We start from the raw sequence: 57671 nt of genomic DNA, 5'->3' as shown, positions 1-57671 counted from the left end.
ACATGGTTCGGTCTTTCTGTGTTTTCTGGGTTCCGGCTGTCAGACGAGCTGCTTGCCTTTGGCGTCGATCGCATTTGCGACCGCTTCGTCGGTGGCCTCGTCGGGCAGAAGCATTTCATTGTGCGCCTTGCCGGACGGTATCATCGGGAAGCAGTTCGCCAGCGCCGCGACACGGCAATCGAAGATGACCGGCTTGTTCACCGTGATCATTTCCGTGATCGCGTCGTCCAGCTCGTCCGGCTTGTCGCAGCGTATGCCATGGCCCCCATAGGCTTCGGCCAGCTTCACGAAATCGGGCATCGCCTCCGTGTAGGAATGCGACAGCCGGTTGCCGTGCAGCAATTGCTGCCACTGCCGGACCATGCCCATGTACTGGTTGTTCAGGATGAATATCTTGATCGGCGCTTCATACTGGGCTGCCGCGCTCATTTCCTGAATTGTCATCTGGACGGAGGCATCGCCCGCAATGTCGATGACCAGCGCGTCGGGATGCGCGATCTGCACGCCGAGAGCAGCCGGCAGGCCGTAGCCCATGGTCCCGAGACCCCCGGAGGTCATCCAGTGGTTCGGCTTGTCGAAGCCGAAAAGCTGCGCTGCCCACATCTGGTGCTGCCCGACCTCGGTCGTGATGTAGACGTCCTTGTCCCTTGTCAGTTCGTAGAGCCGCTCGATGGCATATTGCGGCATGATGACGTCCTTGTTGGGCGCATAGGCGAAGGAATTGCGGGCGCGCCAGCGGGCGATCTGCTCCCACCACGGATACAGTTCCTTCTTGTCCGACCGTGCGGTAGCCCGCCACAGGCGGACCATGTCCTCGAGCACCAGCCCGACATCGCCCAGGATCGGAATGTCGACACGGACATTCTTGTTCAGCGACGACGGATCGATGTCGATATGGATTTTCTTGGAGTGCGGAGAGAACGCGTTCAGGCGACCCGTGATCCGGTCGTCGAAGCGCGCGCCGATGCACAACATGACATCGCAATCATGCATGGCCATGTTGGCCTCGTAAGATCCGTGCATGCCGAGCATGCCCAGCCAGTTCTTGCCGCTCGCCGGATAAGCGCCCAGTCCCATCAGGGTCGAGGTGATCGGGAAACCCGTCAGATCGACCAGTTCGCGCAGGAGGTGGCTTGCCTCCGGCCCCGAATTGATCACGCCGCCGCCTGAATAGATGACCGGCCGCCTGGCCTTTGCCATCAGTTCGACAGCCTCGCGGACCAGTTCGAGGTCGCCCTGCATTTTCGGCTGATAGCTGAGGCGCGGCGCCGTTTCCGGCGGCGTGTAGGTGCCTTTTGCAAACTGCACATCCTTGGGAATGTCCACGACAACCGGACCCGGACGGCCGGTCGTCGCAACGACGAAAGCCTGATGCAGGATTCGCGCAAGGTCGTTGACGTCCTTCACCAGCCAGTTGTGCTTGGTGCAGGGACGGGTGATGCCGACCGTATCGCACTCCTGAAACGCGTCAGAGCCGATGAGGCTGGTCGGCACCTGCCCGGTGATGCAGACGAGCGGGATGGAATCCATCAGCGCGTCCTGCAAGGGCGTTACGGCGTTCGTTGCCCCCGGACCGGACGTGACCAGCATGACGCCGGGCTTGCCGGTGGATCGCGCATAGCCTTCGGCTGCGTGGCCCGCGCCCTGCTCATGGCGCACCAGAATGTGCTGAACGTCGTCCTGCTGGAAAAGCTCGTCGTAAATCGGAAGGACCGCGCCGCCCGGATAGCCGAAGAGATGCTCCACGCCATTGTCCTTGAGCGCCTGCACCACCATCTCGGCGCCGGTCATTTCCCGCCGTTCACTTTGCTTGCCCATCGGTCTGGTCCTGTCTGTCGTTCTGATCGGTCGTTTAGTCGGATTGGAGGCAATAAAAAAGGCCCCCGAAGGAGCCTGTGTGCAGCGCATGGGAGGAACTTGCCCGGCGGTTACACCGCCTTGCCCACGCGCCTTCCTACTACGATAATGAGTGACGTTTTCATGGGCGCGGACACTAGTTGCGAATGGCATCGCCTGTCAATGGCGAAAATCAGCCGGAAATGAATCGAATTTTCGCGATGAATTTCAGCACTGATACACCATCATTTTGCATTCAGATTTAACCCAAGGACCTTAGCGTCCCTGATCGCAATCGGGGAAGCGAAGATGTTTGAAGAGACGAAATCCGCAGGCGAAGCGACATCACAAGAACGGCGCGACTCGACGCAAAACGATGTGCGCCTTCTCGGCCATGTGATCCGGTGTGACGGAGCGCGCGCCACACTTGCGGCGGAGGTCACCCCCGATGAGGGCATGGCGACAACCGAGCAATGGGTTGTCGGGCGGATGATCTCCATCAACCTCGGGACGACGCGTACAGTCGGCCTCGTCTACGAAATCGCCAAGACCACGCCCGAATGGCATGAAGAAGCCAGCAACCCGATCGAAATCAGCATAGAGCTCGTGGGCGAAGTTCGCGACATGGCGACAGGCGCCCCTCCCATTTTCGACCGCGGCATCACGCGCTATCCCCATATCGGCGCGATTGCACACCGCATTCGCGCGCGCGACTTGAAGGCGATCTACGACCTCGCCGGAAGGCAAACGGTCAATATCGGCACACTTTCTCAGGACGAGTCGATAGACGCGAATATCGCGATCCAGGATACGCTGACGCGACATTTCGCAGTGGTCGGCACGACCGGCGTCGGCAAGTCGACGGCGGTATCGATCCTGCTGCGCCGCGCCATCGCCGCGCGCAACGAATTGCGCGTGCTGGTGTTCGATCCGCATAACGAATTCGGGCCATCGCTCGGCGATGTCGCCTACCGGATCGATGCCGACACGCTGGACCTGCCCTTCTGGATGTTCCGCCTCGAGGAATTCGCGGAAGTGCTGTTCCGTGGCCGCGAGATCGAAATGGACGAGGTCGAAATCCTGCGCGACATTATCCCGCTGGCCAAGCACCACTACCGCAGCCCCGGCGCCGGATTGATGCGGCGTGGCGGCGGAGGCGACGCGTTGACCGCCGACACGCCGGTTCCCTATCGCATGGTCGACCTGCTCAAGCTGCTGGACGAGCGGATGGGCGCGCTGGATGCCAAATCAGACCGGCCTGTGTTCCGCTCGCTGAAGGCGCGCATCGAATCCGCCATCGTGGATCCGCGCTACAAATTCATGTTCGGATCGCGAATGATCGAGGACACGATCCACGAAACCATCGGAACGATCTTCCGCATGCCGCATAACGGCAAGCAGATCACCTGTTTCGAAATGGCCGGCATGCCGTCTGAAATCGTCAACGCGGTGTGTTCTGTTCTGGCGCGGCTTGCCTTCGACCTGACGCTGTGGAGCGAGGGCAGGATGGAGCTTCTGGTGCTCTGCGAGGAGGCGCACCGCTACATGCCCGCAGATCCGAAGCTCGGCTTCGCACCCACCCGCCACGCCCTCTCGCGCATCGCCAAGGAAGGCCGCAAATATGGCTGCTACCTAGGGGTGGTCACGCAGCGCCCCGGCGAACTCGATCCCACCATCCTGTCGCAGTGCTCGACCGTATTCGCCATGCGCCTCGCCAATGAAAAGGACCAGGCGATCATCCGCTCCGCGATTGCGGACTCCTCCGCCTCGACCCTCGCCTTCCTGTCCTCCATGGGGCAGCGCGAGGCGATTGCCTTTGGCGAAGGCGTTTCCACGACCATGCGGCTTAAATTCGTGAAGTTGAGTCGCAATGAATTGCCGGGAAATCACGGCAATGGCGACGGCAGCGAAAAGGCGCACAAAGAGGTCGATCTTGTCGCGGTGGTCAACCGGCTACGCAATGTGCCCGACCCGAAGGCGTTCATGGCTGCGCAGGGTTCGTTCCTTGAAACGCCCGTCGGCCCGGCTGTCACACCCGGCGCGCCTTACGCGCCACGACCTGCCACCCGCGAATCCGAACATCAGTCCGGTTCCCCGCTCAGGAGCAGCATGGGCCTGCGCGAGCGCTGACGCGCCGAGAGCAGGTCAAACTCCGTCCATCCCCACGCGACGCCAGTCCTGCCCGAACTGGTTGCGAAACCACGTCATCTGCCGCTTTGCGTATTGGCGGGTGGCGGCCTTGGCGCGAGCAACCGCTTCATCAAGCGGCAGCACTCCGTCAAGATGGGCGCCGAGTTCACGCAGGCCGATGGCTTTCATGACCGGCAATGCCGGGGATAGCCGCTGCGCCAGCAACTCCCCGGCTTCTGCCAGCGCGCCCTGCCCCATCATCAGGTCGAAGCGGCGCTCGATGCGCTCGGCCAGTTGCTTACGGTCCGGGTCGATCACCAACGCCCGGCTGGACGCAAGATCGACCAGCGGCGCTTCCCTTTGCGACTGCCAGTCCCTGATCGACCGACCGGATGCGTCATACACTTCCAGCGCACGCACGATGCGCTGCCCATCCGTCTCAGCAAGGCGAAGCGCGGTCTCCGGGTCGCGCGCCGCAAGCAGCGCGTGCAGCGCGCCCGGACCCTCGGCAATGAGTTTGCCCCGCCAATAGGCGCGCATGTCCGGCGGCACGTCCGGCATGGATGACAACCCTTCCGTCAGCGCGGTGAAATAAAGCCCGGTTCCTCCAACGAGGATCGGTGTCCTGCCATCAAGCATTTCGAACTGTGCGGAGACATCGCGCAGCCACTCGGCGGTCGAATAGCTTCTTTGCGGCGGCACATGGCCGTAAAGCCTGTGATCCGCCTGCCCCATCTCCTCCGCGCCGGGACGCGCGGTCAGCAGGCGCAGGACGTCATAAACCTGCATGGAATCCGCGTTGATGACCATACCGCCCGTTTCCTTCGCGAAGCGAAGGGCAAGCGCCGACTTGCCGCTGGCGGTCGGCCCGGCTATCAGGATCGCGTCTTTCATCGGGCGGGTGCGCCTGCCTGCAACAGAGTCTGTCATGCCGCTGATCGTTACGCTCCTGTCCAGTCCTGTCCGGCCTGTTCTGACGCCTGAAATCGCCGCAAGCGCGGCCAAATCGATCGGGGCGAGCAGGACCGACTGGCTGGCCGACTTGATCGCCTGCGATCTTGTGCCCGATCCAGCACTCACGGCGGCAGAATGCAACAGCCACGTTGCGGCGGCGCTCGGCGGCGCGGCCGTCGACATCGTCGTGCAGGAGGCGGACAGGCGGCGCAAGAACCTGCTGATCGCCGACATGGATTCCACCATGATCGACCAGGAATGCATCGACGAACTGGCCGACGAAGTGGGTGTGAAGGAGCATGTCGCAGCGATTACCGCACGGTCGATGAACGGCGAAATGGCTTTCGAACCCGCTCTGCGCGAGCGCGTCGCGCTGCTTGCGGGACTGGATTTCGGCGTGATCGACCGCATCATCGCCAACCGCATAACGCTGGCCTCGGGCGGACAAGCGCTGGTGCAGACGATGCGGGCAAACGGATGCTGGACGGCGCTGGTCTCGGGCGGGTTCGACGTTTTCACCGGGCCGATTGCCGCAAAGCTCGGCTTTGACGAAAATCGCGCCAATCACCTCAACACGAATGACGGCAAGCTCGTCGGAACGGTCCGCGACCCCATTCTGGGCCGCGAGGCGAAGGCTACCGCGCTCACCGAAATCTCCGCGCGGCTCGGCCTCACGCCCGCCGACGCGATTGCCGTTGGCGACGGCGCGAACGATCTCGACATGATCCGCATGGCAGGGACCGGCGTCGCTTTGCATGCCAAGCCGTCCGTCGCCGAGCAGGCGCGGGTGCGGATCGACAACGGGGACCTCACGGCCCTGCTCTACATTCAGGGTTACAGGCGGGACGAATTCGTGGGATCGCACTGAAAAGGCAGCCCGAAGGCTGCCTTTTTGCAGGTTTTTCAGATCGTTACGGCGGCTTGCGGACTCAATCCATCCGCATGGTGACGAAGCGCAACTCGCCATTCTTCGAAGCGAGCATGAGCAGCGCGTTCTTGCGGCCCTGCTGCTTGAGCTTTGCGATGCGATCCGTCACGTCCTTCGGAGCCTTGACCGATTCCTGTGCAATCTCGGTGATCACGTCGCCAACCGCAACGCCGCGCTCCGCGGCAATCGAATCCGGTGCGACCGCCGTCACGACGACGCCGGAGACATCCTTGCCGATGCCGAATTTTTCGCGGCTCGCATCGTCCAGTTCCTCGACGGTCATGCCCAGCACCGTGGTGGTATCGGCAGCGGGCGAATCCGGTTGGGTCTGGTCGCCACCGGACTCATCTCCGAGTTTCTCGCCATCCTCCAGACGCCCGAGCGTGACCTTGACCGTCTGCTCGACGCCCTTGCGCACAATGACGATATCGACTTCCTTCCCGACCGGGCTTTCCGCGACGATGCGCGGCAGGTCGCGCATGTCCTCAATGTCGCGCCCGTCGAACTTGACGATGACATCGCCTGCCTGAATGGTGCCTTCCTTGATCGGCCCACCCTTGATGGTGCCGGCAACGAGCGCGCCCTTGGCGCCCTTCATGCCGAGGCTTTCGGCAATATCATCCGTGACCGGCTGGATGCGCACGCCGAGCCAGCCGCGCCGCGTCTCGCCAAACTCACCAAGTTGCGCGACCACGCCTTGCGCGATCTGTGACGGGATGGAGAAGCCGATGCCGATGGAACCGCCGGACGGAGAGATGATCGCCGTGTTGATGCCGATGACCTCGCCGTCCATGTTGAAGAGCGGCCCACCGGAATTGCCACGGTTGATCGCGGCATCTGTCTGGAGAAAGTCATCATATGGACCGGAATTGATGTCACGATTGCGCGCCGAGACGATGCCGACCGTTACCGTGCCGCCAAGCCCGAACGGGTTGCCGATGGCCATGACCCAGTCCCCGACACGCATCCTGTTCGAATCGCCGAACTTGACCGCCTTGAGCGCCTTGCCGGCAGGATCGACCTTGAGCACAGCTATGTCGGTCTTGGTGTCGGTGCCGACGAGTTCGGCCTTGAGCTGCGAGCCGTCGGAGAAATTGACCTCAATGTCGTCGGCATCGGCGATGACATGGTTGTTGGTGACGATCAGGCCCTTCGCCGCATCGACGACGAAGCCGGAGCCGAGCGATTGCGCGGTCTGAGGACCGCTGTCCTGCTCACCCTCACGATCCTTGAAGAACTCGTCGAAATAGTCCTGAAAGGGCGAACCCTCGGGCAGCTTGGGCATTGGCACGGCTTCGGGACCGCCACCCTTCTGGTGCTGCGAACTGGAAATGTTCACGACCGACGACATCAACCCTTCCGCGAGATCGGCGACCGAATCCGGCCCCTTGGCAAAGGCAGCAACGCCGGTTGCGGGCAAAATGGCCGCTCCCAACATCAGGGCGGCACTGACCGCGATTATCGAGCTACGGACTCTGGTCATCGAGAAATCGCCTCCCGGCAGTTCATGAAAGCAGCGCAGCGCGCCAGGCCGCCCCGTTTTTTCGACAGAATTGGGGCGGGTTTGCGGCCTCACGCCGAACCCGCCGGAATGTGATCGTCAACCGTGCGCCAGCCATACGACAAGCACGCCCGCGGCCATAGCAACGATGCCCGCCACGCGTAAAACCGTTTCCGGCATCTCGATGACGTCCTTTGCCAGCCGCTTGGCCGCATTCGGAAATCCGCCATAGATCAGCCCCTCGAACACGAGCAGCAACCCAATGGTCGTGAAGAGATACTCCACGATCTATTGGGCCGCAGGCGCAGGCGAAACAGCAGGGGCGCCCGGCGCGGCATTGCCACCGGCGTCCCTGAAATACCGGAAAAATTCCGAATCGGGTGACAGCAGCATGGTCGTGCCCTGTCCGTCGAGCGCTTGCGAATAGGCATTCATCGACCGGTAGAAATCGAAGAATTCCGGATCGCGCCCGAATGCATCGGCAAACACCTTGTTGCGCTCGCCTTCGCCTTCGCCGCGCACGATCTCGGCCTCGCGTTGGGAAGCGGCGACGATCTCGACCATCTCGCGGTCGGCGCGCGCCTTGATGCGCTGCGCGGCCTCGCGGCCATTCGCCCGAAGCCTTTCGGCCTCGGCCAGTCGCTCTGCCTTCATGCGCTCATAGGTCTGCTGGGAAACCTCCGCCGTCAGGTCGGTCCGGCGGATGCGGACATCCTTGATCTCAAGGCCCAGTGATCTCGCGTCCGCGGCGATCTGCTGCTGCACCTCGCTCATCATCACCCCGCGTTCGTCCGACAGGGCCGCTTCGAACCCGCGCTGGCCGTAGACCCTGCGCAGGGCGGCATCCAGACGGGTGCGAATGCGCTGCTCGGCAAGCGAAACCTGCCCCGAAACCGCAGAGCGGAACCGGCGCGGATCGGCGATGCGATAGACGACGAAGGCGTCCACATCGTAGAACTTGCCGCCCGAAACCTGAACGCGGATGTTGTCGAGATCGAAGCGGATCAGCCGATCCTCGATGATCTGAACATTATCGGCCTCGAACATGCCGAAAGGCATTTTGAAATAGATGCCGGGCTCGCTCTTGACGTCGACGATTTCACCGAAGCGCAGGACAATCGCCTGCTGCCGCTCGTTGACGACGAATATGGACGAATAGATCAGCACCGCTATGACCGCGATGGCGATTGCAATAATCTGGAGACGGTTCATCAGTTCGCCCCCTCTGCATTGCGCTTCTGAAGCTCAGGCAGCGGCAGGTATGGCACCGCGCCGCTTCCGCTCTTCTCATCCATGATAACCTTGTTCGAATCCTTCAGGACCTTCTCCATCGTTTCGAGGAACATGCGCTTGCGCGTCACGTCCGGCGCCTTGGCATATTCGTCGTAGACCGAGATGAAGCGCTGCGCTTCACCTTCTGCTTCCTGTACGACGCGGTTCTTGTAGGCGGCTGCGTCTTCCGTGATCTGCGCCGCCTGACCGCGCGCCTGACCGAGCTTCTGGTTGGAATACTGGTTGGCCTCCTCCACGAAGCGGTCCTCATCCTGTTCCGCGCGCTGCACCTCGTTGAAGGCGTCGGCAACCTCCGGCGGCGGGGACGCGTCCTCGATGGAAATGGCGTTGACGGTCAGTCCCGCGCGATATTCGTCGAGCGACCCTTGCACGATGGCGCGCACGTCATCCGCGATCCCCTGTCGGTCGTCGCGGAAAACATCCTGCGCGGGGCGCCGTCCGACCACCTCGCGCATGGCGCTTTCGCCAAGCTGGCGCACCATGGCGTCGGGATCGGTCACGTCGAACAGATAGGCTTCCGGATTGCTGACCTGATAGGCGATCGAGAACTGCACATCCACGATGTTCTGATCGCCGGAGAGCATGAGCCCGGAAGTCGCGGCGTCACGCGAGCGGGACCCGATAGTGACCAGCTTTTCCGCCGTGTTCACCTTCTCGACCGTTTCAATCGGCCAGAAATGGAAATGTAGCCCGGGTTGCGACAGTTCCTGCTTCGGCTTGCCGAACACCAGTTCGACGGCAAGCTCATCGGGCTGGACTGTGTAGATGGCCTTGAAAAGCCAGCCGACCAGCAGCGCGAGAACCACCACCCCGACGACGACCGGGCCCGAGGTGCCGCCACCCGGCAGGGCATTCTTGAGACGGTCCTGTCCTCGGCGGATGATATCCTCCAGATCGGGAGGTGAACCTTGCGGCCCGCCACCTTGGCCTTTCGGACCTTGCCCCCACGGGCCTCCGGCATTGCCGCCGCCTCCCCAGGGGCCGCCGCTGCCGCTCTGATTGTTCCAGGGCATAGATTTCCTTTCGCGCTGCACCGGGTTGATGGCCGGCGTCGGATATTTTCACCCTCTATAGGGATCACGCACGCGCCTTTCAACGCAACCGATCGGTCACGCCGCATTTTGTGACCAATCAGCCGGTTCTCATAGGCGCTCGTAGACGACATAGCGCGTCGGATGGCTGTCCCGCTCCCCTTCGGGGAAGTCCGTGCTTTCCACCACCCTCCACTCGTCGGGCGCGATTTCGGGAAAATGAGTGTCGCCCGGCACATTGCCGATCACATGCGTCACATTCAGCCTGCCGGCGCGGTCGAACAGCGCACGGAAAATCTCGCCGCCGCCGATCACGGCAGTTTCGTCGGCTCCTGACCTAGCCGCGATCTCCACCGCCTGTTCCACCGATGCGGCAAGCACCGCCCCCTCGGCGTGGTAGGACGAGTCCCGGCTGACGACGATGTTCAACCGGCCGGGAAGCGGGCGGCGCGGCAGGCTGTCCCATGTCTTGCGGCCCATAAGAAGGGGCTTTCCCATCGTCTCGGCCTTGAACCGCTTGAGGTCGGACGACAGTCGCCAAGGCAGCCCGCCTTCATGGCCGATGACTCCATTGTCGGCAATGGCGACATAGAAGGCGATCCGCATGGCCGAGTTCAGACCGCGATGGGGGCTTTTATCGAAGCGTCCGCGACATAATTGTCCAGCCGGAAATCCTCGTACCGGAAGGCGAACAGGTCCTTCACTACCGGATTGATCCACATGGTCGGCAAGGGCTTCGGCGTGCGGCGAAGCTGCTCGCGCGCCTGTTCGAAATGATTCGAGTAAAGATGCGCGTCACCCAGCGTATGCACGAAATCGCCCAGTCCAAGCCCGCGCACCTGCGCGATCATCATGGTGAGGAGCGCGTAGGACGCAATGTTGAACGGCACCCCGAGGAAGATGTCGGCGGAGCGCTGATAGAGCTGGCATGAGAGGCGGCCATCCGACACATAGAACTGGAACAGGCAGTGACACGGCGGCAGCGCCATGGCCTCAACATCGGCGGGGTTCCACGCGGACACGATCAGGCGGCGCGAATGAGGATTTCGCTCCATCTCGTTGAGGAGATTCCTGATCTGGTCGATGGGCTTGCCGTCATGACCGCCCGGCCAGGACCGCCATTGCTTGCCGTATACCGGGCCGAGATCGCCATTCTCGTCGGCCCATTCGTCCCAAATCGTGACGCCGTGGTCGTTGAGGTACTTGATGTTGGTATCGCCAGCGAGAAACCAGAGAAGCTCGTGGATGATCGATTTGAGATGCAGCTTCTTCGTGGTCGTGACCGGAAAGCCCTGCGACAGGTCAAAGCGCATCTGGTAGCCGAAAACGGAGCGCGTACCCGTGCCGGTGCGGTCGTTCCGGTCCGTGCCATGGTTGAGCACATGTTGCAGAAGGTCGAGATACTGGCGCATGTCGTCAGATGATTCGGTTCAGGTTGCATAGAATAGCGAAAGGCGCGGAGCAGCGCCACCGCGCCCCACGCCGCGTAGAAGCCGCTTGAAAGCAATCAGAGGGTGGCGAGCTTTCCGTAATGCTTCGCAACCAGATAATAGAAGGTCACGCGCGCCTTGGTGCGGTCGGCGGACATTGACTGGCAGACCTTTTCCAGTACCGAATCGGCCTTGGCGGCGTCGCCTTCGCCCAGTTTCTTGGCGATGAAACCCTTCTTTATGCGATCCAGCTCTTGCGGATCGGTGCAGGAGACAAGCTGCGCGTCCGCGTTGCGCAACGCAATGCCAAGATGCTTGACGATCTTGTTCACCACTTCTTCGGATGCGGTCGCATCGTATTTCTTCACGTCTGCGAGATAGTCAGCCATTATTCCCTCCGTCTCAACCGCAGCGTGAATTTTCCTGCTCACCTGCGTCACACACGACCAAGCTGCGATTTTTGACGGCTTCAAGTCAAGTTCAAGACGCTTTTCTTTTTGTTCGCGGATGCCTATATCAATCCCGTCAGCTTGACTGACTATGGCGATAAACGGCCGATGAAATAAGCCATTCGGACCCGGGGGCGGTACCCGGCGCCTCCACCACAAACCGCCGCGCACCGATACCGGGCGGCTTGTGATGGGGGCGAAACAGGATCGACGAGGGTGTAAAGATCGGACTTTTGCCCGGCATTGTACCACCGTTATCGGGCTAAACTTATAGTTGCCAACGACAACTATGCTGAGGCACGTCTCGCTGCTTAATGCGGCGCGATAGTCTCGAATAAAGCCCTGTCGGTTAGCACCCTCAGGCGGGGTTCGGAGGTACCTGGCAACAGAAACCTCCACTTCGCTTTCTTTCGTCAACGGTCATTAAGTCCCGCAAGTGGATGGGCCGGTTCAAATTCACACCTGATCCATGCGATATCGGTTTACCTCGCGGACAAGCTTGACTAGACGTATGGGACGGAATCGAACCAAACTCTGGCGCACATGGCCGAAGATCAGATTCGCTACGACATTCTTGCCCAGGAAGCCTTGCGCGGCGTCATGCGCAAGGTGCTGGCTGAAGTTGCGCGCACCGGGCTTCCCGGCAACCATCATTTCTTCATCACCTTCCTGACCGGCGCGCCGGGCGTTCGCATATCGAGCCGCCTGCGCGAGCGTTATCCGGAGCAGATGACGATTGTCCTCCAGTTCCAGTACTGGGACCTGAAAGTCACAGAGACGGGCTTCGAGGTCGGGCTATCCTTCGCGGATGTGCCGGAAAAGCTGGAGATTCCGTTTTCCGCCGTACGCGGCTTTTATGATCCCTCGGTCAATTTCGAGCTTGAGTTCGACGTAAAGGCCGATGCGCCCGTCGAAGGCCCGATCCCAATCGCACCCGAAAAGAAAGCGAAATCCTCCGCCGCGCAGTCGAAGGCAGAGAAGGCGGGAAAAGCCGCCAAGGAAAAGCAGGAAGCGCGCGCCGAGGAAGCGCAGCCCGCCGATGGAGAAAACGGCAAGAGCGCGCAAGTCGTGTCGCTCGACGCCTTCCGCAAGAAATAGCGATGGCGGACGTCGTTAACCTCCGCCTTGCCCGCAAGCGAAAACAGCGTGAGGAAGCAGGCCGCGAGGCCGCGCACAATCGCGCCGCGCATGGCCGAACCAAGGCCGAAAAGCGCGCCGCGCAAGACGAGCATGATACACAACTGCGCCGTCTGGAAGGCCATCGCCTGACCAAGCCCGACGAGCAATGAGCGCCGTCGTCAAGCGCTCGGTTTCCATACGGGGGCACCGCACGTCCTTTTCCGTGGAACAGCCGTTCTTCGATGCTTTGCAGGAAATCGCGCTGGCGCGGAACATGCCGGTCGCCCAGCTCATAGCCGAGATCGACGAAACGCGGGCGCGCGACACCAATTTGTCGTCGGCAATCCGTCTCTATGTGTTCGAACGGGTTCGCCGAAATCCTGACGTTCCAAACGCAGGATAGATTCAGCCTCCGAGCGACCGAAGGAAATCCGTGATCGTCGAAGGCTTCGGCGGCGGCGGAAACGCATTTGCAGGTGGCTGGGCCTGGCGCGGCGCGGGTTGCGGCGGCGGAGCAGGCTGCGCTGCCGGCGGCTGGGGTTTCGGCTGCGGTGCGGGCGCGACATCGGGTACGCTGGTTTCGCTTGCGGGCGGCGTTGCCGGCGGCGGACCACCCGGCGCATTCGGACCGACTCCCTGTGACGGTTGAGGTGCCGGCTGCGCAGGCACAACGGGCGCGGACTGCTGTTCCCGGCGCGCACGCTCGGCCTCCTCGGCCTTGCGCTTCGCTTCTTCCTCTGCCAGCTTGCGCGCCTGCTCTTCCGCCTGGAGCCTGGCAGCTTCTTCCGCTTTGGCACGGGCTTCCGCTTCCGCTTTCAGGCGGGCATCCTCTTCGGCTTTGCGCTTCGCTTCTTCCTCGCGGCGTCGCTGTTCCTCGGCAGCCCGCTTGCGCTCAAGATCGAGCGCAGCGAAATAATTCGCCTCGCGCCGCAGCCTCTGCTTCTCCAGCAACGCCGCCTGCATGGCTTCCACGCGCGCCTGCTCAATCTCCAATGCGCGCTGCGTCAGGAACTGGCCAAGCTGCTGCGTATCGACCGCCAGCACCGGAGCGTCGAGCGGCCCCGACAGGACGAGACCCACCGTCGGTTCGGAACCCACCAGCGCCTCGTCGCCCGGCTTGTAGGCCATCGTCCCCTTCGCCTCCACGTCAAAGCGATTGAGGTCGACTTTGAGTTCACCCGAAAGAAGGCTGTCCGCGCGATCAAAATGCAGGGGTGGCATGCGCACCACGCCCGCCGCAACCGTGAAGGCTGCATCCGCATTGCCCGCCTCGAAAACACCTTGGCGGACAATGCTCGGCGCAAACTGGGCCGTGCGCGCGGCATCCACGTCGCGACCGACCCGATCTGCTTCCTTGACCAGTTCGGGAAAGGCCGTGGGATCGATGCCCTGCAGCGAAACATCTCGAAGCGAAGCGCTGCCGGAACCCGCCAGCGAAGCCATCATGCCGCTGACGGATTTGCCGTTAGCGGTCAGGGAGGCGGACAGGTCGACGCTGCCAGACAGGGCGGAAAAGTTCACGCCGAGCTTCGGCAGGACGTTTTCAAGCCGCGCCCCGGCCAATCTGAACTGACCGGTAAACAGCCCGTCGGCCGCGCTGTTCTTGAGGTCGAACAATCCGGTCAGCGTGCCTTCGTTGAAGCGCGCACTCAGTTCCGGGACCTTCAGGCCCTCATCGTCAAGCTGGAGCGAAAGCACCGCGTCGTGCAGGGCGAAATCATCGCCGAACAACAGGGTCGCCGCGCTGATGTCGAGGTCCGCCCTCACCGGCGCGTTCGTGTCCGGCTGGAACGCCGCTGACGGCCAGTTGCCGCCGTCGCTGTCAAACGCATTTGGCCCGAGCACCATCTGCGCGGCCTGCGCAAGATCAATTTCGTCGGCAACCAGTGTGCCGGTGACGTTCGGCAAACCATCGTGCAGTTCGACGTTCAGATCGCCTGAAACCGCACGCTCCGAGATGCGCCCGCTCATGTTTCCAAGAACGAGCAGCCCCTTTCCGTAGTCAACTTCGGCCTTGAGGCCGACTTCCGTGCCCGTGCCCACGCCCGGAAAGGCCACCCCCGCCGTCATCAGCCAAGGCTCGACGTCCGCCGCGCTGAGGCTTCCGAGACCACGGATTCGCAGGTCATCATTGCCTAACGACATGGTGCCCGCGAAATTTGCGGTGTCCGCATCGGCCTTTACCGCAATATTGGTCTGCATGTCGGCGGAAGGCACGCCTTTGATGCGGATGTCGGCCTGCGCAGGGCTAGCCAGTCCAAGCGGCAGGACCGGGACACCCGCAAGCGCCAGAAATGCGCTGCCGTCATCCGCCTTCAGCGACGAGGTAAGGTCGATGGTCGCCTTGTCGGGCTGGCCCCACATGCCCGATGATGCAAGCGTGGTGTCAATCGCTGTGCCGCCGGCAATGCCCTTGGCCGTCAGGCGAAGGTCGCCCTGACCGCCCTCGCCCGCCGACGCATCGATCAGGAAATCGATATTCGTGTCCTTGAGAAGGCCGGTGTAATCACGGGCGCTGCGCTGCAACCAGGATGCGACGCGATTGCTCCCTCCCGCCGCCAGCAGGCCAATGAACGGTTCAAGATCGTCGGCCAGCAGCGACGCATCGAGTTTGAGCCTGGGCTGCGCGCCAAGCTGCTCTACGCTGCCCGTCGCGGCAAGTGAAGCACCCGCGAGATTCGTGACCGACAGGCGGTCGATTTCGACCGTTTGCCCTGACAGGCGCAAGGCAAGGTCAAGGCTTTCGGCGTTGTAGGGCTCATCTCCGATAGGAGTGACGCGAAGCTTGAGATCCGTGTCCTCAGAAGCGAGCCGGTTCTGACGGTTCTCGTCCAGAAACAGCGAAAGAAGCGCGGCTGCTTCGTCTCTGCTGGCAGGGCCGCCGTCGAGATTGACCGCAAGATGAGGCATCGCGCCTTCCGGCTGACTGCGCGTCACGCTTCCGTTGAAGCGCGCGCCGCCAACAATCAGTTGAAGGTCGGTAAGCACCTGCCGCTGCGAGGAAAGCTGGACGTTGGCCTCGAACCCGGCCTTCGACAACCGGCGCACGGGAGCGTCGATGTCATTCGCGAGCCACGCCGCAAAACCCGAAGGTTGGCCGACCGCCAGCAGCATCCTGCCATCGAATGACAGTGCGGGCCGCACTTCCAGCGCGCCGTTCGATTCGAGCGTCGTGCGGCCCGGCAGGGTTGCGGTCAGCCGGTCGATATTCCATCCGTCGTCGGCGGTGGTCGCGGCAAGCGCGACGTCACGTATGGTCGTATCGCCCGCGACGATTGCAGGCAGCCTTATATCGACCGCGCCCGGCATGACCGGCAGCGGCAGGGAAGCCAGCACGGTTTCGATGGTGGAGATGCGTTCGGCCATGGTGGAGCCGCTCGTCCCGCCCTGCTCCGCCTCGTCGTCAAGCCTTATCTGGGCGCCCGTCGCGCTCACCGAAAAATGCGGCGCAATGCCAAAGTCCACCGATGCGTTGCCATTCGCGACGTAGGGGTCTTCCGCCGGTCCAGCCTCGAAGCGGAACTCCTGAACCAGCAGGCGCTTGTCGTTCAGGTCGAAGGCCCCGCTGACGCGGTTGCCGACCTGTTGGGCCCGCGCGGCCCCGCCCTTCCTGTCGCCCTTGGGAGCGGCCAGGCGTTCATTCGCATGGAACGTGCCCTTGTAACCGATCACCCCTCCGTTGCTGGAAGCGAGGCCTTCAAGCTCCGCGATAATCGGCAGGTCGGTCGGCTCGACCTTGAGCTTGAGCCGCAACCCTTCGGCGTCGGCCACCCCCGTCGATCCCGAGACGGCGGCTTCGCGCCCGTCCAGCCGCAAGGTGCCTTCTGCCCGCCATGGACCGGCCAGCGTGCGCGCCGCGACAACCGCGTCGATATCGCCAAGTGTCCTGCTGGTCCCGTTCCCTGAATGAATCTGGACCTCGCCATCTGTGATGGCGACGTGCTCAAGCGTGATGTTGCGGGCGTCGAACGGCACGCTCGGGCGCAGCGCCCAATCCACCCTGCCCTCGCTGTCGATGACGATGGTCGCCTTCGGCCGAACCAGCCGCATGTCGAAGATCAGCACGTCGCCGCTCAGGAAGGGAGCAAGCTCGGCATCCATGGAGAACTCGTCCACGGTCATGGCGAATCCGTCGCCGCTCGCGTTGCGGACGGTCACGTTCGAGAATGTCACCGAAGGAAAGGGCAGGATGCGGGCCTTAGCCGCGCCGTTCACCTTGACTTCCCGGCCCAGTATCGTGCTCGCCTCTCGCTCGAAATCGGCACGATAGGACGTCCAGTCAATGAAATATGGCCCGATCAACGCGGCCATCAGTGCCAAGACGATCAGGCTGCCGACAAAGACAAAAAGGCGGGCAAGCATCGGTTCTCAACGACAGGCCGGGGTTCAGGGCGTTTCGCCGATCTCTCAGGCAAACACAATTTTATCTTATGCGGTCGAACCGTGGATGAAAGCAAGGTTTGCTTTCAAAGAGGCAATATCTTTCCCGGGTTCATGATGTCGTCCGGATCAAGCGCGCGCTTGATCGCCTGCATGAAGTCGACGGCGTCGCCAAGTTCGCTGCGCAGGAAGGCGATCTTGCCCTGCCCGATGCCATGCTCGCCCGTGCAGGTTCCCTCCATGGCGATCGCCCGCGCATTGAGGCGTCCGACAAATTCCTCCGCCGCATCGATCTCGTTGCGGTCTTCCGGGTCCATCAGCACCAGGACATGGAAATTGCCGTCTCCCACATGGCCGACAATCGGGGCGATCAGGCCGGAACTCTGGATGTCGGCCTCCGTTTCGGCGATGCATTCGGCCAGCCGCGAGATCGGCACACAGACGTCCGTCGACAGCGCCTTCGCGCCCGGACGCAGGGTCTGCGCCGACCAGTACGCATTGTGCCGCGCCTTCCACAATTCGTTGCGCTCCTCCGCGACGCTGGTCCAGAGGAACGGGCCTCCGCCAAACTCCGCCGCGATTTCTCCGAATGTTTCCGCTTGTTCGGCGACGCCCGCGTCCGAGCCGTGAAACTCGACGAACAGGCATGGGCTTTCGGGATAGTTGAGCTTCGAATAGGCAATCATCGCCTGCATCTGGAGCTGGTTGACCAGTTCGATGCGGGCGACGGGAACGCCCATCTGAATGGTCATGATGACCGCCTTGCAGGCAGATTCGATATCCGGAAACGGACAGACGCCGCCGGAGATGGCCTGCGGAATCCCGGACAGCTTGAGCGTGATCGCGGTGATGACCCCAAAGGTTCCTTCCGAGCCGACGAGCAAGCGGGTGAGGTCATAGCCCGCGGAGGTTTTGCGCGCGCGGCTTGCCGTGGTGATCGCCCGTCCGTTTGCCATCACCGCCGTCAGCGAGATCACATTTTCGCGCATCGTGCCGTACCGCACGGCGTTGGTGCCGGATGCCCGAGTCGCCGCCATCCCTCCAAGGCTGGCATTCGCGCCGGGATCGATGGGAAAGAACAGGCCGCTGTCGCGCAGATGCCGGTTCAGGTCCTCGCGGGTGACGCCGGGCTCGACGGTGCAATCCATGTCCTGCACATTGACGGCGAGAATGCGGTTCATCCGCGATGTATCGATTGAAATGCCGCCGCCGGGCGCATTGACATGGCCTTCAAGCGAGGTGCCTGTCCCATAGGGAATGACGGGTACGCGATGCTCCGCGCAAACGCGGACAATCTCCTGGACCTCCTCCGTGCTTTCAGGAAACACGACGCCGTCGGGAGCCTGATTGGGAATATAGGTCGTCGTGTGGGCGTGCTGTTCGCGCACAGCCTGCCCGACCTGGAGCCTGTCGGCAAAGCGCTGCTTCAGGATCCCGAGCGCGGTCGCAATGCCCGCTTCGTTGCGTTCAACCCTGCGCAAATCCTTCAATGCCATGGCCATCCTCCCTCAGTCAGCGGCGGTTGCACTTATGAAGGCGGTCGAACCATAAGTCCAAGGGAAATGGTGAGGTCAGCAGACGCGAGAAAAGAGAATATTTTCCCATAGCATCTTGCTTTTTCGGTACAAACCAGAAACGTTGCTGGCCTTTCGCGACGGAATCACTACATTCGGGCGCAATGTCCGGCTTTCCCGATGATATGCCCTTCTTCGATGAGGACCTTCCAGCCTCGCCCGGTGCGCAGGCGGGGGGAATTGCGGCCCGTGCAATGGCGGCGCGGCGCGGCTCCCAGCCATCCTATCTCGAAGGCCTGAATCCCGAGCAGCGCCTTGCGGTGGAAACGACCGAGGGTCCGGTTCTCGTGCTCGCCGGCGCAGGCACGGGCAAGACCCGGGTGCTGACAACGCGCATCGCGCATATATTGGCAACGGGGCGCGCCTTTCCCAGCCAGATCCTCGCCGTCACCTTCACCAACAAGGCGGCGCGGGAGATGAAGCAGCGCATCGGCCTTCTGATCGGCGAGGGCGTTGAGGGAATGCCGTGGCTTGGTACATTTCACTCCATCGGGGTGAAGCTTCTGAGGCGGCACGCCGAACTGGCGGGGCTGAAAGCCGACTTCACCATCCTCGATACGGACGACCAGATCAGGCTTCTCAAGCAGCTCATTCAGGCGGAGGGTCTGGACGACAAGCGCTGGCCCGCGCGCCAGTTCGCCCAGATGATCGACGGATGGAAGAACAAGGGGTTCGGACCAGCGGACATTCCCGAGGGCGATGCGCGGGCATTCGCAAACGGCAAGGGCCGTGAACTCTACAAGGCCTATCAGGATCGTCTGGGCACGCTCAACGCCTGCGATTTCGGCGACCTGCTTCTGCATCCGATCCGCATTTTCAGGTCGAAGCCCGACGTTCTGGCCGAATATCACCGCAAGTTCCGCTACATACTCGTGGACGAGTATCAGGACACAAACACCGCGCAATATATGTGGCTGCGGCTGCTGGCCCAGCGCCCGCGCGCGAAGGACGAGCAGAACCCGCCTGCGGTCAACATCTGCTGTGTGGGCGACGACGACCAGTCGATCTATGGCTGGCGCGGCGCGGAGGTGGACAACATACTGCGCTTCGACAAGGATTTCCCCGGCGCGACGATCATCAGGCTGGAGCGCAACTATCGTTCCACGGCGCACATTCTGGGCGCGGCCTCACACCTGATCGCACACAATGAAGGGCGGCTCGGCAAGACGCTTTTCACGGACCACCCTGCCCCGGACGATCCCAAGGTGAATGTGCATGCGGCCTGGGATTCTGAGGAGGAAGCGCGCGCGGTCGGCGAGGCGATCGAGCAATTTCAGCGCAAGGGCGAAAAGCTCAACGATATGGCGATTCTCGTGCGCGCGTCGTTCCAGATGCGCGAGTTCGAGGACCGCTTCGTCACGCTTGGCCTGAATTACCGCGTCATCGGCGGCCCGAGGTTCTATGAGCGGCAGGAAATCCGCGATGCCATGGCCTTCTTCCGGGTGGTCGCGCAGCCCGCCGATGATCTCGCCTTCGAGCGCATTGTGAACGTGCCTAAACGGGGTCTCGGAGAGGCGACCATCAGCCAGATTCACGCGACGGCGCGCGCTTTGCGCGTGCCGATGCTGGAAGCGGCCGCAAAGCTCGCCGAAAGCGACGAGCTAAAGCCGAAGCCGCGCGCGGCCCTGCGCGAGGTCGCCGCGAATTTCGAGCGGTGGCAGAAGGCGCTGGAAGCGACGCCGCACACGGAACTGGCGGAGACCATACTCGAGGAAAGCGGCTACACCGACATGTGGAAGAACGACCGTTCGGCGGATGCGCCGGGGCGGCTGGAAAACCTCAAGGAGCTTATCCGCTCGATGGAGGAATACGAGTCGCTGCGGTCCTTTCTCGAACATGTGGCGCTTGTCATGGACGCCGAGCAGAACGAGGATCTCGACGCCGTTTCCATCATGACCCTGCATTCGGCCAAGGGGCTGGAGTTCGAAACGGTGTTCCTGCCGGGTTGGGAGGAAGGTCTTTTCCCGCACCAGCGCGCGCTCGACGAGGGCGGGCGCTCCGGGTTGGAGGAGGAAAGGCGGCTGGCCTATGTGGGACTGACGCGCGCCAAGCGGAACCTGCACCTCTGGTTCGTATCGAACCGCCGCATTCATGGCCTGTGGCAATCGACCATTCCATCGCGTTTCCTGGACGAATTGCCGGAAAACCACGTGGAAGTCGCCGACGCGGGTAATTCCTACGGCGGCTACGGCCAATCCGGATATGCGGCGGGGCGCGGCGGTTACGGGCGGCAGAACCCATATGGCGCTTCGCGCTTCGATTCGGTCGGGGAGCGCAGTTTTTCAAACACTTACGCGACGCCGGGCTGGGCGCGCGCACAGGCCAACCGCACGGAGGCGACGGACCGAAACTGGGGATCGCGCTCCGGCCACAATCTCGAACGCATTGGATACGGCGAGGCAGATTCCGGATACGGCGCGGGTCGCGGCTCGGTGAAAGGGCGCGTGATCGACGGCGAGCTGGTCGCCAAATCCGTTTCGGATGCGCCCTCCCCGTTCAATATTGGCGACCGGGTTTTTCACCAGAAGTTCGGGAACGGCAATGTCGCGGCAGTGGAAGGCAACAAGCTGACCATCGATTTCGACAAGGCAGGCCAGAAAAAGGTGCTCGACGGCTTTGTGAAAGCCGTGTGAGCTTCCTTCCGCAACGTTTCGGACGCTGGTCGAACGCCAACAATGGACCCTCCATCGATGTTCCTCTCCAATCGCGACATGATCGAACTCACCGACTTCCGGCACGCGCTGCATCGTGCCCCTGAAGTCTCCGGCGAAGAGCAGGCAACGGCCCGGGCAGTCTCGGATTTTCTCAACACGGCAAGGCCGCATCGCGTGGTTACGGAACTCGGCGGCCATGGCGTCGCGGCGATCTACGAAGGCGCGGAGCAAGGTCCGACGGTGATGTTTCGCTGCGAACTTGACGCGCTGCCTATCGACGAGATTTCCGAAGCGCCCTACCGCTCCCGGACACCCGGCAAGGGACATCTGTGCGGCCATGACGGGCACATGACCATATTGGCGGCGCTCGCTCGCGGCCTTGGTCGGAAACCACCCGCGCGAGGTCGCGCGGTCCTTCTGTTCCAGCCATCCGAGGAAAACGGCGCGGGTGCCGCCGCGGTCATTGCCGATCCGAAATTCGCCGCGATCGCGCCGGACTACGCCTTTGCCTTGCACAATATGCCGGGGCTGCCGCTGGGATATGCAGCGGTATCGCAGGGTCCTGCAAATTGCGCCTCGCGCGGCATGCGGATCAAGCTGACCGGCAAGACCTCCCATGCCTCGGTTCCAGAGGCGGGGCGTTCGCCGATGGCAGCCCTATCGACGCTGATGCCGGCGCTGACCGCGATCGGAAAGGGCGGAGCGCTCGATGAAGCCTATCGGCTCGTCACGATCACGCACGTGGCGATGGGCGAACCGGCCTTCGGCATTGCGCCCGGCCATGCGGAAATCTGGGCAACGCTGCGCACGCTGCGCGACGAGCGCATGGATGCGCTTTCCAAGGAAGCGGAAAAGCTTGTCGCCGACGCTGCTGCCGCCTCGGGGCTTGGCGTCAAGATCGCCTACCGTGATGTGTTTCACCACTGCGACAACGATGCGGAGGCCGTGGCAATTCTCCGCGGTGCCTTCGAGGCCGAGGGAATCGCGCATGGCGAAAGCGAACCGATGCGCGGCTCGGAAGATTTCGGCCTTTTTGGCCGCGCCGCCAAATCCGCGATGTTCCTTTTCGGGTCGGGCGAGCGCACCCCGCAGCTTCACAATCCCGATTTCGATTTCCCCGATGCGTTGATCGAACCCGGCGCAAGGATCTTCATGCGGGTTGCCCGAACGCTGCTTGGGTGATGATTGGATAGGTGGGTCAGGCCGCGCGATGGCCGGTGGCGTTGCCGCCCTTCTTGCGCGCCGAGGTCCGGCGGCGTGCAGCCTTCGGCAACGACATCTCTATTTCGCCCTTTTCGGCGCGTTTTGCCGCCGCTTCGCATTTCCGACGGATTTCCTCGACTTCGCTTTCGGTCAGATGCTCGATGCCGATGAAGTGGTTTTTTGCCTCGCTCACCCGGACAAGCTCGTCCAGTTTCGCCTGCATGGCCGCGCCATCCCTGTTCTGCGTGTTCTGGATCAGGAACACCATCAGGAAAGTGATGATCGTCGTGCCTGTGTTGATGATGAGTTGCCACGTATCGGAATAGCCGAAGATCGGGCCGCTAACCGCCCAAACGACGATGATGCCGACACACAGAATGAACGCCATGGGCGTGCCTGTGGCGTAAGCTACCCTGTTGGCGATCCACGTGAATTGCTTTTCCATTGGAACAGGCCCGGCTGATGTTTGCGCACCATAACGCCCGCGCCTTCATGGAGTTCCGGCGCTCAGGCGCCGCGCGGCTCCCAACGATCGAGAAACGCGTCGATTGAAAGGTTTTGCATGTCCGGGATCGCCTCAAAAAGCATTTCCACCGGCCAGTCCCACCACGCAAGCCGCTCGATGCGTCGCGCTATTTCATCGGGAAAGCGCGCCCGCAATGGCCGCGCCGGCACTCCGGCCACAATCTCGAAAGGGCCGACGTCTCTGGTCACGACCGCATTTGCGCCGACAACCGCGCCATTTCCGATCGTCACGCCGGGCATGACCACCGCGCCGTGGCCTATCCAAACATCATGGCCGATGCGCACTTTCCTGGCACGCCGCCGCTCGCGGAAGGCGCTGTCGACACCCTGGTAGCGGAAATATTCATTCGGCCGGTAGCTGATCTTGTGCTGGGTCAGGCGCTCGATGGGATGTTCCAGCGCGTTCAACCTGCTGTTGGCCGCAATCGAGCAGAACTTGCCGATATCGGCGTAGATCGCCTCGGCATGGCGCTCGAAATAGGTAAAATCGCCGACCGTCACATCGCGCATCACGCAGCGTTCCGCGACGGACACATACTGGCCGAGACGGCATGATTTCAGCTCTGCCGTTGGATGGACCTTCGGCTGGGGATCATGAAAGCGAAACACATCGTCCATTGAGGCTACTGCGGCTTGCCCTTTTCCCAGACGACATTCTGTCCAAAGAGCGGAACGGTTGAAATCGCCATCTTCGCCGATCCGTCCTGCACCTGTCGCGAATGCGAAAGGTAAATGAGCGTATCGTTCTTCCTGTCGTAAATGCGATTCACCACCTGCTTCTTCCAGATCAGGCTGATGCCCTGCTTGAAAACCTCCTCGCCACCCGTGCCGAGATCGATGTCGCCGATCTTGATCGGTCCGGTCTGGTTGCAGGAGATGGCGGTGTCGGAAGGGTCCTCGAACCAGTTGCCTTTCTGAAGCCGGTCGATGACGCCGCGCTCGAAATAGCTGACATGGCACGTGACGCCTTCGACCGAGGGGTCCTTGATCGCCTCCACGATGATGTCGTTTCCGAGCCAGTCGACTCCGACCTGGCCAACTTCATCCGCAAGCGCCGGAACGGCGATGCCGGAAACAATGACCACGGCCAAAGCCGACAAGAATTTGCGCATCGAAAGCTCCCTGGCCACAACGATTCGATGCGCAAGAGATGGGGCAGGCAGACCCTGCCCGCAAGCCTTCCTCAGGCGCTCGGCACCAGCATTCTGCGCAGGACGTTGGTTTTCCAGAAGAACTGGTGCACCAGAGCGCCAAGCACGTGCAGGCCGATCAGCGGCAGTAGCACGGTTTTTGCGATCTTATGCGCGTCGATTGCGCTGCCATTGCCGAGAATCCAGCCGACAAGGCCTGAAACCGGCAGGATGATGAGCAGCGCGTAGAGCGCGACATGGGCAAGTTTCGCCAGCCATTGCAAGGCCACGGGTTCAGCCGGATCGGCGGGCGGCGCGCCATATTTGAGACGAAGCCATAGGCGCGCGGCCATCAGCAGCAGAACCGCGACACCAACCACGATATGCGCCAGCGCGAGCGACGAAAATGCATCGCCGACGACGCCGGTGTCCTCGAAGGCGTCCCACGCCTGCTCGATGCCTTCGGAGGCGAGAAACTGGAAGGCGATGAAAACCGCCACAGTCCAATGCAGAAGGATTTGCGATTTGTTGTATCCGGTGGCAACGCTCATTTTTGAAAGTCCGATCTAAGTTAAGTCGCGGCAATATGGTGCCTTTATTTGGGGTCCCGCGCACATTATATTTTTGTAATGAGACCGAATCCGAAGGCCCTTTTTCCACCGGCGGGCGTGCTAGCGCTCGCCGTCGCGACGATTGCTGTCGCCACAGGGGCGGCCTTTGCCGGATGGCTCAACAATGCGGACGGAATATTCCTGTCCGTGGTAGAAGCCGGTCTTTCCTGGTGCATGTAGGATCGGGATCCGAAAATCTTCTGGGAAAATTGGCATGATGCGCTTTGTTCTCGCCGGAATCATCTTCCTGATGGCGCTGACCGTAGGCTGGATGACCTTCGACTGGTACCGGATGCAAAATGGCGAGGTCGCTTTCGGCGGCCCATTCCAGCTTGTCGACAGCCGTGGCGCGCCGATCGACGAGCAGGCTTTTCGTGGACATCCTTCGGCTGTTTTCTTCGGCTTCACGCACTGTCCTGAGGTCTGCCCGACCACGCTTGCGGAGATGGACGGCTGGCTCACGACACTTGGCGACGAAGGAAAGGACATCCGGGCCTATTTCGTGAGCGTGGACCCCGAACGCGACACGCCGCAGATCATGAACGACTATGTCACCAATGTTTCGGACCGCATCACCGGCATTACGGGCGACCCGGCGAAAATTGACCAGATGGTAAAAGACTTCAAGATCTATGCCCGCAAAGTGCCGACGGACGACGGCGACTATACGATGGACCATACCGCTTCCGTGCTGCTGCTTGGCAGCAAGGGGCAATTCTTCGGCACCATCGCCTACGGAGAAAACACGGATACCGCACTTGCCAAGCTGAAAAGACTGGCGACGGAAGGCTGATCCGGAAATGACGCAGACGCGCCTTTTTGCTCGCATGAGCCGCGCAGACGTGGAGCGCGCATTCGCCGCTCTCGAAATGGATTTCGAGGATGCGGGTTATCCCCTCGCCATCCTTGAAATCGACGAGGATCGCGACATTCACGAACTGTCTGTCTATGTGGAGGGCGAGGCGGGTGAAACAAGCAGGGCAATCGAAACGCGACTGTCGGAATTGCGCATAGCCGCACCGATCGGGCTTGAGGAATTGCCGGACATCGACTGGGTGGCGAAATCGCTGGAAGGGTTGAAGCCCGTTCGCGCCGGGCGCTTTCTGGTGCATGGCGCGCATGACCGCGACAAGCGACACATCGGCGATATCGCCATCGAGATCGAGGCCGGGCTTGCTTTCGGCACCGGGCACCATGGGACGACCTCGGGCTGCCTCGAAATGATCGACCGCGTGGTGAAGCGCGAGCAACCGCGAAACGCACTGGATCTGGGAACCGGAAGTGCGGTGCTTGCAATTGCGCTGGCGAAGCTGGCGCATATCCCGGTATTGGCCACCGATATCGACCCGGTCGCGACAAGGGTCGCTGAAGCGAACGCGCGGCTGAACGGCGTGAGCGCCTGGGTCTCGGCCCTCACCGCCACCGGATTTGGACACCCGTCTTTTGCGGCGCGCGCGCCCTTTGACCTCATCGTGGCCAATATATTAGCGCGCCCGCTCATGCGGCTTGCACCTCAGATGGCGCGGTTCACGGCATCCGGCGGATCAGTGATCCTGTCGGGTATTCTCGAACGCCAGCGAAACGCGGTGCTTGCCGCCTATGTGGGCCAGTCGTTCCGGCATATCGATACGCTGCACCGCGAGGGCTGGGTGACAATTCACCTCAAACGCTGAGGCGCGCCGATTTCCGCAGCGTGTTGCGGTCATAGCCGTGCGCCTTCAACGTATCGTCGTCGAATGAAAGAAGCGCGCGGCTCACATAGACTTCCGCTTCGCGCTCGCGCGCCGCTATGAATGCGTCAAGGCTGCGGCGAAGAAAACTGCTGATTTTGATGGTCATTGCCTGTCTCCGAATCTGCTTCGGCTGGCTCCTCCCATGCGTTTAAGTTAGACATTATTTGTGCAATGCAAAAGGCTTTATATTGCATTGCACCCAAGCATTGAACGCATAGCTTTCTTTGATTTCAGCGGGAAGTTCGGATAGCACTTTGCGCGCGAAGTGGAGAGGCCGCGCCATGTATGAAGCAAAGTTCCAGACATTCGAGGCGACCGGCGATCCAGCGGTCGGCGTACCGCGTGTCGCATTGCTCCGGGATTGGCTTGCCACGCACAATCTGGATGGCTTCCTGGTGCCCCGCGCCGACGAGCATCAGGGCGAATACGTGCCTCCCTGCTCCGAGCGGCTGCGGTGGATTTCCGGGTTCTCCGGGTCAGCGGGTGCGGCCATCGTGCTACGCGACCGAGCCTTCATCTTCGTGGATGGCCGTTACACCTTGCAGGTGCGCCAGCAGGCCGACATGAACCTCTTCAAGGTGGAAAGCCTGGTCGAAAACCCGCCCGCGAACTGGCTCGCCGACAATATCGGCAAGGGCGCGCGAATCGGTTTTGACCCGTGGCTCCACACGATTTCGGAAGCGGCCGCGATGCGAAAGTCGGCGGCCAAGGCGGGCGCCGAACTCGTGGCGCTGGAGCAGAACCCCATCGACGCGATCTGGAGCGACCGGCCAAACCCGCCGCTCAGCTCCATCACGATCCAGCCGGCCGAACTGGCAGGCGAACTGGCGCGCGACAAGCTCCAAAGACTTGCAGCCGCCGTTGCCAGACAGGGTGCAACCCACGCGGTGCTGACCGACCCGTCATCAATTGCCTGGGCCTTCAACATTCGCGGCTCTGACGTTCCCCACACACCGCTTGCGCTCGGCTTTGCCGTGATCGCCGCCGAAGGTCCCCATCTGCTTTTCATGGACAAGCGCAAGATGGGAATCGAGACGGAAGCCTATCTGACCCAGCTTGCCGATTTGCGTGCTCCGGCATCGCTCGAAAAGGAACTGGCAAGACTTGCTCACAACGGCGCGCGCATTTCCCTCGATCCGGCGCTTGCCGCAGAGCGGCTGCGCATGATCGTCGAGGCGAGCGGCGGCACTGTGGTGGAAGCGGCGGACCCCGCCCGCCTGCCCCGCGCGACCAAGAATGCGGCAGAGCTTGTTGGCGCTCGCGCCGCGCATCGCCGGGACGGCGCTGCCGTTGCGCGGTTCCTGTGCTGGCTCGATGCCCGGAAGCCCGGCACGGTTGACGAGATTGCGGCGGTGACGCGTCTTGAGGAAGCGCGCTACAGGGTCGGCGAGGAAACGCAGAGGCCGTTGAAGGATGTTTCGTTCGAGACGATCTCCGGCGCGGGTCCGAACGGGGCGATCATCCACTATCGTGTGTCCATGGCCACCAACCGGTCACTCGGCGAAGGCGAGCTTTTCCTGCTCGATTCCGGCGCACAATATCAGGACGGGACCACGGACATCACGCGCACCGTTGCCATCGGCAGGCCGAGCGAGGAAATGCGCGAGCGATTTACGCTTGTCCTAAAGGGATTGATGGCGATTTCGCGTCTGCGGTTTCCACCCGGCACGCGGGGAGCCGACCTCGACGCGTTCGCGCGCGCGGCCCTATGGAACCACGGTCTGGACTATGCTCACGGAACCGGCCACGGCGTCGGCGCCTATCTCGCTGTGCATGAAGGCCCGCAACGGCTCGCAAAATCCGGAACGGAAAAGCTTCTGACCGGCATGATCCTTTCCAATGAGCCGGGCTACTACAAGGAAGGTCACTACGGGATCCGGTCGGAAAACCTCATCGTCGTCAATGCGCCCGCGCCGATAGATGGCGGGGACATCGACATGCACAGTTTCGAGACGCTGACACTTGCGCCCTTTGACCGCAGATTGATCCGCGTGGACCTGCTGACCGGCGAGGAACGCGACTGGCTGAATGCGTATCACGCGCGCGTGCTGGCGGAAATCGGCCCGATGGTGGACGGCGAAACGTTGAAATGGCTCGAAGCGGCTACGTCGAGGCTCGACTGACCCGCGCTAAGCGAAATTGCGCAACAGGATAAGCATCGCAGCGCCGGATACGAACATTGTCATGAGACCGAAGCGCAACGCCACGATGGCCGCGAAGAGCATCGCAATGATCTCTTTCGGGCCTGCGGAAAGCAGAGCCGGCGCGAACAGGGCAGTCAGGACTGCTGCGGGCACGGCGTTGAGCGCGCCCTCAATGCGCGGATGAACGGTTTCGAAGCGGGACAGAACGAGATTTCCACCGACGCGCGTCAAATAAGTGGCAAGAGCCGAGGCGAGGATGATCCAGACCGTCGAATTCACCGCTTCTCTCCCTGCATGGACGGAGGAAAAATGAGCGCCAGCACGATACCCGCGAGCGCGCCAAGCGAAACGTGCCATGGCGAGCCAACATATTTGTAAGCCAGCATCGCCGCGCCCCCGCTCACAAGCACGATTGGCAGCCACATGGGCCGGGAGCGAAAGCCCATGACAATGCCCATGAAATAGATAGGCAGCAGGAAATCGAGGCCGATTGCGTGCGGATCGGGAATGAGCCGGCCGAACAATGCGCCCAACAGCGTGGCGGCGATCCAGAAGAAATAGATCGAAAGCCCCAGGCCCAGATACCACGCAAACGGCAAAGGCTCCCGCAGCGCGCGGCTTTCAGCCTCGGCAAATTGCGGATCGGTCAGGAGGAAATAGCCGACCGCCTGCTGCCACCACGTCCAATGGGCCAAATGCCGTCCGATCGCTGCGGAGTAGAGCACGTGGCGGAAATTCACTGCGAAGATCGACAGGACAATCAGCCACGGCGCGATCCTGTGACCGAACAACTCGATGCCGACCATCTGGCTTGCGCCGCCGAACACCGTCATGCTCATCAGGACAGCGTCGAAGACGCTGAGGCCATTATCTATCGAAAGCGCACCGAACAGGGCGGCAAACGGTGACGACGCAACCACAACCGGGATGCTGCGGCGCATACCGTTCAGGAACTCGGTACGCGGCGCACGGCGCGCGGGCATGTTGATCGTCATTTCGGCAGTCATTTGCAGGAAGCTCCCGGAGGAGCGTTAGGTAGGTTGGAACACGCGGATTGTCACGCGAATTCCGCTGAACGCTAAAATGAGATTCGTTCATGCGGCACTTCAACCGCCTACCCGCTCAAACCATTGATCTTCATTGATAACTTCGATGCCAAGTTCGGTCGCCTGCTTCAGCTTGGAGCCCGCCCCCGGCCCCGCGACCACAAGGTCGGTCTTTTTCGACACCGAGCCTGCAACCTTGGCCCCAAGCTTCTCGGCCATCGCCTTTGCTTCGTCGCGCGACATTTTTTCGAGCGAGCCGGTGAATACGACCGTCTTGCCCGCAACCGGCGATGAACTCGAATCGACCTGCTCTTCCTCGCGCGGTGTAACCTCGGCCAGCAATCGGTCGAGCACCTCCCGGTTGTGCTGCTCGGCAAAGAAATCGACCACGGCTTCCGCCACGACATCGCCGATGCCCGACACCGAGCGCAACTCCTGCCAATAAGCATTGCCGGGATCGCCCTTGCCCTGCGGAGGCACCGCATGTTCGCCCGCCTCCCGCAAGGCCGCGAAGCTGATAAAATGGCGCGCCAGCCGCTTTGAATTGGTTTCCCCGACATGCCGGATGCCGAGGGCGTGCAGGAAGCGCCAGAAATCGATCGTCCTGCGGTCATCGATGGCATCGAACAGTTTGCGGACCGAAACCGTCCCAAAACCTTCGACATTCTCCAGCTTGGTCAAGGATGCCGTCTGCCGCGCCCTGAGCATAAAAATGTCGGCGGGCGAATGGATCGAGAGCGACGGATCCTTCGCATTGAAGAAAAACTCGATTTGCTTTTCGCCAAGGCCCTCAATGTCGAATGCGCCGCGCGATACGAAATGTCTCAACCGTTCCACCGCCTGCGCCGGACAGATCAGGCCGCCCGTGCAGCGCCGCACGGCCTCGCCGTCCTCGCGCACGGCATGGCTGCCGCAAGCCGGGCAGCGATCGGGAAACACATAGGGCACCGCATCGGCAGGCCGCTTGTCCAGTTCCACATCGAGGACTTGCGGAATGACATCGCCCGCCCTCTGGATACGCACCGTGTCACCGACACGAATATCCCTGCCCTCGCGGATCGGCTGGCCGTTATTGCCGATGCCTTTGATATAATCTTCATTGTGCAAGGTCGCGTTGGTGACGACCACGCCGCCCACCGTGACGGGCTGCAACCGCGCGACGGGTGTCAGAGCGCCCGTGCGCCCGACCTGGATATCGATGCCGGTGAGGATCGTCGTCGCTTTTTCGGCAGGGAATTTGTGTGCGATCGCCCAGCGTGGCGAACGTGAAACGAATCCCAGCCTGTCCTGCAAATCAAGGCTGTCCACCTTGTAGACGACGCCGTCAATATCGTAGCCGAGCGTGGCGCGCGCTTCCTCGATGGCTCGGTAGTGCGCCAGCATATCCTCCACCGACAAAAAGCGCTTCATCAACGGATTGGTCTTGAAGCCATAGCTTTCGAACGCCGCGACCATGCCCATCTGCGTGTCGGCAGGCATTTCGCTGACTTCACCCCAGGCATAGGCAAAGAAGCGCAAAGGTCGGCTCGCGGTAATCGAGGTGTCGAGCTGGCGCAACGAGCCTGCCGCCGCGTTGCGCGGATTGGCGAAAACCTGCTTTTCCGCCGCGGCATTTCGCCGATTCAACTCCGCGAAATCGAAATGGCTCATATAGACTTCGCCGCGCACTTCCAGCACGTCGGGAAAATCGCCGGCAAGCACATTGGGGATGTCGGAAATCGTTCGGGCATTCGCAGTGACGTTTTCGCCTACTGTGCCGTCTCCGCGCGTTGCCGCTGTTATCATGCGGCCTTGCTCGTAGCGGAGCGAAAGAGACAGGCCGTCAATCTTTGGTTCCGCGGTGATGGCAACCGGCTGGTCAGCTGCGAGGCGCAGGAAACGCCGCACCCGTTCGACGAATTCGCGCACATCCTCGTCGCTGAACGCATTGTCGAGCGACAGCATCGGCACCGCGTGAACGACCTTGGCGAACTTGGTCGAAACAGACGCGCCAACGCGTTTCGACGGCGAATCCTCGCGGATCAGATCGGGGAAACGCTGCTCGATGGCAAGGTTGCGCCGCCGCAGGGCATCATATTCGGCATCGGACACGGTCGGGGCATCGTCGGCGTAATATCGCCTGTCGTGCTCGGCAATTTCGCGCGAAAGCCGCTCCAACTCCTCGGCGGCTTCCGTTTCGTCCAACGCCTCGACTGACTTGTGACTATCGGCCACAGCGCTTCTCCGCATCCTGTCGCGCCGGACTATGCTTTCGCCGAAACGGCAAATTCAAGTGCCCGTGCAAAGTCTCCTGACTTGCTCACCGCGCAAGCAGCTTGCCCGCCGCAGCGCGCGCTTCGTCGGTGATGGTGGCGCCCGCAAGCATGCGCGCGATTTCCTCCTGCCTCGCCGCGTCGTTCATTTGCTCGACGCTCGTGGCAACGCGATCCGCACCGGATTTCGAGATCAGGAAATGCGCGCCCGCACGCGCGGCCACCTGCGGCGCATGCGTAACGGTCAAAACCTGCACATTTTCAGCAAGGCGCTCCAGCCGCTGCCCGATCGCATCAGCGACAGCGCCGCCGACACCGGAATCGATCTCGTCGAACACAAGCGTCGGCGCTGACCCCCGGTCCGCCAGTGCCACCTTGAGCGCCAGCAGGAAGCGCGAAAGCTCACCACCCGAAGCGACCTTCATCATCGGGCCGGGGCGCGAGCCGGGATTGGTGCGCACCCAGAATTCGATCTGGTCGATCCCTTCTTCGGTGCGGTTTTCGGCGTCGGTGGAAATCGCGACAATAAATTCCGCCCGTTCGAGCTTGAGCGCGGGCAATTCCGCCATGACCGCGCGCGTCAGCGTGGCAGCGGCTGCCGCGCGCAATTCGGACAGGTGGCCCGCCATCTCGTCATAGGTTTTGCGCGCCGCGACAGAGTCCGCCTCAAGCTTTCCCAGCCTACCAGCACCGGCATCGAGATCGGCGAGGCTGGCCGCCATCGTATCGCGGAGTTCAGCAAGATCATCGACGGCGACATTATGTTTGCGCGCCACGGCCCGCAGTGCAAACAGCCTTTCCTCGGCGCGCTCCAGCGCATCCGGGTCGAAATCGATGGCCCGCAAGGCGGCCTGCACACCGGATTGCGCCGTGTCCAGCGCAATCAGCGCCTGGTCGAGCGACTGGACGACATCGTCCAGCAGGCCCGGCGCATCGGCGGCCTTGCGCTGCAACCTTCTGAGCAGCCCCGCAAGTTGCGGCGAAGGCGCGCCCGAACCGGAAAGCATTTCCTCGGCTTCGCGCACATCCGCCGCGATCTTTTCCGAGCGCATCATGTCCGCGCGCCTGTCTGCCAGCGCCGTCTCCTCGCCCGGCTGCGGGTCCAGTTGCGCCAGTTCGTCCACGGAAGCGCGGAGAAACTCGGCCTCCCGCGCCGCTGACTCGACACGAGCCCTGAGCCGCGCCAGTTCCGATTCGGAATGCCGCCAGCGCTGCCATGCCTCGCGGCAGGCGTTCGCTGCGCTCTTGTAGCCACCGAACGCATCCAGCAGCGCCCTGTGCGCCGCCGGATCGACCAGCGCACGCTCGTCATGCTGGCCATGTATTTCAACGAGCGCGCGCCCGAGGTCACGCATCAAGGTCACGCTTGCGGGCTGGTCGTTGACAAACACACGCGTGCGTCCGTCCGCATTCTGCACACGGCGCAGGATCACATCGCCATCGTCCTCGATGGCGTTTTCAGCCAGCAGCGCCCGCACCGGATGCCCGGCAGGCACATCGAACACCGCGATGACCTGACCTTGCGCCGCGCCCTGCCGCACAAGTCCGGCATCGCCTCGCGCACCGAGCGCCAGTGACAGCGCGTCCAGAAGGATCGACTTGCCGGCCCCCGTTTCGCCCGTCAGCACGGAGAGGCCGGACATCAGATCGATATCCAGCCTTTCAATGAGCACGATGTCGCGGATCGACAGTCTCGAAAGCATCGAGACCTCTTAGGTCATGAACTCATAAATCCGATTGAAATGGTGTGAGGCCATCGGTTCGGATACGCGGAGGAAAGACGCGGGAAATGTGGTGCATTTTCAAGTCTTTCCGACAAAGTAGCCGGGCCGATGGGCCACATCCGAAGGACACCGAAACGGCGGCAAGCTGCCGCGTCGAACCGCTCGAACGATGGAACTCCATCGCCCTTCGCGCTTCTCCTCGCAGCTTCTTGCCGTTTCAGGTGCCATTTCAAACGCATTTATGTGTCCATGACCTGAATCAGATTCCGTATTTCTGGCTAGCCTGTCACCGGCTTCGCGATCTTGGCAAGCCAGGAGCCGCTGTTTTCGCGCGGTTCCAGACCCTTGGACTGCAGCAGCTTGTAGCTGTCCTTGTACCACGGGCTGTCCGGGTAGTTCTGGCCGAGCACGGCTGCCGCAGCCTGCGCCTCCGAGGTCAGACCCATCGCGTAATAGGCCTCGGTGAGTCGCGCGAGCGATTCCTCGACATGGCGGGTATTGGAATAGTTCTCCACGACATAGCGGAACCGCTTGATCGCAGCGATATATTCGCGGCGCTCCAGATAATAGCGGCCGACCTGCATTTCCTTGCCGGCGAGCTGGTCACGCGCGAAGCGGATCTTTTCGTTCGCGTCGTCCACATATTCCGAATCAGGCCAGCGGGTCTCGACTTCCTCCATCGCCTCAATGGCGCGACGCGATGCCTTCTGGTCACGCGTAACGTCCGGAATCTGCCGGAAATAGCTCAGGCCGACGATATATTGGGCATATGCCGCGTCGGTCGACGAAGGATAGAGCTGGACATAGCGCTGCCCGGCATTGATCGCATCCTGATAGCGTCCCTGGCGATAGCTGGCGAAGGCGTCCATCACCATCGCCTTGCGGGCCTGCTCCGAATAAGGATGTTGACGGTCAAGCGCCTGGAATTTCTTGCTGGCCTCGCTCAGCCGCCCGGCATTCAGGTTAGCCAGTCCCTGATTGTACAGCACATCCGGCGGGTCCGTCTGGTCCACATAGGTGGACAGGTCGATGTCGTCCTCCGACGACATGCAGCCGGAAACCGCCAAGGGCAGGATCGTCACGGAAACGCAGAGCAAAGCCCTTGCGGACAGCCGTGATTTCAAAAAGTCAAATGCCATATTCAACAATCCGCTTATCGGGCGTTTGGAATATCAAACCGCGCGGTCATCAGGGTCTTGACCCTAACCACGGACGCCCCCTTGCGGCAACGCCTTGGTCCGGCAATCGCACATTTTTGTGGCAATGCACCGTTTCAAGGCCGCAAACTGATAAAAGCACGGCCTCGCGGCGGGAATAGCGCGAAACCGTTAACGATCATTGAGGAATCAGAGCACCCAGGGCGCATAGACCGGCGCGTTCACCGCCACGAGATCGACCCTGCGGCCACGCTCACGGCGACCCGCCTCGACAAACTCAAAAGCGGTGCGATCCGACAGAAGCCGCTGCAACGCCATCGCATTGAGTCGATGGCCCCCGCGATAGGAGCGGAAGCAGCCAAGGAACCGCGCGCCCGCCAACGCCAGGTCGCCCATGGCGTCCAGCGTTTTGTGCCGCACGAACTCATTGGGATAGCGCAGCCCCTCGGCATTGATGATCTTGCTGTCCTCGCCGATCACCACCGAATTGTCGAGCGAAGCGCCAAGCGCAAAACCGGCCGCCCAGAGCCGTTCCACGTCCTTCATGAAGCCGAAGGTGCGCGCCCGCGCGATGTCGCGACGGAACGTGTCCGCATCCATGTCGGCGGCATAGGCCTGCCGGCCGATGGCGGGATTCTCGAAATCGATCTCAACCTCGAAGCGTGTGCCGGCATAAGGCCGGAACTCCGCCCAAGACGCGCCGTTTTCGATGCGCACCGGCTTCAGCACGCGAATATAGCGGCGCTTGATCGGCTGAAGCTCCAGTCCAACCTGATCGAATGCATCGACAAACATCGAGGCACTGCCGTCGAGAATCGGAACTTCCTTGCCATTCAGTTCGACAATCAGATTATCTATGCCGAGACCCGAAAGCGCGGCCATGAGATGTTCGACGGTTGCGGCATACGCGCCGTTGCGATCGCCCAGAGCCGTGCACAGGTCGGTCGCGCCGACTGCGGATACGAGCGCACGGACTTCACGCGTGCTTCCATCGTTCTCGGCGAGATTGAAAATGATACCCGTGTCGGGATCGGCCGGAATGAAGTGTATGCTGACCGGTTGACCGCTGTGAACGCCTGTGCCGGAAAGAGAAACCCGCGCTTTCAGCGTCGTTTGAAAATCGTGCAATTCGATCCCCGTACTCTGTCGCCGATGCAAACAACATCCTGCATCCGGCCTTCTTCATGAACCTTTCCGAAGAGCGTCCCCTCCTCTCCGGAAAGCCCTTTGAATTCGCCGCGAAGATAATGGCCAGAGAGAAAGACTCCAAATCACGGATTCTTACCCTCTGTTACTCTCAACATGTCGACTGCGATCTTATAAGCAATTGAAAAACAAAAGGTTTCCAAAAAGCAACACGGGCGCCGATGACGCCCGTGTTTCAACTTCGTTAGCGACGATTAATCAGTTTGGCTAAAGCTAGTTCGCTTGCCGGCGAAGGAACGCCGGAATCTCCAACTGATCTTCCTCATGCGCAGCGCGCGTCTGCGGGGTAAGCCGACCGTGATCGTCGAGCTGGCCGCGGCGCGGAGCATAAAGCTGCGCATCGTTCGGATTGATCCGGCGCGCTTCCGGCGCAACCTGACGCAGCTTCGGTTCGCGAGGCTGTTCGGACACTGCAGGACGCGCGGGCTCTTCCGCATGGCGGGTGAGGCCGTTCGTCAGACGCTTGAGGAGACCCATCGGTCCACTCTCCTGCGCGGCGGCGGTGCGCGTCTTGGCTTCCACTTCGGCGCGCACGACAGGCGGAAAATCCTCGACGCGCGGCATCCGCGGAGTCTGCTGGACGGGTTGCGGCACTTGCTGGACGGCCTGCGCAGGCTCGCGCATCAACTGCGGAACCGGTGCCGGAGCTACGGGCTGCGGTTGCTGGAAGAGCTTGCTCTGGGGCCGAAAATCTTCCTGTGGAGCAGCCGGGCGCTGGGCGGTTTCAAACCTGCCCTGCTCGGCGGTCTGCATTGCCTCAGCAACCGGATCGGCCATCGCAGGCTTGGGGGCCGCGACAGGCGCTTCACCTGCCGGACGCGGCGCCTGCGTCTTGACTGGCTGGCGGATCGCGATGGGCGTGGCGGCGATTTCCGCAGCCGTCTTGTCGATGCCCGTGGCAACCACCGAAACCCGGATGACGCCTTCCAGATCCTCGTCGAACGTGGCGCCGAGAATGATATTGGCTTCCTGATCGACTTCCTCGCGAATGCGGGTAGCGGCTTCGTCCACCTCGAACAAGGTGAGGTCGCGACCGCCCGTGATCGAGATCAGCAGGCCCTTGGCGCCCTTCATCGAGGTTTCGTCGAGCAGCGGGTTGGAGATGGCGGCCTCGGCGGCAGCCATCGCGCGGCCCTCGCCCGAAGCCTCGCCGGTTCCCATCATCGCCTTGCCCATCTCGCGCATCACGGAGCGGACATCGGCGAAGTCGAGGTTGATAAGACCTTCCTTGACCATCAGGTCGGTGATGCAGGCAACACCCGAATAGAGGACCTGGTCAGCCATGGCGAAGGCGTCAGCGAAGGTCGTCTTGTCGTTGGCAAGGCGGAAGAGGTTCTGGTTCGGGATAACGATCAGTGTGTCGACCGACTTCTGCAATTCCTCGATGCCGAGGTCAGCCGTCTTCATGCGGCGCTGGCCCTCGAAATGGAACGGCTTGGTCACCACTCCGACCGTCAGGATGCCACGCTCGCGGGCGGCGCGCGCAACCACGGGCGCAGCGCCGGTGCCGGTGCCACCACCCATGCCGGCGGTTACGAAGCACATATGCGTGTTGGACAGGTGGTCATTGATCTCGTCGATGCATTCCTCGGCGGCAGCGCGGCCAACCTCAGGCTGAGAACCCGCCCCCAGGCCCTCCGTGACGTTGGCGCCAAGCTGGATCAGCCGATCCGCCTTGGACATCGTCAGCGCCTGCGCATCGGTATTGGCGACAACAAACTCAACGCCGCGCAGCCCGGCGGAGATCATGTTGTTGACCGCGTTTCCGCCGCCGCCCCCAACACCGAAAACCGTGATCCTCGGCTTTAGTTCAGTGATATCCGGCTTTTGTAAATTGATCGTCATGTTGTCTATCCTTTGCCTTATGCCGCCTCGCCGCGCGGCGCTATGGGGCTATCCCCTGCCAAACTAGAAGCTTTCCCGTATCCACTGACTCATCCGGTGGAATCTCCCCCCGGTACCGGTCAACTTCAGACTCGTACTGCTGTTGATGCTCTCACTCTCGAACGTTGCCATCTGCGGATAGATCAGGAGACCGACCGCGGTGGAAAATGCCGGGCCCTTTGCGGCTTCCGGCAAGCCGGCCACGCCGAGCGGGCGACCGATTCGCACATTTCTTCCGAGAATACGTCGGGCGGCCTCCGGCAGGCCGGCAAGCTGGCTTGCACCGCCTGTGAGCACGACCCGGCGGCCCACCGTCGCGCCGTGGCCGGATTTGGCCAGCCGGTCGCGCAACATCTCCAGCGTTTCGTCGACGCGCGCACGCACGATGCGCGTGATGGCCGAACGCGGCACATGCAATTGGGGCTCGTGCTCGTCGCCGCTCATGGGGCTGACGCTTACGACCTCGTGATCCTCACCGCCGACAGGCAATGCAGTGCTGTGCATGACCTTCAAACGCTCCGCATCCTCGATGCGCACGGAAAGTCCCCGCGCCAGATCAAGCGTTACATGATTCCCGCCCAAAGGAATTGCGTCGGCAAAAACAAATTTACCCTCAGAGAACACAGAAACGGTGGTTGTGCCCCCGCCCATGTCGATGCAGGCCGCGCCCATCTCCAGTTCGTCATCGACGAGAGCCGCCAGACCACTGGCATATGGCGTCGCAACCATCCGCTCGACGCTGAGGTGCGAACGGTTGATCGCTGCTTCCAGATTGCGGTGCGGGGCGACATCGCTGGTCAGCACATGCATGTCCACGCCGAGCGTTTCACCGACCATGCCGCGCGGATCGCGAACGCCGCGTTCCTGATCCAGCGAAAACGCCACCGGCAGCGAGTGGACGACCTGGCGCTCGGCCTTCATGGCCTGCTTCGCGCCCGCTACCAGCACCTTGTCGATATCGTATTCGTTGACCTCGCCGCCGCGCAGATTGATCGTGGCCGAGAACGTCTCGCTGCGAATACGGCCCGACGATACGTTGACGATCAGCGAATCCACCGTCAGCCCCGCCATGCGCTCGGCTGCATCGACGCATTGACGGATCGAGCGTTCGGCGCGGTCGAGATCGATCACGACGCCCGATTTCACTCCCTGCGATTTCTGAAGGCCGATCCCGATGACATGCGCCTTGTGGGTGCGCGCGCGTAGAAGCTGACTGTCGCCGCTCGGCTTCAAGCGCGCAACGATGCAGCAAACCTTGCTTGAGCCGACATCGAGCACCGTGACGATCCCGGACCGTTGCCCACCGTCCTTTTGCCCCGCCAGCCAACTCATGTCCGTGCCTCCGGCTTCTTCCGTCGGTTGGCTGCGCGCTCTTTCAACTCGGCGTCGCGGCGGGCCACAGCCTCGTCCGTCAGCGCAAAAACGGCGCGATCCGCCAACCGCATGTCGATCGACACGATGTCACGCTCGAACACATCCTGTTCGCGGTTCATCCTGCCCAGCGCTTCGAGCGCCGTTTCAATACCGGTCTCGGGCAGCATGACCTTGATGCCGTTGTCAAAGCTGAGGTCCCAGCGTCGGTCGGCAACCCGGATATATGCGCGCACGCGGGTCGCTATGTCAGGATGATCCTGCATTTTCGAAACGAATGCCGCTCCAACCTCAGGCGCACCCAGCCCGAGAAGCAGGGGAAGCGGCCTGCTGGTGCCATTGTTGTAGGAGGCAATGATCTTGCCGGATTGCTCGATCACAGAGAGCCGTCCGTCGTGCTGCCAGACTGCGAACGGCTTGCGTTCATCCAGCCGCACCTCGATCGTGTCGGGATAGATCTTTCGCACCGACGCGTCTTCCACCCACGGCATCTTGGCGATGCGCTCCCGCGCCGCGGAGGCGTCGAACCCGACAAGCGAGGTCCAGCCCGTCAACTGGAGCCGGTCGAGCACGTCGATCTCGGAAACCTCGCGATTGCCGGTCACGGTGATTTCGTCGACGGCAAAGCCGGTGCGTGCGGTAATCGCCTGTGCAACATCCGGCATCAACCCGCCCAGATAGGAACCGTAGACGCCGGTAGCCGCGAACAGGAGTGCAGTCATCACGGCGTTGCTGTGGCGCGGTGGCTGTATTTCGCCACGGCAATAGCGTGCAAGAAAACGGATCGGCTTGCGCAGCGGGCGCGGCAGAACGAACCCTGCCTCCGCCTCAAGGCGCGAGCCGGGAGCCGGCCTCCAGAGGCCGCCCAAAAGCCGTTTCAACCGCCTCAACGCGAACACGACGCGTCCTCCACCAACCAACGCAGCAACTCACCGAACGAGTGCCCGGCTTCAAGCGCAATCTCCGGAACGAGCGAGGTCGGCGTCATGCCAGGCTGGGTGTTCACCTCCAGCCAGATCAATTCGCCATTCTCCGAGAAACGATCATCATAACGGAAGTCGGAACGCGAAACCCCGCGGCATCCGATTGCTTGGTGAGCCGCCAAGGCGAGTGTTTGGACTTTTTGGTAAAAATTTAATGAAATTTTAGCCGGCACTTCGTGTTTTGAGCCGCCAGGCACATATTTCGAGTCATAGTCGTAGAAGCTGTGGCCGGTCGGAATGATCTCGCACACGCCGAGAGCGACATCGCCCATCACCGCGCAGGTCAACTCGCGTCCGTGCACGTAGCGCTCGACCATGACGCGCTGGCCATAGCGCCACTCCGGGGAGGAGACGATCTGCGGCGGATGCGACTGGTCCTCCTTGACGATGACAACGCCGAAGCTCGATCCTTCATTGACCGGCTTCACGACATAGGGCGGCTTCATCGGATGAGCGTTGCGGATCGCAAACCTGTCGACGATCTTCGATTCGGCAACCGGGATGCCAGCGGCCCGCGCGACGACCTTGGCCCGGTCCTTGTTCATGGCCAGCGCCGACGCCAGCACGCCCGAATGCGTATAGGGAATGTCCAGATATTCGAGGATGCCCTGAATCGTGCCGTCCTCTCCAAAGGGACCGTGCAGCGCATTGAAAGCGACATCGGGCTTGAGGCTGGAAAGCACGGTCGCGACATCCCGTTCCACATCGACCCGGGTGACCCGATAGCCGACCTCTTCAAGAGCGTTCGCACAGGCATTTCCCGACGACAGCGAGACCGGGCGTTCGGACGAAAACCCTCCCATGAGAACTGCCACGTGCTTTGCCGCCATACCCGGTCTTTCCCCTCTGATCGGGCTAACTTTCATGCGCTTCGAGACGCGAGTCCTGAAACCGGGCCGAACACACCGGCCAAGCTTTCACGACTCAATTCAGGAAACACTCAGGGCAAGGAATCAGAGACTTGATTCGCGTGCAAGACCTATGACTCGGATTGATTCATATTTTTCGATTCAAATGCGAATCTTTGTCCTAGGGTTGCGCCCTCGACACAACAGCGCCCTTACAGCAGCCGGCCCAGAAACTCGTGCACTTCGCGGCCCGGCTTGAACTCACCGATTCGCTTGATCTCCCATTGCAGGCGGATGCCGGAATGTTCGAGCACGCGCGCGCGCACCGTTTCGCCCAGATATTCGAGGTCGTAGCCTGTGGCGCTGCCCGTATTGATCATGAAATTGCAGTGCATGGGCGACATCTGTGCGCCGCCGATCATCAGCCCGCGACATCCGGCGCGCTCGATCTCCTTCCACGCAGATGTTTCTTCGGGGTTCTTGAAGGTGGAGCCGCCCGTTTTTTCGCGGATCGGCTGCACCGTCTCACGATGATGCTGCACGGCATCCATGGCCGATCGGATTACAGCGGGGTCTTCCACATAGCCTTCAAAAACGGCGGACACGAAAATCAGGTCGGCGGGAGCCGTGGAATGACGATAGGAATAGCCCATCTCCGCATTGGAGAGGATGTGCACGTTTCCCTGCCGGTCGAGCGCACGCACTTCCACCACGCGCTCGCGCGTCTCGACGCCGTTGGCGCCTGCGTTCATGCGCAACGCGCCACCGATGGCGCCGGGAATGCCGTGGTAGAAGTGAAAACCGCCAATGCCCGATTCAAGGGCGAGCGCGGCAACGCGCTTGTCGGGACAGGCAGCCCCTGCCCTTATGCGCGTTTCCGACAGGCGCTCGGCCTCGCCGAACCCCTTGGCCGAAAGCCGGATCACCACACCCCTGACACCGCCTTCGCGCACCAGCAGGTTCGAGCCGACGCCGACGACGGTGAGCGGCAGGTCGGCCGGCACGGCTTTGAGGAAGGCGGCAAGATCATCCTCATCGGCAGGCTGGAAAAGAAGATCGGCCATGCCGCCCGCCCGAAACCATGTGATCTTGTCCATCTCGGCATCGGGCGTGAGGCGCCCCCGAATGCCGGATAGCAAGTCACCAAGGCGCGCGAGTAGATCCTGCCCACGGCTCATGCGGTCGAGCCTCCCAGCTCCTTTGGAAGCGCATAGGCCCAGTTCGTGATGTTGCCCGCCCCCAGAAAGACGACGAAATCGCCGTCCTTTGCGTTGGCGCGCACCAGAGGGGCAATTTCGTCCGGCCCCTCGATGAAGCGGGCGTCGCGGTGACCGCCCGAACGTATGCGTGAGACGAGCGCCTGTGAGTTGACGCCCTCGATGGGGTCTTCCCCCGCCGCATAGACCGGGGCGACGAGCACGGTGTCGGCATCGTTGAAGCAGGCGGAGAAGTCGTCGAACAGATCGCGCAGCCGGGTGAAGCGATGTGGCTGCGCAATGGCGATGATGTGGCCGCGCGTCGCATCGCGAGCCGCCTTGAGCACCGCCTTGATCTCCACGGGATGGTGGCCGTAATCGTCGAATATCTGGACGCCGTTCCAGCTTCCCGTGGGCGTGAAGCGCCGCTTGACGCCTCCGAAGGAGGACAGGCCCCGTTTGATCGCCTCGTCGGTCAGGCCAAGCTCGTGCGCGACCGCGATGGCCGCCGTGGCGTTGGACACATTGTGATGGCCCGGCATCGGCAGTGACAAACCCTTGATGGTTGTATGCCGACCAGTCTTGCGGTCGCGGATCACCACATCGAAATGCGAGGTCGCGCCCTCCATGCGATGGTTCGTGAAACGCACGTCGGCCTGCGCGTTTTCGCCATAGGTGATGACGCGCCGGTCCTCGATGCGTGACACCAGCGCCTGAACCTCGGGATGGTCGGTGCACATCACGCCGAAACCGTAGAACGGCACATTTTCCACGAACTGCCGGAAGGCCTCGCGAACCTTGTCGAACGTCCCGTAATGGTCGAGATGCTCGGGGTCTATATTGGTGACGACCGCGATATCGGCGGGCAGCTTGAGGAAGGTGCCGTCGCTTTCATCTGCCTCGACCACCATCCATTCGCCTTCACCCATGCGCGCATTGGTGCCGTAGGCGTTGATGATCCCGCCATTGATAACCGTCGGGTCCAGTCCGCCCGCTTCCAGCAAGGTCGCGACCATGGAGGTAGTGGTGGTTTTGCCATGTGTCCCGCCAATGGCGACCGCCTGCCGGAACCGCATCAGCTCGGCCAGCATTTCCGCGCGCCGGACGATCGGCAGCAGCTTTTCGCGTGCAGCGGCAAGCTCGGGATTGGACTTCTTGATCGCCGTCGAGACGACGACCACCTCGGCATCACCGAGATTCTCGGCGCGATGCCCAACGAAACATTCAATGCCCTTGGCGCGAAGCCGCTGGACATTCGCGCTGTCCGCCTGATCGGACCCCTGCACCCGGTATCCGAGATTGTGCAGCACCTCGGCGATGCCGCTCATTCCGATGCCGCCGATGCCGATGAAATGCACCAGCCCTATCGTCTCCGGCATCTTCATGCATCGGCTTCCTTCTTGAACATTTCGACGGATTCGCCTCTGGAGATAGCCTCCGCAAGGTCCGCGAGCAACCGCGCGGCGTTGGGCTTGCCAACCGAGAGCGAGGCGGCGGCCATCGTGGCAAGCCGCTTCGGACCCGTTATCAGGGCAAAGATCAGTTCCGCGAGGCGCTCGGGCGAAAGCGTCGATTGTTGATGAACCTCCGCGCCGCCCGCCGCTTCCAGCGCGGCGGCATTTGCGGCCTGATCGTGATCAAGCGCGTGGGGATACGGCACCAGCAGCGCCGGGCGACCGATCACCCCGATCTCGGAAACGGTCGATGCGCCGGAACGCGCGATCACAAGCTGGGCATCCGCGATGCGCTGGGCCATGTCCCCAAAGAAGGGCGAAATTTCAGCCTGCACGCCAAGCGCGGCATATGCTGTGACGACGCCCTCAACGTCCTCCGGTCGAGCCTGCTGTGTCACCAATAGCCTCTTGCGCTCGCTCGCCGGAAGCTTTGCAAGGGCAGCCGGAACGGCTTGGGAAAAGAACTGCGCGCCCTGGCTTCCGCCAAAAACGAGCAGCCGGAACGGATCGGCCGAACGCGCCGACACATAGGGCGAACCGGCAAGCGCCAGCACGGCGGGCCTGACAGGATTGCCCGTCACCACGATCTTGCCGGCAAAGCCTGTCCGGGCGGGATCGAGGAAGCCGCCCGCAATCGCCGTGACGCGCGAGGCAAGCATGCGGTTTGCTCGCCCCATCACCGCATTCTGCTCGTGCACAAGGCTCGGGACACCGCGTCGCGTCGCGGCAAACAGTGGCGGAACGGTCGGATAACCGCCGAACCCAACGACCACGGAAGGCTCGATTTGCTTGATGACGGCGGACGCCTGCCGCACGCCCTTCCAGATGGTCAGGAAGGATTTTGCCAGCGCGACCGGATTTTTCGAGCCGAAGGTGGCGGAAGCAATGGGATGGATCGCATCCGCGGGGAACGAACCGGCAAACCGGTTTGCGCGTTCGTCGCTGGCCAGATGCACCGACCAGCCGCGCGCCTTCAACTCATGCGCCAGCGCCTCGGCCGGGAAGAGATGCCCGCCCGTGCCGCCCGCCGCAAGGATGGCGGTGCGCTGGCCCATTATTCGGCCGGCACAAGGTTGCGCGGCATGGAGAGCCTATGGTTCTTCAGTTTCTCCGGACCGCGGCGTGTGAGCGCAAGCACCATGCCCATCGAGATCGCAATCGCGATCAGTGATGAACCGCCGTAGGAAATGAAAGGCAGTGTCATTCCCTTGGCGGGCAGCAACTGGAGGTTCACGCCCATATTGATGATGGATTGAAATCCGAACACGGTGACCAGCCCGGCCACCGCCAGCCGGGTAAATTCATCGTGCTCCTTGAGCGCGATCTTCATTCCGCGCAGCACAATGAATGCGAAGATCAGCATGATGAGGAAACAGAGCACGATCCCGAACTCTTCGCCTGCGACGGCAAAGACGAAATCGGCATGGCTGTCCGGTATCATGCGCTTGACGGTGCCCTCGCCCGGACCGACGCCGAACCAGCCACCGGCGATCACCGCGTCGCGCCCCATGTCGACCTGATACATGTCGCCTTCACCTGAAAGAAAGCGGTCGAGGCGGCTCGCAACATGGGGAAAGACGGTATAGGCGGCAAACGCCCCGAAAACGCCCACGCCGCCGAACAGCGCGATCCAGAACCAGGACATGCCGGCGAGAAAAAACATCACGCCCCAGGTTCCCAGGGTCAGCATGGTCTGGCCAAGGTCGGGCTGAAGGACGAGCAGGCCAATCACGATGCCGAGCAGCCCGATGGCGAGCAGATTTCCGGGAATCGTGCGCTTCGCCTGCTCGGCGAAAAGCCATGCGCACATGATGACAAAGGCCGGCTTGAGGAACTCGGACGGCTGGATGGAAAGCCCGCCGAGCGAGAGCCAGCGGCGCGCGCCTTTCACCTCCACGCCGATGAACAACACGGCCACCATCATGAGCAGGAACAGGCAGAGCATGATGAGCGCCATGCGACGCACCTGCCGCGCAGAAAGGAAAGACACCGCCAGCATCGCGCCGAGCGCCGGGATCATGAACATGATCTGGCGTGTCGCGAAATGGAACGTGTCGAGGCCGATGCGATCGGCCACAGCCGGGCTTGCGGCAAAGGACAGCACGATGCCCAATCCCATGAGAGACAGGAAGGCGGCGAGGAACCAGCGATCAACCGTCCACCACCAGGTTGCGACAGGGCTTTTATCGAGACGACTGAGCATCATTCCCCTCCAAGCAGCGTGATACCTTCAATGCCGCGCACGGCCTTTCGGAACGCCTCTCCGCGCACCTCGAAATTCTTGAACTGGTCGAAGCTGGCGCAGGCAGGCGAGAGCAGCACGACAACCTCGCCGCTCTCATCGCTTGCCGAATCCTGAGCCGCGTGTTCGACAGCGGCCTGCAACGTTCCGGAAATCTCATACGGAACTGAGCCGCCGAGCGTGGCCGAAAAGGCGGGCGCAGCCTCGCCGATCAGGTAAGCTCGCGCGATGCGCGGAAACAGTCCGCGCAGCGGCTCAATGCCGCCTTCCTTCGGAAGCCCGCCCACGATCCAGTAGATGCGCGGAAAGCTCGACAGTGCCGGAGCAGCGGCATCCGCGTTCGTCGCCTTCGAATCATTGACGAAAAGCACATTGTCCTTGCGCGCAACCGGCTCCATGCGGTGCGCGAGCCCCGGAAAGCTCTCAAGTCCGGCCTGTATCTCACCCAGGTCCAGCCCGACGGTCAGGCATGCGACGATTGCGGCCAGAGCGTTCTGCGCATTGTGCTGGCCGCGAAGCGAGCCGATGCCTTCGAGGAAGGCGATGCGGCTGTAGTGACCGTCCTTCGCCTCCATCAGGTCCGTGCCCTCGGCATAATATCCATCGGTCAGTGACAGGCGCTTGGAGATGCGCACCACTTTGCGACCGGCAAGCTCCAGCCTGTCGGCGATCTGCGCGCAGAAGGGATCATCGACGCCGACGATGGCGGTTTCCGCGCCTGCAACGAGCTGCTCCTTGATCGCTGCGTAGCGCTGCATCGTCCCGTGCCGGTCCAGATGGTCAGGGGTCAGGTTGAGCAGGACGCCGGCCGTCGGATTGATCGAGGGCGCAAGGTCGATCTGGTAGGATGAGCATTCGATGACATAGAACCGATTGGACGTCGGCGGCTCCAGCGTCATGACGGCGCGTCCGATATTGCCCCCCATCTGGGCATTGCGGCCAGCGGATTTCAGGATATGCGCGGTCAGGGCGGTCGTCGTCGATTTGCCGTTGGTGCCGGTAATGGCGATAAAGGGCGCATCCGGCGCATTGAGATTGCGCTCGCGCACGAACAATTCGACATCACCGATGATTTCGACTCCGGCGGCCCGCGCCAGTTCAACGCTCCAGTGCGGCTTCGGATGCGTGAGCGGCACGCCGGGCGAGAGCACGAACGAGCAGAAGCGCGACCAGTCCTCCTCGCGCAGGTCGCCCACCGGCAGGCCTTCGTCCTCGGCTTTGGCGACGCTTTCAGGGTTGTCGTCCCAACAGACGAGTTGCGCGCCGCCCTCGACGAGCGCGCGCGCCGTCGCCATGCCGGACCCGCCGAGCCCGAAAAGTGCTACCCGCCTGCCACTGAAGCACGAGGCTGCAATCACGATTTCACCTCAGCTTGAGTGTGGAAAGGCCGATGAGAGCGAGGATGACGGCAATAATCCAGAAGCGAATCACGACCTGACTCTCGGTCCAGCCGAGTTTCTCGAAATGATGGTGTATGGGCGCCATCAGGAAAACGCGCTTGCCGGTCATCTTGAAGAAGCCGACCTGAATGATGACCGACAGGGCTTCCATCACGAAAAGCCCGCCGACAATGGCCATGACAATCTCGTGCTTGGTCGCGACGGCAACGGTGCCGATCAATCCGCCCAGCGCCAGCGAGCCGGTGTCGCCCATGAAGATGGCGGCAGGCGGCGCATTGAACCAGAGGAAACCGAGGCCCGCGCCGATCACCGCGCCGAGCACGACCGCCAACTCGCCTGTGCCGGGCACAAAATGGATTTGCAGGTAGTCGGCAAAGACCGCGTTGCCTGACAGATAGGCGATGACGCCGAAGGTGGCTGCCGCGATCATGATCGGAACGATGGCGAGCCCGTCGAGGCCGTCGGTCAGATTGACCGCGTTGCCCGCGCCGACAATCACGAAGCAGGCGAATGGGATGAAGAACCAGCTCAGGTTCAGGATAAAGTCCTTGATGAACGGGAATGTGAGCGAGGTCGAGAACGGTGCCTGCCCGGCCCAGACGATAACGGACACGGCGACCGCCGCGATCACGAACTCGATGCCGAGGCGTTTCGCGCCGGATAGGCCGCGATGCGACTGCTTCGTGACCTTCAGATAATCGTCATAGAAGCCGATTGCGCCGAAGCCGAGCGCCACCAGGAGCACGATCCAGACATAGATGCTGGACAGGTTCGTCCACAGAAGCGAGGAGACGATGATGCCGCTCAGGATCATCAGGCCGCCCATGGTGGGCGTGCCGGCCTTCTTGAAATGTGTCTGCGGACCGTCCGCGCGGATCGGCTGGCCTTTTCCCTGCCGGATGCGCAAAGAGTCAATGATCTGGGGACCGAACACGAACACGATCAGCGCGGCAGTGATCAGCGCGCCGCCCGTGCGGAAGGTGATGTAGCGGAACACGTTGAAGAACGAGACATGTTCCGCGAATGCGACCAGAAATGTGAGCATTGACCTGCTTTGTCCCCCGGCCCCGCCTATTCGGATGTTTCAGCGTTTCCGGCGTCCGCCGGAAACTGTTTCAGCATTGCATCGACGATCCTGGAAAAGCCCCTCGACTTCGATGACTTCACCACGACCGCATCCCCCGGCCGCACCGCCGCCAGAACGAGAGGAAGCAGTTCGTCGGTCTGCGTCCGATACTCGAACTTGATTCCCTCCGGCATTGCTTCGGCAAGCGCCTTCATCTCCTCGCCCCCGAGAAAGACGCGATCCGCGCCGGAATCTACCAGAAGCGCGGCAAGATCGCCGTGCAGCTTGCGGGAATGCGCGCCAAGCTCCAGCATGTCGCCGAGCACCGCTATGCGCTTGCCATTGTCGGCAATCTCCATGGCCTTCAGCAAGGAGAGCGCTGCCTTCATCGAGGCCGGATTGGCGTTGTAGCTTTCGTCGATAAGGGTAAAAGCCCCCCGCGGGTGGCGCAGGCGATGGCGCTTTCCCCTTCCCGCTTCCGCCTGCAAATCGCCAAGCGCGAGCGCCACGGCGGGAATAGACGCGCCGACCAGATCGGCGCAAGCCAGCACTGCTAGCGCGTTCTGGACCATATGGCGGCCCGGCGCGCCGACGCGCGCCAGGATCTCTTTGCCGCCGATCTTGGCGGCCAGCGTCGAATGATCGGAGTGCAGTTTGAAGTCGATGAGCCGATAGGTCGCGCGGGCATGTTCGCCGAAGGTGGCGATGTTCTTCACCCCTGCCGAAATCGCATCTTTCTCCAGCGTCTTCCAGTGCGAATCGTCGCGATTGATGAGCGCCGTACCGCTCGGCACCAGACCCTCGAAGATTTCGGCCTTGGCCTTGGCGATCTCCGTCAGGTTCTTGAAATGGCCGAGATGGGCCGCCGCGATCAACGTCACCAGCGCCACATGCGGCCTGACCATCTTCACCAGCGGCCTGATTTCGTCGGCATGGTTCATGCCGATCTCGAATATCGCATATTTGCAATCGGCGGGCATGCGCGCGAGGCTGAGCGGCACGCCCCAATGATTGTTGAACGACTTGTCTGAGGCATGCACGCTTGCGATGACAGAAAGGCAGTGACGCAGCGCTTCCTTCGTGCTGGTCTTGCCCGCCGATCCGGTGACGGCGATGATCTTCGCCTTCGAGCGCGCACGCGCCGCGACAGCCAGTTTCTCAAGCGCTACAAGCACATCCGGCACAACGATCATCGGCAGGTTCAGCCTGCCGAGCGCGGCGAGCTTCGCTTCGGCGACCACGAACAGGCCCGCCCCGGCGGCAATTGCGGCGGTGATGAAGTCGTGCCCGTCCTTCGAATCGCCCTTGATGGCAAAAAAGGCGTCGCCATGCTTCAGGCTGCGGCTGTCTATAGAAATACCGTCAACGCCTTCGGGCATCGGGCCGAGCGGCCTTCCGTCCATGGCCGCTATGAGTTCATCGGCGGTCCACAGATGCGTCATACGGGCCGCTCTCCCAGCGCCTTGCGCAGTTCTTCATGATCGGAGAACGGGAAGGTCTGCGCGCCGATGGTCTGGCCTTCCTCATGGCCTTTGCCCGCAACGATCAACGTATCTCCCGACTTGAGCATGGAAACCGCCTCACGGATGGCCTCGCGGCGGTCGCCGATCTCGATCGCGCCCGGAGCAGCCGCCATGATGGCCGAGCGAATGTCGGCGGCAACCTCGGAGCGCGGATTGTCGTCCGTCACGATGGCGATGTCGGCAAGGCGTGTCGCGATCTCGCCCATGATGGGGCGTTTGCCACGGTCGCGGTCACCGCCGCAACCGAACACGACGATTACCCGGCCCGTCGTAAAGGGGCGCACCGAATTCAGCACATTCTCCAGCGCGTCGGGCTTGTGCGCGTAATCGACATAGGCGGGGGCGCCGTTCCGCGCCGTTCCCACCAGTTCGAGACGGCCGGATGCGCCCTTGATCTTGTCGAGCGATTTCAGCGCCTTGCCGGGCGAAACTCCGGTGGAGATTGCAAGACCGGCAGCGACCAGCGCGTTGTAGATCTGGAAATCGCCCGCAAGCGGCAGGTCGACCTCGTAGATGGTCCCGTCAGCAGCGATCTCGGCACGCTGCCTGTAACGTTCATGCTCGACCCGCTTCAATTGCAGGAAACTGCCGAGTCGCCCGACCGTGCGGACGTCGAGACCGGCGGCGCGGGCGGCCTCGATGGCGCGTGCCGAATAGGCATCGTCGGCAAATATGACGGCAGGCGCGCGTTTGGGCAAAAGCGTATCGAATAGACGCAGCTTCGCTTTGAGATAGTCGTCCACCGTGGGATGGTAATCCATATGGTCGCGACCGAGATTGGTGAAGCCCGCAGCCGCAAGCCGCACGCCGTCCAGCCGCCGCTGGTCGAGACCGTGGCTCGATGCTTCCATCGCCGCATGGGTTACGCCCGATGCGGCCAGTTCGGAAAGCAGCTTATGCAGCGCGACCGGGTCGGGCGTCGTCAGCGAGCCGTAGTCGTCGCGTCCCGGCGCGACAACGCCCGTTGTGCCGATGCTGGCGGCGGCAAGGCCGCCCTGCTCCCAGATCTGGCGCGTGAAGGAAACCACTGATGTCTTGCCGCTCGTGCCCGTCACGGCGACCATCGTGGCGGGCTGTTCGCCATAAAAGCGCGCGGCGGAGAGCGCCAGCGCCCGGCGGGCATCCTCCACCCGAATGGCGGGCACGGACAGACTGCCGAGGTCGGCACCGCCAGACGCCACGATTGCAGCCGCGCCGCGTCTGCCCGCATCCGCCGCATAGGCAGCGCCATCCGCCTTTGAACCCGCGACCGCGAAGAACAGCGCGCCCGGCACAACCTGACGGGAGTCGGCAGTTATGCCCGCAACATCGAAAGCTCCCGGAAGGGAGTTTTCGGTCGGCAGCACCCCTGCAAGTTCAGAAAAGCGCATCAAGTCGCTCGCAAGTCAGTAAAATTCTCGAATCATTCGGAGGAAACCAGAGTAACAGCTTCCTCTTGGCCGAAATCGGGCTTGACGCCAAGCATCGACGCCGAACGGCGAATAATGTTGGCGACGATAGGCGCCGCGTTGGAACCTGCGGTTGCACCCATGCCCGGCTTTTCGGGTTGCGGCTCGTCTATGATCGACAGCACGACATATTGCGGATCGTCCATCGGGAACGCGGCCAGGAAGGCGTTGAACCGCTTGTTGCTGGCATAGCGTCCATTGACGACCTTCTCCGCCGTGCCGGTCTTGCCGCCCACCCGATAGCCCGGCACCTCGGCCTTCTTGCCCGACCCTTTCTCGGCGTTCAGCCGGTAGAGGTAGCGCATGTCCTCGCTGGTCTTTTCGCTCACCACCTGCGTGGACGCCGCGATCGCCTCGTCGAGCGTGCGCGGCAGGAATGTCGGCGACATCAGGCGCCCGCCATTCATCAGCGCGACCGCGCCGACCGCTGTTTGCAGAGGCGTCGTCGACATGCCGTGGCCGAAAGCGATGGTGATTGAATGCACCTTTTTCCAGACCTTCGGCTCGGTCGGCTTCGCCACTTCGGGAAGCTCGGTCTGCATGCGGTCAAGCAGGCCCATCCTTTTCAGAAATTCACGATGCCCCTCGATGCCCACCACGTCGGCTTCACGCGCCGAGCCTATATTGGACGAGTAGATAAACACTTCCGGCACGGTGAGGATGCGATTCTTGCCGTGGAAATCGCGGATCGTGCGTCGGCCGATGGTGATGGGACGCCGCGCATCGAAGGTGCTGTTGAGATTGACCTTACCGGAATCGAGCGCCATGGCCGTGGTGAAGCTCTTGATGGTCGAGCCCATCTCATAAAGGCCCGCCGACATGCGGTTGAGCTTGTCCTTGTCCTGCGCATCGACAGGATTGTTCGGATCGAAGTCCGGAACCGAGGCCATTGCGACGATTTCGCCGGTCTTGGCATTGATGACGACCGCGCCCGCAGCGATTGCATGGAACCTTTCCATTGCGTCCATGGCTTCGTTGCGCACGATGTGCTGGACGCGCAGATCGATTGCAAGCTTCACCGGCTTCAGATCGGCGGGGGTTGCGAGACCGGTTGCCTGAAGGTCGGCAAGCCCTTGATCGTCAATATATTTCTCCAGCCCGGAGATGCCCTTGTTGTCGCGGTTGGTCAGCCCGACAATGTAGGAGGCGGTCCGGCCTGCCGGATAGAACCGACGGTTCTCGGTGCGAAACCCGATGCCCGGAAGCCCGAGCTGCATGATGTCGTTCTGCTGGCGCGGCGAAAGCTGGCGGCGCAGCCAGATAAAGCCCTTGCCGCTTTTCAGCTTCTTGTAGGTATCCTCCATCGGAAGATCGGGCAGCACGGTCGCGAGCTTTTCGATGGTCTCGTCCGGATCGATGATCCGGCGCGGCTCGGCGAACAGGGAAAAGGTCTTGATGTCCGTTGCCAGCACCGAACCGTTGCGGTCCACGATATCGGGACGCGAGGCGGTGATGTGAGGCGCGGGACCGCCATCGGCGTTCGCATCCTGGAGCCCGAAATAGATAAGCCTGCCGCCAATCGCCGCGTAGAACGCAAAGAACGCCGCCATCGCCATGCGCGTGCGGTTGCGCGAGCGCCCGCCGGACGGCCTGCGCGTCGCTTCAAAGACCATCCCGGCGGAAGTCGTGCCTCTACCCGCGGAAAGCCGCTTCCTCAGCCAACCGATCATTGCGCGATGCTCCCTGTGGTCGTCTGGTCCTGCGCGGGCTTTGCCGTCTGGCCAGCGAGAAGGTCCTCGACCTTCAACTCCTTCTTCGGCACCTCATCGATGCCCACGATCCGCCTTGGGTCAGAAGGAACGAGGTTCAACTGGTCCTGATAGGTTTCAACAAGCTTCTGCAGCCTCGCAGGCTGCGTCAGAAGCGACCAATCGGCCTTGAGGATCGCGATGGTGTCCTGCTCATAGCGAATCGAGCGCTCCAGTCTGTGAACTTCGCGCAGCCGGTTCTCGGCATCGTGCTTGGTCTTGTAGGTCAGTGCCGCCGCCGCAACCATCACCGCAATCAGCACTGTGTCAGTGGTACGAAACAAGGACTACATCTCCACCGTTTGCCGAAGTTCGGGAAGCTTCGGCAGATCGAACAAGGCAAGGTCCGCCGCACGCGCCGGAGCATCGGTGCGAATTGCGGCGCGAAGCCGGGCCGAGCGCGCACGGGGATTGGCCGCGATCTCCGCCTCGGTTGGATTGCGCGCACCGCCGTGCTTTTCGAACGTCACATCCCGGCCTGCCACTTGCGGAAGATGGCGCGATCCCGATGGGGCCTCGCTGCGGTCGGCGATGAAGCGCTTGACGATACGATCCTCCAGCGAGTGAAAGCTCACGACGACCAGACGCCCGCCCGGCTTCAAAATGCGCTCGGCTGCGAGAAGGGCGCGCGCCAGTTCGCCCAGCTCGTCGTTGACATAAATGCGCAGCGCCTGAAACACGCGCGTCGCGGGGTGGATCTTGTCCTTCGCGCCGCGACCGATATGGGTGGCAATGGCGTCGGCAAGGTCCAGCGTACTCTCAAACCGCCGCTTCTGCCTGCGTTCAACGATCATGCGCGCGATACGGCCCGCATGCCGTTCCTCGCCGAGGAAGTTGAAGATGCGCGCCAGGTCGCCGGTCTTGTAGCTGTTCACGATATCGGCCGCGGAAGCTCCTTCCCCGGCCATGCGCATATCGAGCGGCCCATCAGCACGAAAGGAAAAGCCGCGCACCGCCTCGTCGAGCTGCATTGATGAAACGCCGATGTCGAGCACCACGCCATCCGCCGCCTCGACATGCTCCCCCATGGACGAAAAAGGTGCTTCCACAAGCCGCAACCGACCTGCCGAAGATGCCGCGAGGCTTTGACCGGCAGTAATTGCCTTCGGATCGCGGTCGAACGCAACGACCGACGCGCCTGCATCCAGAATGGCACGCGTGTATCCGCCCGCGCCGAACGTCCCATCCACGATCAGTTCGCCGGCCTGAGGGCTAAGCGCGTCTAGCACTTCACGCAGCAGCACGGGAATGTGGCGCGCATGTTCAGCCGACGGCGCGGTCATGCGGGCACCTTGCCGCCGCATGCGATTGAAGCGGCGCGAGCCGGGGATGGGCTTGCCATCTGCGTGTTCAGTTCGAGTGTGCGCATATGCACGGCAGGCCATGAGGCTTCGATAAAATCCGATTCAAATTTGACAGGCGCGTAGCCAAGGAAAAGGCCCGAACCCGAAACCAAACCGCTTTATGCTCCATTAAGGCTAACGAACGGTTATTGGGCGGCATTCGATTCAAATCTACATCAAGCATCTGCGCCGCTGATCGGGCACGCGAATAGCCTGACTCAAAATCCCCATTATGCTGCATAACTATATGATTACATTTACATTACTAAGGTGAAATTGCCAGCTGGCCTGTAAGCCGGGTTCTGTATGGCCCCGCCTGAGGCGGAACGTGGCGGCCATTCATCTTGGGCGCATATTGCGATGCGCCTCACGCAACCAACCCGGACAGCGGGCTGAAACCGCCCCGAAGGTTTCCCTTCTTGCCGTCCCTATTCGGTCTTGCTCCCGGTGGGGTTTGCCCTGCCACGGCTGTTGCCAACCGCGCGGTGGGCTCTTACCCCACCCTTTCACCCTTTCCCACGCAGCGCGGCCCGAAGGCCGAAACGCGAAGGCGGTATACTTTCTGTGGCACTATCCCTGGGGTTGCCCCCGCCGGACGTTATCCGGCACCGTGTTCCATGGAGCCCGGACTTTCCTCACGCGCGGCCTTGCGGCGCTTGCGCGTGCGGCCGCCCGGCCAGCTGGCAAGCCGTATTAAGGGCGGGAGCACCCCTTTTGCAAGAGCGCTGACATGATGTCAGAGCCCGGCGATCAACTTCGTCACTTTGGCGCAATAGGCGGATGAGGTCGGGTTCATTCGTGTTGCCGCATGTCCCGCATTGTATTTGAGAATTGTTCCGCACGTACTCCCGTCGCCGAGTTCCCTGGCCATCGAAAGATACTTCATTCCGAAGCGGATATTCGTTTCCGGGTCGTGGAGGCCGGCCACCGTGCCGCCATAGCCCAGCATGCGGGCCGTGGCCGGTTTGATCTGCATCAGGCCGATCTCCCCTGCCCGGCCAACGATGCCGGGACGATAATTGCTCTCGACCTGGATGACAGCATGAGCCAGCGGCAGCGGCACCTTATATTCAGAAGCATAGCGCGCAATGATTGCGCTGTAGGCCAGGGCCTCTCCCGCGCCCCTCGCCGCACCTGCAGCGGTTATGGCGGCGGTCGTCATTGTGTCGAGGCCGCGAGGGGCGCGGGCTCGCACCGGCTTCCGGGCTTTACGCTCTCGCGCGACGAGTGCGACCTCGGCCTTCTTCCGCGAAGGCTTCTCCACGCGCTTTGCCGGAGCGGCTTTTGCAACGACACGCGTGAGGCTTCCCGCGCGATCCATGGGAAGTTCCCCGGCTTTCGCGGCAACAGAAATCACGCCGGCAGCAAGCGCTGCCGCTACAAACATCCGAATTTTCATTGATACCTTTTCTTTTTTTGGGGCGCGCCGCTCTTGTCGAGTCCTGGCGTTGTCGGGCCTCGTATCGCTCCGCACGAAGCGACACAGTGAATGCATCGGCCTGTGCGGGTGAATTCAGACCCGAAAGTGACGCGAACAATCACAGTTTATTTCAGCGTGAAATACTACGCGACATCCCAGTTCATGCAATTCGGCAGGGATCGGATAAGCTTGAGCAGGGTCGCGCCGGTCGAGCGGTCGACCAGACCGTCGATAAGCGCGGGTCGGAAGTGACGCTGAAATGCGGTTACGACGGACTGCGTCTGCCGGTCGAATTCCATGCTGATTTCGACGGAATACCCATACATTCCGAGCATGGATTGCAGCGTCTGGACCCTTATTCCGCGATCACCGGGTTTCAGCACGGGCCCGATGCGAATTGGCTCGGGCTCGACGAAATGGCCGAGACCGTGGCGCGCCAGCCTTCGCCAGTCGAACTTTTCGCCGGGGTCGACCTTGCGGCCGGGTGCGACGTCCGAATGCGCCAGCACGCGCTCGGGCCGCATGGCGTAACGCGCCACAATGCCGCAACACAGACTGATGACGCTCGCCATCTGCGCCTCGGGAAAGTCCCTATAGCCGAACGCATGGCCGGGATTGACGATCTCTACGCCGACCGAACAGGAATTTATGTCGGTAACGCCACGCCAGAAACTCTTTCCCGCATGCCAGGCCCGATCCGCCTCCCGCACCATTTGAATCACGCGCCCGTCTTCATGCACCAGATAGTGCGAGGACACTTCGCTGGCTGGATTGCAGAGCCATTCCTCCGCGCCAAGACCCGTCTCCATGCCGGTATAGTGCAGCAGGATCATATCCGGGGCCTGTCCATTCGCGCGCGGGCCGAAATTGGGCGAAACGTGCACCTCCGCTCCCGGATGCTCCGCGACGAAACCCGTCATGCCGCCTTTCGCTCCCGCTCGATGAACTCGAACGCCGCATTGATCGCGGAAAGCCTGCGCGTCGCGATAGCGACAAACTCTTCGGGCATGCCACGACCGATCAATCGGTCGGGATGATTTTCCGCAACCAGCTTGCGATAGGTGCTGCGAATATCCTCGAACGGCTTCGAACGGGAAACGCCCAACACCACATAAGGGTCGGCCTCGCCCAGATCGAGATGCCTCGCCACGATGCTGCGGTAGTGGTCATCCCCGATCCCGAAGATTTCGGCGATGCGGTGCAGGAAGCGGTCTTCGCGCTCGTGCAGAACGCCGTCCGCCTTCGCGATGTGGAACAGCCCGTCGAGAATGTCCTCCAGCACCGCGCAATTCTGTCCGCCGGTACCGCAAAGCCTTGCCACCTGCTCGGCATATGCCTCGAAGCCCGCCGTATCGGCCTGCGCCAGTTCGTAGAGCCGCGCGACGTTGCGCAATTCCTTGTCCGGCGCTGAGAATATCTCATGAAACGCACGGATTTCATCCTGCGTGACAACGCCGTCGGCCTTCGCCATCTTCGCCGAAAGCGCAATCATGGCGACCGAGAACGCGACCTTGCGGCGCAATTCGGGATCCCCTCCGAATGCCGTGCGCACGGCGGCGACGACGGACGATGCGCCGGTGCGCACAGCCGCCGAAGCACGCGTGGCGAACTCGCCGAGTTTCTGCCAGATGGACATGGCGTCTTATTAGTATCAACTGCCCGGCAATGATACCCGCCCCGGCACAAAACGGGGAACGAAACGCGTCAACGCAAAATCAACCATAAGTGCGGCATA

51 protein-coding genes and 2 other RNA genes (1 of these 53 running past the window's edge) are annotated in these 57671 nt (G+C 62.0%); 11 read left to right on the top strand and 42 right to left on the bottom strand.

What is annotated here, in order from left to right:
• Nucleotides 1–4, bottom strand: the 5' portion of a protein-coding gene (gene ilvN, locus M9924_13605; protein MCO5065432.1) for an acetolactate synthase small subunit. Its footprint begins 569 nt before the window's first position; the window shows 4 of its 573 coding nt (coding positions 1–4); its start codon is at nucleotides 2–4; its stop codon lies off the left edge, out of view.
• 35 nt (nucleotides 5–39) lie between these two features.
• Nucleotides 40–1791, bottom strand: a complete 1752-nt coding sequence (locus M9924_13600; GenBank protein MCO5065431.1) for an acetolactate synthase 3 large subunit — start codon at nucleotides 1789–1791, stop codon at nucleotides 40–42.
• A 354-nt stretch (nucleotides 1792–2145) separates the two neighbouring features.
• On the opposite strand from M9924_13600, the gene M9924_13595 reads away from it, so the two are divergent.
• On the top strand, nucleotides 2146–3966 hold the full coding sequence (locus M9924_13595; protein MCO5065430.1) for an ATP-binding protein: 1821 nt from the start codon (nucleotides 2146–2148) through the stop codon (nucleotides 3964–3966).
• A 15-nt stretch (nucleotides 3967–3981) separates the two neighbouring features.
• On the opposite strand, the gene miaA is transcribed toward M9924_13595, so the two are convergent.
• Nucleotides 3982–4896, bottom strand: a complete 915-nt coding sequence (gene miaA, locus M9924_13590) for a tRNA (adenosine(37)-N6)-dimethylallyltransferase MiaA (protein ID MCO5065429.1) — start codon at nucleotides 4894–4896, stop codon at nucleotides 3982–3984.
• On the opposite strand from miaA, the gene serB reads away from it, so the two are divergent.
• Nucleotides 4895–5788 (top strand): phosphoserine phosphatase SerB, encoded by an 894-nt coding sequence (gene serB / locus M9924_13585; GenBank protein ID MCO5065428.1) that lies wholly within the window; start codon nucleotides 4895–4897, stop codon nucleotides 5786–5788. The genes miaA and serB overlap by 2 nt on opposite strands.
• A 61-nt stretch (nucleotides 5789–5849) precedes the next feature.
• On the opposite strand, the gene M9924_13580 is transcribed toward serB, so the two are convergent.
• From M9924_13580 to M9924_13550, 7 genes are all read right to left on the bottom strand, one after another.
• Nucleotides 5850–7331, bottom strand: coding sequence for a DegQ family serine endoprotease (locus M9924_13580; GenBank protein MCO5065427.1), 1482 nt, complete (start codon nucleotides 7329–7331; stop codon nucleotides 5850–5852).
• A gap of 117 nt (nucleotides 7332–7448) precedes the next feature.
• The gene (locus tag M9924_13575) at nucleotides 7449–7634 is read right to left on the bottom strand and encodes a DUF2065 family protein (GenBank protein MCO5065426.1); all 186 of its coding nucleotides are present in this window, start codon (nucleotides 7632–7634) and stop codon (nucleotides 7449–7451) included.
• A gap of 3 nt (nucleotides 7635–7637) precedes the next feature.
• A complete protein-coding gene (locus M9924_13570) occupies nucleotides 7638–8564 on the bottom strand; it encodes a protease modulator HflC (GenBank protein MCO5065425.1) in 927 nt (308 codons plus the stop codon).
• Nucleotides 8561–9655, bottom strand: coding sequence for an FtsH protease activity modulator HflK (hflK, locus tag M9924_13565; GenBank protein ID MCO5065424.1), 1095 nt, complete (start codon nucleotides 9653–9655; stop codon nucleotides 8561–8563). The genes M9924_13570 and hflK overlap by 4 nt, the downstream gene beginning before the upstream one ends.
• Nucleotides 9656–9784: 129 nt before the next feature.
• Nucleotides 9785–10279: a dihydrofolate reductase gene (locus tag M9924_13560; GenBank protein ID MCO5065423.1), complete on the bottom strand. Its 495-nt coding sequence runs from the start codon at nucleotides 10277–10279 to the stop codon at nucleotides 9785–9787.
• 8 nt (nucleotides 10280–10287) lie between these two features.
• A complete protein-coding gene (locus M9924_13555; protein ID MCO5065422.1) occupies nucleotides 10288–11085 on the bottom strand; it encodes a thymidylate synthase in 798 nt (265 codons plus the stop codon).
• A gap of 95 nt (nucleotides 11086–11180) precedes the next feature.
• Entirely contained in the window at nucleotides 11181–11492 is a 312-nt protein-coding gene (locus M9924_13550; GenBank protein MCO5065421.1) for a DUF2853 family protein, read from the bottom strand.
• A gap of 96 nt (nucleotides 11493–11588) precedes the next feature.
• Here M9924_13550 and ssrA point away from each other — a divergent pair.
• From ssrA to M9924_13530, 4 genes are all read left to right on the top strand, one after another.
• Nucleotides 11589–11952: a transfer-messenger RNA gene (gene ssrA / locus M9924_13545) on the top strand.
• Between the two features lie 143 nt (nucleotides 11953–12095).
• The gene (locus M9924_13540) at nucleotides 12096–12650 is read left to right on the top strand and encodes an SspB family protein (protein ID MCO5065420.1); all 555 of its coding nucleotides are present in this window, start codon (nucleotides 12096–12098) and stop codon (nucleotides 12648–12650) included.
• Nucleotides 12651–12652: 2 nt separating this feature from the next.
• Nucleotides 12653–12841 carry a DUF4169 family protein gene (locus tag M9924_13535; protein ID MCO5065419.1) on the top strand — a complete coding sequence of 63 codons (189 nt, stop codon included), beginning with the start codon at nucleotides 12653–12655 and terminating at the stop codon, nucleotides 12839–12841.
• Complete coding sequence (locus M9924_13530; GenBank protein ID MCO5065418.1) at nucleotides 12838–13074, top strand: ribbon-helix-helix domain-containing protein; 237 nt, start codon at nucleotides 12838–12840, stop codon at nucleotides 13072–13074. The genes M9924_13535 and M9924_13530 overlap by 4 nt, the downstream gene beginning before the upstream one ends.
• 2 nt (nucleotides 13075–13076) lie before the next feature.
• On the opposite strand, the gene M9924_13525 is transcribed toward M9924_13530, so the two are convergent.
• Nucleotides 13077–17033, bottom strand: a complete 3957-nt coding sequence (locus M9924_13525) for an AsmA family protein (GenBank protein MCO5065417.1) — start codon at nucleotides 17031–17033, stop codon at nucleotides 13077–13079.
• 104 nt (nucleotides 17034–17137) lie between these two features.
• Nucleotides 17138–18547, bottom strand: coding sequence for an FAD-binding protein (locus M9924_13520; GenBank protein ID MCO5065416.1), 1410 nt, complete (start codon nucleotides 18545–18547; stop codon nucleotides 17138–17140).
• 182 nt (nucleotides 18548–18729) lie between these two features.
• On the opposite strand from M9924_13520, the gene M9924_13515 reads away from it, so the two are divergent.
• Complete coding sequence (locus M9924_13515; GenBank protein ID MCO5065415.1) at nucleotides 18730–21258, top strand: UvrD-helicase domain-containing protein; 2529 nt, start codon at nucleotides 18730–18732, stop codon at nucleotides 21256–21258.
• Nucleotides 21259–21315: 57 nt separating this feature from the next.
• The gene (locus M9924_13510) at nucleotides 21316–22461 is read left to right on the top strand and encodes an amidohydrolase (GenBank protein MCO5065414.1); all 1146 of its coding nucleotides are present in this window, start codon (nucleotides 21316–21318) and stop codon (nucleotides 22459–22461) included.
• 16 nt (nucleotides 22462–22477) lie between these two features.
• On the opposite strand, the gene M9924_13505 is transcribed toward M9924_13510, so the two are convergent.
• The 4 genes from M9924_13505 to M9924_13490 all read right to left on the bottom strand — a co-directional run bounded on the left by M9924_13505 (nucleotide 22478) and on the right by M9924_13490 (nucleotide 24688).
• Nucleotides 22478–22927, bottom strand: a complete 450-nt coding sequence (locus tag M9924_13505) for a low affinity iron permease family protein (protein MCO5065413.1) — start codon at nucleotides 22925–22927, stop codon at nucleotides 22478–22480.
• Between the two features lie 62 nt (nucleotides 22928–22989).
• Nucleotides 22990–23625 (bottom strand): antibiotic acetyltransferase, encoded by a 636-nt coding sequence (locus tag M9924_13500; protein MCO5065412.1) that lies wholly within the window; start codon nucleotides 23623–23625, stop codon nucleotides 22990–22992.
• A 5-nt stretch (nucleotides 23626–23630) separates the two neighbouring features.
• Complete coding sequence (locus M9924_13495; protein MCO5065411.1) at nucleotides 23631–24119, bottom strand: CreA family protein; 489 nt, start codon at nucleotides 24117–24119, stop codon at nucleotides 23631–23633.
• Nucleotides 24120–24190: 71 nt separating this feature from the next.
• A complete protein-coding gene (locus M9924_13490; protein MCO5065410.1) occupies nucleotides 24191–24688 on the bottom strand; it encodes a cytochrome b/b6 domain-containing protein in 498 nt (165 codons plus the stop codon).
• Between the two features lie 268 nt (nucleotides 24689–24956).
• Here M9924_13490 and M9924_13485 point away from each other — a divergent pair, with 268 nt between their 5' ends.
• Both M9924_13485 and M9924_13480 read left to right on the top strand, forming a co-directional pair.
• Complete coding sequence (locus M9924_13485; protein MCO5065409.1) at nucleotides 24957–25541, top strand: SCO family protein; 585 nt, start codon at nucleotides 24957–24959, stop codon at nucleotides 25539–25541.
• Between the two features lie 7 nt (nucleotides 25542–25548).
• Nucleotides 25549–26421 carry a 50S ribosomal protein L11 methyltransferase gene (locus tag M9924_13480; protein ID MCO5065408.1) on the top strand — a complete coding sequence of 291 codons (873 nt, stop codon included), beginning with the start codon at nucleotides 25549–25551 and terminating at the stop codon, nucleotides 26419–26421.
• Here M9924_13480 and M9924_13475 read toward each other — a convergent pair.
• Nucleotides 26411–26587, bottom strand: coding sequence for a hypothetical protein (locus tag M9924_13475; protein ID MCO5065407.1), 177 nt, complete (start codon nucleotides 26585–26587; stop codon nucleotides 26411–26413). The two genes, M9924_13480 and M9924_13475, sit on opposite strands and share 11 nt — an antisense overlap.
• A 175-nt stretch (nucleotides 26588–26762) precedes the next feature.
• On the opposite strand from M9924_13475, the gene M9924_13470 reads away from it, so the two are divergent.
• Nucleotides 26763–28604: an aminopeptidase P family protein gene (locus M9924_13470; protein MCO5065406.1), complete on the top strand. Its 1842-nt coding sequence runs from the start codon at nucleotides 26763–26765 to the stop codon at nucleotides 28602–28604.
• A gap of 6 nt (nucleotides 28605–28610) precedes the next feature.
• On the opposite strand, the gene M9924_13465 is transcribed toward M9924_13470, so the two are convergent.
• The 25 genes from M9924_13465 to M9924_13345 form a co-directional block, all read right to left on the bottom strand.
• Complete coding sequence (locus tag M9924_13465) at nucleotides 28611–28904, bottom strand: AzlD family protein (GenBank protein ID MCO5065405.1); 294 nt, start codon at nucleotides 28902–28904, stop codon at nucleotides 28611–28613.
• The gene (locus tag M9924_13460) at nucleotides 28901–29632 is read right to left on the bottom strand and encodes an AzlC family ABC transporter permease (GenBank protein MCO5065404.1); all 732 of its coding nucleotides are present in this window, start codon (nucleotides 29630–29632) and stop codon (nucleotides 28901–28903) included. Before M9924_13460 ends, M9924_13465 begins: the two co-directional genes overlap by 4 nt.
• Before the next feature lie 99 nt (nucleotides 29633–29731).
• On the bottom strand, nucleotides 29732–31900 hold the full coding sequence (gene ligA / locus M9924_13455) for an NAD-dependent DNA ligase LigA (protein ID MCO5065403.1): 2169 nt from the start codon (nucleotides 31898–31900) through the stop codon (nucleotides 29732–29734).
• 70 nt (nucleotides 31901–31970) lie between these two features.
• Nucleotides 31971–33626 carry a DNA repair protein RecN gene (recN, locus tag M9924_13450; GenBank protein ID MCO5065402.1) on the bottom strand — a complete coding sequence of 552 codons (1656 nt, stop codon included), beginning with the start codon at nucleotides 33624–33626 and terminating at the stop codon, nucleotides 31971–31973.
• A 299-nt stretch (nucleotides 33627–33925) separates the two neighbouring features.
• The gene (locus M9924_13445) at nucleotides 33926–34786 is read right to left on the bottom strand and encodes an outer membrane protein assembly factor BamD (GenBank protein MCO5065401.1); all 861 of its coding nucleotides are present in this window, start codon (nucleotides 34784–34786) and stop codon (nucleotides 33926–33928) included.
• A 207-nt stretch (nucleotides 34787–34993) separates the two neighbouring features.
• Nucleotides 34994–35932, bottom strand: coding sequence for a UDP-3-O-acyl-N-acetylglucosamine deacetylase (gene lpxC / locus M9924_13440; protein ID MCO5065400.1), 939 nt, complete (start codon nucleotides 35930–35932; stop codon nucleotides 34994–34996).
• A gap of 291 nt (nucleotides 35933–36223) precedes the next feature.
• A complete protein-coding gene (gene ftsZ / locus M9924_13435) occupies nucleotides 36224–37855 on the bottom strand; it encodes a cell division protein FtsZ (protein MCO5065399.1) in 1632 nt (543 codons plus the stop codon).
• A 63-nt stretch (nucleotides 37856–37918) separates the two neighbouring features.
• The gene (gene ftsA, locus M9924_13430; protein MCO5065398.1) at nucleotides 37919–39226 is read right to left on the bottom strand and encodes a cell division protein FtsA; all 1308 of its coding nucleotides are present in this window, start codon (nucleotides 39224–39226) and stop codon (nucleotides 37919–37921) included.
• The gene (locus M9924_13425; GenBank protein MCO5065397.1) at nucleotides 39223–40164 is read right to left on the bottom strand and encodes a cell division protein FtsQ/DivIB; all 942 of its coding nucleotides are present in this window, start codon (nucleotides 40162–40164) and stop codon (nucleotides 39223–39225) included. The genes ftsA and M9924_13425 overlap by 4 nt, the downstream gene beginning before the upstream one ends.
• The gene (locus tag M9924_13420; protein ID MCO5065396.1) at nucleotides 40152–41078 is read right to left on the bottom strand and encodes a D-alanine--D-alanine ligase; all 927 of its coding nucleotides are present in this window, start codon (nucleotides 41076–41078) and stop codon (nucleotides 40152–40154) included. The genes M9924_13425 and M9924_13420 overlap by 13 nt, the downstream gene beginning before the upstream one ends.
• 230 nt (nucleotides 41079–41308) lie before the next feature.
• Nucleotides 41309–42274, bottom strand: a complete 966-nt coding sequence (gene murB, locus M9924_13415; GenBank protein MCO5065395.1) for a UDP-N-acetylmuramate dehydrogenase — start codon at nucleotides 42272–42274, stop codon at nucleotides 41309–41311.
• On the bottom strand, nucleotides 42271–43677 hold the full coding sequence (gene murC, locus M9924_13410; GenBank protein MCO5065394.1) for a UDP-N-acetylmuramate--L-alanine ligase: 1407 nt from the start codon (nucleotides 43675–43677) through the stop codon (nucleotides 42271–42273). Before murC ends, murB begins: the two co-directional genes overlap by 4 nt.
• Nucleotides 43674–44801, bottom strand: a complete 1128-nt coding sequence (murG, locus tag M9924_13405; GenBank protein MCO5065393.1) for an undecaprenyldiphospho-muramoylpentapeptide beta-N-acetylglucosaminyltransferase — start codon at nucleotides 44799–44801, stop codon at nucleotides 43674–43676. Before murG ends, murC begins: the two co-directional genes overlap by 4 nt.
• Nucleotides 44801–45949: a putative lipid II flippase FtsW gene (gene ftsW / locus M9924_13400; protein ID MCO5065392.1), complete on the bottom strand. Its 1149-nt coding sequence runs from the start codon at nucleotides 45947–45949 to the stop codon at nucleotides 44801–44803. Before ftsW ends, murG begins: the two co-directional genes overlap by 1 nt.
• Entirely contained in the window at nucleotides 45949–47346 is a 1398-nt protein-coding gene (gene murD, locus M9924_13395; GenBank protein MCO5065391.1) for a UDP-N-acetylmuramoyl-L-alanine--D-glutamate ligase, read from the bottom strand. Before murD ends, ftsW begins: the two co-directional genes overlap by 1 nt.
• Nucleotides 47347–47350: 4 nt before the next feature.
• Complete coding sequence (gene mraY, locus M9924_13390; GenBank protein MCO5065390.1) at nucleotides 47351–48433, bottom strand: phospho-N-acetylmuramoyl-pentapeptide-transferase; 1083 nt, start codon at nucleotides 48431–48433, stop codon at nucleotides 47351–47353.
• 26 nt (nucleotides 48434–48459) lie between these two features.
• Complete coding sequence (locus tag M9924_13385; GenBank protein ID MCO5065389.1) at nucleotides 48460–49896, bottom strand: UDP-N-acetylmuramoylalanyl-D-glutamyl-2,6-diaminopimelate--D-alanyl-D-alanine ligase; 1437 nt, start codon at nucleotides 49894–49896, stop codon at nucleotides 48460–48462.
• The gene (locus M9924_13380; protein ID MCO5065388.1) at nucleotides 49893–51347 is read right to left on the bottom strand and encodes a UDP-N-acetylmuramoyl-L-alanyl-D-glutamate--2,6-diaminopimelate ligase; all 1455 of its coding nucleotides are present in this window, start codon (nucleotides 51345–51347) and stop codon (nucleotides 49893–49895) included. The genes M9924_13385 and M9924_13380 overlap by 4 nt, the downstream gene beginning before the upstream one ends.
• A gap of 32 nt (nucleotides 51348–51379) precedes the next feature.
• Nucleotides 51380–53095 (bottom strand): penicillin-binding protein 2, encoded by a 1716-nt coding sequence (locus M9924_13375; GenBank protein MCO5065387.1) that lies wholly within the window; start codon nucleotides 53093–53095, stop codon nucleotides 51380–51382.
• Nucleotides 53092–53457 carry a hypothetical protein gene (locus tag M9924_13370; GenBank protein ID MCO5065386.1) on the bottom strand — a complete coding sequence of 122 codons (366 nt, stop codon included), beginning with the start codon at nucleotides 53455–53457 and terminating at the stop codon, nucleotides 53092–53094. The genes M9924_13375 and M9924_13370 overlap by 4 nt, the downstream gene beginning before the upstream one ends.
• Before the next feature lie 3 nt (nucleotides 53458–53460).
• Complete coding sequence (gene rsmH / locus M9924_13365) at nucleotides 53461–54456, bottom strand: 16S rRNA (cytosine(1402)-N(4))-methyltransferase RsmH (GenBank protein MCO5065385.1); 996 nt, start codon at nucleotides 54454–54456, stop codon at nucleotides 53461–53463.
• Nucleotides 54457–54791: 335 nt separating this feature from the next.
• Nucleotides 54792–55200: RNase P RNA component class A (gene rnpB / locus M9924_13360), an RNA gene on the bottom strand.
• 52 nt (nucleotides 55201–55252) lie between these two features.
• Nucleotides 55253–55903: a transglycosylase SLT domain-containing protein gene (locus tag M9924_13355; GenBank protein MCO5065384.1), complete on the bottom strand. Its 651-nt coding sequence runs from the start codon at nucleotides 55901–55903 to the stop codon at nucleotides 55253–55255.
• Nucleotides 55904–56079: 176 nt separating this feature from the next.
• Nucleotides 56080–56856: an N-acetylmuramoyl-L-alanine amidase gene (locus M9924_13350; GenBank protein MCO5065383.1), complete on the bottom strand. Its 777-nt coding sequence runs from the start codon at nucleotides 56854–56856 to the stop codon at nucleotides 56080–56082.
• A complete protein-coding gene (locus tag M9924_13345) occupies nucleotides 56853–57572 on the bottom strand; it encodes a DnaJ family molecular chaperone (protein MCO5065382.1) in 720 nt (239 codons plus the stop codon). Before M9924_13345 ends, M9924_13350 begins: the two co-directional genes overlap by 4 nt.
• Between the last annotated feature and the right edge of the window lie 99 nt (nucleotides 57573–57671).

The organism is Rhizobiaceae bacterium, from assembly GCA_023953835.1.
Lineage (GTDB): Bacteria > Pseudomonadota > Alphaproteobacteria > Rhizobiales > Rhizobiaceae > Mesorhizobium_G.
This window is presented reverse-complemented; position numbering and strand designations above follow the sequence as displayed.

Bases quoted from the DNA above. Each gene is read 5' to 3' on its own strand.
- M9924_13445 (MCO5065401.1), bottom strand. From the start codon at position 34,786: ATGGCATTTGACTTTTTGAAATCACGGCTGTCCGCAAGGGCTTTGCTC.
- hflK (MCO5065424.1), bottom strand. From the start codon at position 9,655: ATGCCCTGGAACAATCAGAGCGGCAGCGGCGGCCCCTGGGGAGGCGGC.
- M9924_13460 (MCO5065404.1), bottom strand. From the start codon at position 29,632: ATGACTGCCGAAATGACGATCAACATGCCCGCGCGCCGTGCGCCGCGT.
- M9924_13480 (MCO5065408.1), top strand. From the start codon at position 25,549: ATGACGCAGACGCGCCTTTTTGCTCGCATGAGCCGCGCAGACGTGGAG.
- M9924_13550 (MCO5065421.1), bottom strand. From the start codon at position 11,492: ATGGCTGACTATCTCGCAGACGTGAAGAAATACGATGCGACCGCATCC.
- M9924_13470 (MCO5065406.1), top strand. From the start codon at position 26,763: ATGTATGAAGCAAAGTTCCAGACATTCGAGGCGACCGGCGATCCAGCG.
- M9924_13475 (MCO5065407.1), bottom strand. From the start codon at position 26,587: ATGACCATCAAAATCAGCAGTTTTCTTCGCCGCAGCCTTGACGCATTC.
- ftsZ (MCO5065399.1), bottom strand. From the start codon at position 37,855: ATGACGATCAATTTACAAAAGCCGGATATCACTGAACTAAAGCCGAGG.
- miaA (MCO5065429.1), bottom strand. From the start codon at position 4,896: ATGACAGACTCTGTTGCAGGCAGGCGCACCCGCCCGATGAAAGACGCG.
- M9924_13490 (MCO5065410.1), bottom strand. From the start codon at position 24,688: ATGAGCGTTGCCACCGGATACAACAAATCGCAAATCCTTCTGCATTGG.
- M9924_13530 (MCO5065418.1), top strand. From the start codon at position 12,838: ATGAGCGCCGTCGTCAAGCGCTCGGTTTCCATACGGGGGCACCGCACG.
- M9924_13420 (MCO5065396.1), bottom strand. From the start codon at position 41,078: ATGGCGGCAAAGCACGTGGCAGTTCTCATGGGAGGGTTTTCGTCCGAA.
- recN (MCO5065402.1), bottom strand. From the start codon at position 33,626: ATGCTTTCGAGACTGTCGATCCGCGACATCGTGCTCATTGAAAGGCTG.
- rsmH (MCO5065385.1), bottom strand. From the start codon at position 54,456: ATGACCGCGCCGTCGGCTGAACATGCGCGCCACATTCCCGTGCTGCTG.
- M9924_13500 (MCO5065412.1), bottom strand. From the start codon at position 23,625: ATGGACGATGTGTTTCGCTTTCATGATCCCCAGCCGAAGGTCCATCCA.
- murC (MCO5065394.1), bottom strand. From the start codon at position 43,677: ATGAAGATGCCGGAGACGATAGGGCTGGTGCATTTCATCGGCATCGGC.
- murG (MCO5065393.1), bottom strand. From the start codon at position 44,801: ATGGGCCAGCGCACCGCCATCCTTGCGGCGGGCGGCACGGGCGGGCAT.
- M9924_13560 (MCO5065423.1), bottom strand. From the start codon at position 10,279: ATGCGGATCGCCTTCTATGTCGCCATTGCCGACAATGGAGTCATCGGC.
- M9924_13535 (MCO5065419.1), top strand. From the start codon at position 12,653: ATGGCGGACGTCGTTAACCTCCGCCTTGCCCGCAAGCGAAAACAGCGT.
- M9924_13385 (MCO5065389.1), bottom strand. From the start codon at position 49,896: ATGACGCATCTGTGGACCGCCGATGAACTCATAGCGGCCATGGACGGA.
- M9924_13350 (MCO5065383.1), bottom strand. From the start codon at position 56,856: ATGACGGGTTTCGTCGCGGAGCATCCGGGAGCGGAGGTGCACGTTTCG.
- M9924_13520 (MCO5065416.1), bottom strand. From the start codon at position 18,547: ATGGCATTGAAGGATTTGCGCAGGGTTGAACGCAACGAAGCGGGCATT.
- mraY (MCO5065390.1), bottom strand. From the start codon at position 48,433: ATGCTCACATTTCTGGTCGCATTCGCGGAACATGTCTCGTTCTTCAAC.
- ftsW (MCO5065392.1), bottom strand. From the start codon at position 45,949: ATGCTCAGTCGTCTCGATAAAAGCCCTGTCGCAACCTGGTGGTGGACG.
- M9924_13600 (MCO5065431.1), bottom strand. From the start codon at position 1,791: ATGACCGGCGCCGAGATGGTGGTGCAGGCGCTCAAGGACAATGGCGTG.
- M9924_13580 (MCO5065427.1), bottom strand. From the start codon at position 7,331: ATGACCAGAGTCCGTAGCTCGATAATCGCGGTCAGTGCCGCCCTGATG.
- M9924_13505 (MCO5065413.1), bottom strand. From the start codon at position 22,927: ATGGAAAAGCAATTCACGTGGATCGCCAACAGGGTAGCTTACGCCACA.
- M9924_13380 (MCO5065388.1), bottom strand. From the start codon at position 51,347: ATGCGCTTTTCTGAACTTGCAGGGGTGCTGCCGACCGAAAACTCCCTT.
- M9924_13510 (MCO5065414.1), top strand. From the start codon at position 21,316: ATGTTCCTCTCCAATCGCGACATGATCGAACTCACCGACTTCCGGCAC.
- ligA (MCO5065403.1), bottom strand. From the start codon at position 31,900: ATGCGGAGAAGCGCTGTGGCCGATAGTCACAAGTCAGTCGAGGCGTTG.
- M9924_13345 (MCO5065382.1), bottom strand. From the start codon at position 57,572: ATGTCCATCTGGCAGAAACTCGGCGAGTTCGCCACGCGTGCTTCGGCG.
- M9924_13355 (MCO5065384.1), bottom strand. From the start codon at position 55,903: ATGTTTGTAGCGGCAGCGCTTGCTGCCGGCGTGATTTCTGTTGCCGCG.
- ftsA (MCO5065398.1), bottom strand. From the start codon at position 39,226: ATGAGTTGGCTGGCGGGGCAAAAGGACGGTGGGCAACGGTCCGGGATC.
- M9924_13555 (MCO5065422.1), bottom strand. From the start codon at position 11,085: ATGCGCCAGTATCTCGACCTTCTGCAACATGTGCTCAACCATGGCACG.
- M9924_13495 (MCO5065411.1), bottom strand. From the start codon at position 24,119: ATGCGCAAATTCTTGTCGGCTTTGGCCGTGGTCATTGTTTCCGGCATC.
- M9924_13540 (MCO5065420.1), top strand. From the start codon at position 12,096: ATGGCCGAAGATCAGATTCGCTACGACATTCTTGCCCAGGAAGCCTTG.
- M9924_13375 (MCO5065387.1), bottom strand. From the start codon at position 53,095: ATGATCGGTTGGCTGAGGAAGCGGCTTTCCGCGGGTAGAGGCACGACT.
- murB (MCO5065395.1), bottom strand. From the start codon at position 42,274: ATGAGCCGTGGGCAGGATCTACTCGCGCGCCTTGGTGACTTGCTATCC.
- M9924_13525 (MCO5065417.1), bottom strand. From the start codon at position 17,033: ATGCTTGCCCGCCTTTTTGTCTTTGTCGGCAGCCTGATCGTCTTGGCA.
- serB (MCO5065428.1), top strand. From the start codon at position 4,895: ATGCCGCTGATCGTTACGCTCCTGTCCAGTCCTGTCCGGCCTGTTCTG.
- M9924_13595 (MCO5065430.1), top strand. From the start codon at position 2,146: ATGTTTGAAGAGACGAAATCCGCAGGCGAAGCGACATCACAAGAACGG.
- M9924_13515 (MCO5065415.1), top strand. From the start codon at position 18,730: ATGTCCGGCTTTCCCGATGATATGCCCTTCTTCGATGAGGACCTTCCA.